This window comes from Paragemmobacter amnigenus (genome assembly GCF_009908265.2).
Taxonomy (GTDB): domain Bacteria; phylum Pseudomonadota; class Alphaproteobacteria; order Rhodobacterales; family Rhodobacteraceae; genus Paragemmobacter; species Paragemmobacter amnigenus.
On sequence record NZ_JAAATX020000017.1, the window covers coordinates 1 to 56,279 of the forward strand.

57 protein-coding genes (1 of these 57 running past the window's edge) are annotated in these 56,279 nt (G+C 61.9%); 17 read left to right on the forward strand and 40 right to left on the reverse strand.

The genetic code is table 11. The annotated features are described in order from the left end of the window. Positions 1-120: 120 nt before the first annotated feature. Together GU927_RS19260 and GU927_RS19265 are read left to right on the forward strand one after the other, a co-directional pair. Positions 121-1,527, forward strand: coding sequence for a hypothetical protein (locus tag GU927_RS19260; protein WP_161764035.1), 1,407 nt, complete (start codon positions 121-123; stop codon positions 1,525-1,527). Beyond that, the gene (locus tag GU927_RS19265; protein ID WP_161764036.1) at positions 1,524-3,887 is read left to right on the forward strand and encodes a hypothetical protein; all 2,364 of its coding nucleotides are present in this window, start codon (positions 1,524-1,526) and stop codon (positions 3,885-3,887) included. Before GU927_RS19260 ends, GU927_RS19265 begins: the two co-directional genes overlap by 4 nt. Before the next feature lie 177 nt (positions 3,888-4,064). Here the strand turns inward: GU927_RS19265 and GU927_RS20660 are convergent, their stop codons facing one another. From GU927_RS20660 to GU927_RS19320, 11 genes are all read right to left on the reverse strand, one after another. Further along, complete coding sequence (locus GU927_RS20660; RefSeq protein ID WP_332838510.1) at positions 4,065-4,196, reverse strand: hypothetical protein; 132 nt, start codon at positions 4,194-4,196, stop codon at positions 4,065-4,067. Between the two features lie 22 nt (positions 4,197-4,218). Continuing rightward, positions 4,219-4,464, reverse strand: a complete 246-nt coding sequence (locus GU927_RS19275) for a hypothetical protein (RefSeq protein ID WP_394357684.1) — start codon at positions 4,462-4,464, stop codon at positions 4,219-4,221. Beyond that, positions 4,461-5,135, reverse strand: coding sequence for a YcbK family protein (locus tag GU927_RS19280; protein ID WP_161764037.1), 675 nt, complete (start codon positions 5,133-5,135; stop codon positions 4,461-4,463). The genes GU927_RS19275 and GU927_RS19280 overlap by 4 nt, the downstream gene beginning before the upstream one ends. Before the next feature lie 82 nt (positions 5,136-5,217). Then, positions 5,218-5,508, reverse strand: coding sequence for a DUF6127 family protein (locus GU927_RS19285; RefSeq protein WP_161764038.1), 291 nt, complete (start codon positions 5,506-5,508; stop codon positions 5,218-5,220). Then, on the reverse strand, positions 5,505-6,503 hold the full coding sequence (locus tag GU927_RS19290; RefSeq protein ID WP_161764039.1) for an FscB: 999 nt from the start codon (positions 6,501-6,503) through the stop codon (positions 5,505-5,507). The genes GU927_RS19285 and GU927_RS19290 overlap by 4 nt, the downstream gene beginning before the upstream one ends. After that, positions 6,500-7,366, reverse strand: a complete 867-nt coding sequence (locus tag GU927_RS19295; protein WP_161764040.1) for a hypothetical protein — start codon at positions 7,364-7,366, stop codon at positions 6,500-6,502. Before GU927_RS19295 ends, GU927_RS19290 begins: the two co-directional genes overlap by 4 nt. After that, on the reverse strand, positions 7,363-8,043 hold the full coding sequence (locus tag GU927_RS19300) for a DUF2793 domain-containing protein (protein ID WP_161764041.1): 681 nt from the start codon (positions 8,041-8,043) through the stop codon (positions 7,363-7,365). Before GU927_RS19300 ends, GU927_RS19295 begins: the two co-directional genes overlap by 4 nt. A gap of 33 nt (positions 8,044-8,076) precedes the next feature. After that, positions 8,077-11,211, reverse strand: a complete 3,135-nt coding sequence (locus GU927_RS19305; protein ID WP_161764042.1) for a phage tail protein — start codon at positions 11,209-11,211, stop codon at positions 8,077-8,079. Next, the gene (locus GU927_RS19310; RefSeq protein WP_161764043.1) at positions 11,201-11,431 is read right to left on the reverse strand and encodes a hypothetical protein; all 231 of its coding nucleotides are present in this window, start codon (positions 11,429-11,431) and stop codon (positions 11,201-11,203) included. Before GU927_RS19310 ends, GU927_RS19305 begins: the two co-directional genes overlap by 11 nt. Further along, positions 11,428-11,676 (reverse strand): hypothetical protein, encoded by a 249-nt coding sequence (locus GU927_RS19315; protein ID WP_161764044.1) that lies wholly within the window; start codon positions 11,674-11,676, stop codon positions 11,428-11,430. Before GU927_RS19315 ends, GU927_RS19310 begins: the two co-directional genes overlap by 4 nt. A gap of 9 nt (positions 11,677-11,685) precedes the next feature. Further along, positions 11,686-12,546, reverse strand: a complete 861-nt coding sequence (locus GU927_RS19320; RefSeq protein WP_161764045.1) for a phage BR0599 family protein — start codon at positions 12,544-12,546, stop codon at positions 11,686-11,688. A gap of 757 nt (positions 12,547-13,303) precedes the next feature. On the opposite strand from GU927_RS19320, the gene GU927_RS19325 reads away from it, so the two are divergent. Continuing rightward, entirely contained in the window at positions 13,304-13,792 is a 489-nt protein-coding gene (locus tag GU927_RS19325) for a hypothetical protein (RefSeq protein ID WP_161764046.1), read from the forward strand. Positions 13,793-13,832: 40 nt separating this feature from the next. Here GU927_RS19325 and GU927_RS19330 read toward each other — a convergent pair whose 3' ends face one another. The 6 genes from GU927_RS19330 to GU927_RS19350 are packed head-to-tail and all read right to left on the reverse strand — an operon-like array spanning position 13,833 to position 19,525. Next, positions 13,833-14,999 (reverse strand): hypothetical protein, encoded by a 1,167-nt coding sequence (locus GU927_RS19330; RefSeq protein WP_161764047.1) that lies wholly within the window; start codon positions 14,997-14,999, stop codon positions 13,833-13,835. Further along, positions 14,992-17,469, reverse strand: a complete 2,478-nt coding sequence (locus tag GU927_RS19335; protein WP_161764048.1) for a phage tail tape measure protein — start codon at positions 17,467-17,469, stop codon at positions 14,992-14,994. The genes GU927_RS19330 and GU927_RS19335 overlap by 8 nt, the downstream gene beginning before the upstream one ends. Beyond that, entirely contained in the window at positions 17,462-17,641 is a 180-nt protein-coding gene (locus tag GU927_RS20575) for a DUF7697 family protein (RefSeq protein ID WP_161764049.1), read from the reverse strand. Before GU927_RS20575 ends, GU927_RS19335 begins: the two co-directional genes overlap by 8 nt. Positions 17,642-17,691: 50 nt before the next feature. Continuing rightward, entirely contained in the window at positions 17,692-18,129 is a 438-nt protein-coding gene (locus GU927_RS19340; RefSeq protein WP_161764050.1) for a hypothetical protein, read from the reverse strand. 2 nt (positions 18,130-18,131) lie between these two features. After that, the gene (locus tag GU927_RS19345; protein ID WP_161764051.1) at positions 18,132-19,076 is read right to left on the reverse strand and encodes a phage tail tube protein; all 945 of its coding nucleotides are present in this window, start codon (positions 19,074-19,076) and stop codon (positions 18,132-18,134) included. Between the two features lie 26 nt (positions 19,077-19,102). Continuing rightward, entirely contained in the window at positions 19,103-19,525 is a 423-nt protein-coding gene (locus GU927_RS19350) for an acyl-CoA transferase (protein WP_161764052.1), read from the reverse strand. A gap of 52 nt (positions 19,526-19,577) precedes the next feature. Here GU927_RS19350 and GU927_RS19355 point away from each other — a divergent pair, with 52 nt between their 5' ends. Next, positions 19,578-19,946, forward strand: coding sequence for a hypothetical protein (locus tag GU927_RS19355; protein WP_161764053.1), 369 nt, complete (start codon positions 19,578-19,580; stop codon positions 19,944-19,946). A 20-nt stretch (positions 19,947-19,966) separates the two neighbouring features. On the opposite strand, the gene GU927_RS19360 is transcribed toward GU927_RS19355, so the two are convergent. The 9 genes from GU927_RS19360 to GU927_RS19400 all read right to left on the reverse strand — a co-directional run bounded on the left by GU927_RS19360 (position 19,967) and on the right by GU927_RS19400 (position 27,993). Next, positions 19,967-20,587 carry a DUF6441 family protein gene (locus tag GU927_RS19360; RefSeq protein WP_161764054.1) on the reverse strand — a complete coding sequence of 207 codons (621 nt, stop codon included), beginning with the start codon at positions 20,585-20,587 and terminating at the stop codon, positions 19,967-19,969. Continuing rightward, positions 20,584-20,898: a head-tail joining protein gene (locus tag GU927_RS19365; RefSeq protein WP_161764055.1), complete on the reverse strand. Its 315-nt coding sequence runs from the start codon at positions 20,896-20,898 to the stop codon at positions 20,584-20,586. Before GU927_RS19365 ends, GU927_RS19360 begins: the two co-directional genes overlap by 4 nt. Positions 20,899-20,909: 11 nt before the next feature. Beyond that, positions 20,910-21,935: a major capsid protein gene (locus GU927_RS19370; protein ID WP_108644479.1), complete on the reverse strand. Its 1,026-nt coding sequence runs from the start codon at positions 21,933-21,935 to the stop codon at positions 20,910-20,912. A gap of 25 nt (positions 21,936-21,960) precedes the next feature. After that, positions 21,961-22,341 (reverse strand): head decoration protein, encoded by a 381-nt coding sequence (locus GU927_RS19375; protein ID WP_161764056.1) that lies wholly within the window; start codon positions 22,339-22,341, stop codon positions 21,961-21,963. Between the two features lie 62 nt (positions 22,342-22,403). After that, complete coding sequence (locus GU927_RS19380) at positions 22,404-23,714, reverse strand: S49 family peptidase (protein WP_161764108.1); 1,311 nt, start codon at positions 23,712-23,714, stop codon at positions 22,404-22,406. Further along, complete coding sequence (locus GU927_RS19385; RefSeq protein ID WP_161764057.1) at positions 23,714-25,225, reverse strand: phage portal protein; 1,512 nt, start codon at positions 25,223-25,225, stop codon at positions 23,714-23,716. The genes GU927_RS19380 and GU927_RS19385 overlap by 1 nt, the downstream gene beginning before the upstream one ends. 2 nt (positions 25,226-25,227) lie before the next feature. Then, the gene (locus tag GU927_RS19390; protein ID WP_161764058.1) at positions 25,228-25,443 is read right to left on the reverse strand and encodes a phage head-tail joining protein; all 216 of its coding nucleotides are present in this window, start codon (positions 25,441-25,443) and stop codon (positions 25,228-25,230) included. Continuing rightward, the gene (locus tag GU927_RS19395) at positions 25,443-27,509 is read right to left on the reverse strand and encodes a phage terminase large subunit family protein (RefSeq protein ID WP_161764059.1); all 2,067 of its coding nucleotides are present in this window, start codon (positions 27,507-27,509) and stop codon (positions 25,443-25,445) included. The genes GU927_RS19390 and GU927_RS19395 overlap by 1 nt, the downstream gene beginning before the upstream one ends. Then, positions 27,457-27,993 carry a hypothetical protein gene (locus GU927_RS19400; protein WP_161764060.1) on the reverse strand — a complete coding sequence of 179 codons (537 nt, stop codon included), beginning with the start codon at positions 27,991-27,993 and terminating at the stop codon, positions 27,457-27,459. Before GU927_RS19400 ends, GU927_RS19395 begins: the two co-directional genes overlap by 53 nt. Positions 27,994-28,109: 116 nt before the next feature. Here GU927_RS19400 and GU927_RS19405 point away from each other — a divergent pair, with 116 nt between their 5' ends. Next, positions 28,110-28,337 (forward strand): hypothetical protein, encoded by a 228-nt coding sequence (locus GU927_RS19405; protein WP_161764061.1) that lies wholly within the window; start codon positions 28,110-28,112, stop codon positions 28,335-28,337. A 95-nt stretch (positions 28,338-28,432) separates the two neighbouring features. Further along, positions 28,433-28,993, forward strand: coding sequence for a DUF3489 domain-containing protein (locus GU927_RS19410; protein ID WP_161764062.1), 561 nt, complete (start codon positions 28,433-28,435; stop codon positions 28,991-28,993). A gap of 46 nt (positions 28,994-29,039) precedes the next feature. Here GU927_RS19410 and GU927_RS19415 read toward each other — a convergent pair whose 3' ends face one another. The 3 genes from GU927_RS19415 to GU927_RS19425 all read right to left on the reverse strand — a co-directional run bounded on the left by GU927_RS19415 (position 29,040) and on the right by GU927_RS19425 (position 32,922). Next, the gene (locus GU927_RS19415; protein WP_217765732.1) at positions 29,040-30,218 is read right to left on the reverse strand and encodes an NYN domain-containing protein; all 1,179 of its coding nucleotides are present in this window, start codon (positions 30,216-30,218) and stop codon (positions 29,040-29,042) included. A gap of 116 nt (positions 30,219-30,334) precedes the next feature. Further along, positions 30,335-31,663: a site-specific DNA-methyltransferase gene (locus GU927_RS19420; protein ID WP_161764064.1), complete on the reverse strand. Its 1,329-nt coding sequence runs from the start codon at positions 31,661-31,663 to the stop codon at positions 30,335-30,337. Continuing rightward, positions 31,660-32,922 (reverse strand): site-specific DNA-methyltransferase, encoded by a 1,263-nt coding sequence (locus tag GU927_RS19425; protein ID WP_161764065.1) that lies wholly within the window; start codon positions 32,920-32,922, stop codon positions 31,660-31,662. The genes GU927_RS19420 and GU927_RS19425 overlap by 4 nt, the downstream gene beginning before the upstream one ends. A gap of 728 nt (positions 32,923-33,650) precedes the next feature. On the opposite strand from GU927_RS19425, the gene GU927_RS19430 reads away from it, so the two are divergent. Further along, a complete protein-coding gene (locus GU927_RS19430) occupies positions 33,651-34,013 on the forward strand; it encodes a hypothetical protein (RefSeq protein WP_161764066.1) in 363 nt (120 codons plus the stop codon). Between the two features lie 39 nt (positions 34,014-34,052). On the opposite strand, the gene GU927_RS19435 is transcribed toward GU927_RS19430, so the two are convergent. The 6 genes from GU927_RS19435 to GU927_RS19460 all read right to left on the reverse strand — a co-directional run bounded on the left by GU927_RS19435 (position 34,053) and on the right by GU927_RS19460 (position 37,583). After that, positions 34,053-34,850 (reverse strand): hypothetical protein, encoded by a 798-nt coding sequence (locus GU927_RS19435; RefSeq protein ID WP_161764067.1) that lies wholly within the window; start codon positions 34,848-34,850, stop codon positions 34,053-34,055. Positions 34,851-34,986: 136 nt separating this feature from the next. Beyond that, positions 34,987-35,589, reverse strand: coding sequence for a hypothetical protein (locus GU927_RS19440; protein ID WP_232489280.1), 603 nt, complete (start codon positions 35,587-35,589; stop codon positions 34,987-34,989). 62 nt (positions 35,590-35,651) lie between these two features. Continuing rightward, entirely contained in the window at positions 35,652-36,662 is a 1,011-nt protein-coding gene (locus GU927_RS19445) for a helix-turn-helix domain-containing protein (RefSeq protein ID WP_161764069.1), read from the reverse strand. Continuing rightward, positions 36,659-37,054 (reverse strand): VRR-NUC domain-containing protein, encoded by a 396-nt coding sequence (locus tag GU927_RS19450; RefSeq protein WP_161764070.1) that lies wholly within the window; start codon positions 37,052-37,054, stop codon positions 36,659-36,661. Before GU927_RS19450 ends, GU927_RS19445 begins: the two co-directional genes overlap by 4 nt. Then, a complete protein-coding gene (locus GU927_RS19455; protein WP_161764071.1) occupies positions 37,051-37,320 on the reverse strand; it encodes a hypothetical protein in 270 nt (89 codons plus the stop codon). Before GU927_RS19455 ends, GU927_RS19450 begins: the two co-directional genes overlap by 4 nt. Further along, on the reverse strand, positions 37,317-37,583 hold the full coding sequence (locus GU927_RS19460; RefSeq protein WP_161764072.1) for a helix-turn-helix domain-containing protein: 267 nt from the start codon (positions 37,581-37,583) through the stop codon (positions 37,317-37,319). Before GU927_RS19460 ends, GU927_RS19455 begins: the two co-directional genes overlap by 4 nt. A gap of 75 nt (positions 37,584-37,658) precedes the next feature. Here GU927_RS19460 and GU927_RS19465 point away from each other — a divergent pair, with 75 nt between their 5' ends. Both GU927_RS19465 and GU927_RS19470 read left to right on the forward strand, forming a co-directional pair. Further along, the gene (locus GU927_RS19465) at positions 37,659-37,889 is read left to right on the forward strand and encodes a hypothetical protein (RefSeq protein WP_161764073.1); all 231 of its coding nucleotides are present in this window, start codon (positions 37,659-37,661) and stop codon (positions 37,887-37,889) included. A gap of 299 nt (positions 37,890-38,188) precedes the next feature. Next, positions 38,189-39,448 carry a tyrosine-type recombinase/integrase gene (locus GU927_RS19470; RefSeq protein WP_161764074.1) on the forward strand — a complete coding sequence of 420 codons (1,260 nt, stop codon included), beginning with the start codon at positions 38,189-38,191 and terminating at the stop codon, positions 39,446-39,448. A 13-nt stretch (positions 39,449-39,461) separates the two neighbouring features. Here the strand turns inward: GU927_RS19470 and GU927_RS19475 are convergent, their stop codons facing one another. Further along, on the reverse strand, positions 39,462-40,067 hold the full coding sequence (locus GU927_RS19475) for a hypothetical protein (RefSeq protein WP_161764075.1): 606 nt from the start codon (positions 40,065-40,067) through the stop codon (positions 39,462-39,464). Between the two features lie 159 nt (positions 40,068-40,226). Between GU927_RS19475 and GU927_RS19480 the strand changes: the two genes are divergently transcribed. From GU927_RS19480 to GU927_RS19505, 6 genes are all read left to right on the forward strand, one after another. Beyond that, positions 40,227-41,219 (forward strand): helix-turn-helix transcriptional regulator, encoded by a 993-nt coding sequence (locus GU927_RS19480; RefSeq protein WP_161764076.1) that lies wholly within the window; start codon positions 40,227-40,229, stop codon positions 41,217-41,219. 181 nt (positions 41,220-41,400) lie between these two features. Beyond that, entirely contained in the window at positions 41,401-41,772 is a 372-nt protein-coding gene (locus GU927_RS19485; protein ID WP_161764077.1) for a hypothetical protein, read from the forward strand. Continuing rightward, complete coding sequence (locus GU927_RS19490; RefSeq protein ID WP_161764078.1) at positions 41,769-44,261, forward strand: Hsp70 family protein; 2,493 nt, start codon at positions 41,769-41,771, stop codon at positions 44,259-44,261. The genes GU927_RS19485 and GU927_RS19490 overlap by 4 nt, the downstream gene beginning before the upstream one ends. Positions 44,262-44,265: 4 nt before the next feature. Further along, a complete protein-coding gene (locus GU927_RS19495) occupies positions 44,266-45,702 on the forward strand; it encodes an ATP-binding protein (protein ID WP_161764079.1) in 1,437 nt (478 codons plus the stop codon). A 675-nt stretch (positions 45,703-46,377) separates the two neighbouring features. Then, on the forward strand, positions 46,378-48,381 hold the full coding sequence (locus tag GU927_RS19500; RefSeq protein WP_217765733.1) for a hypothetical protein: 2,004 nt from the start codon (positions 46,378-46,380) through the stop codon (positions 48,379-48,381). A 22-nt stretch (positions 48,382-48,403) separates the two neighbouring features. Then, positions 48,404-49,057, forward strand: a complete 654-nt coding sequence (locus GU927_RS19505; protein ID WP_161764080.1) for a hypothetical protein — start codon at positions 48,404-48,406, stop codon at positions 49,055-49,057. Positions 49,058-49,246: 189 nt separating this feature from the next. Here the strand turns inward: GU927_RS19505 and GU927_RS19510 are convergent, their stop codons facing one another. The 4 genes from GU927_RS19510 to GU927_RS19525 form a co-directional block, all read right to left on the reverse strand. Then, positions 49,247-50,890 (reverse strand): recombinase family protein, encoded by a 1,644-nt coding sequence (locus GU927_RS19510; RefSeq protein ID WP_161764081.1) that lies wholly within the window; start codon positions 50,888-50,890, stop codon positions 49,247-49,249. Further along, on the reverse strand, positions 50,887-51,870 hold the full coding sequence (locus tag GU927_RS19515; protein WP_161764082.1) for a site-specific integrase: 984 nt from the start codon (positions 51,868-51,870) through the stop codon (positions 50,887-50,889). The genes GU927_RS19510 and GU927_RS19515 overlap by 4 nt, the downstream gene beginning before the upstream one ends. Positions 51,871-51,976: 106 nt before the next feature. Next, a complete protein-coding gene (locus tag GU927_RS19520; RefSeq protein WP_217765734.1) occupies positions 51,977-53,854 on the reverse strand; it encodes a tyrosine-type recombinase/integrase in 1,878 nt (625 codons plus the stop codon). A 7-nt stretch (positions 53,855-53,861) separates the two neighbouring features. Continuing rightward, positions 53,862-54,065, reverse strand: a complete 204-nt coding sequence (locus tag GU927_RS19525; protein WP_161764084.1) for a helix-turn-helix domain-containing protein — start codon at positions 54,063-54,065, stop codon at positions 53,862-53,864. A 1,187-nt stretch (positions 54,066-55,252) separates the two neighbouring features. Here GU927_RS19525 and GU927_RS19530 point away from each other — a divergent pair. Further along, complete coding sequence (locus tag GU927_RS19530) at positions 55,253-56,170, forward strand: dihydrodipicolinate synthase family protein (protein WP_161764085.1); 918 nt, start codon at positions 55,253-55,255, stop codon at positions 56,168-56,170. A 2-nt stretch (positions 56,171-56,172) separates the two neighbouring features. Next, positions 56,173-56,279, forward strand: the start of a protein-coding gene (locus GU927_RS19535; RefSeq protein ID WP_161764086.1) for an aldehyde dehydrogenase. 1,402 nt of this gene lie beyond the right edge of the window; only the first 107 of its 1,509 coding nucleotides appear in the window; the start codon lies at positions 56,173-56,175; the stop codon falls past the right edge of the window.

The window sequence follows — 56,279 nt, forward strand, 5'->3', positions numbered from 1 at the left end:
CCGCGCCAAGCCCGCACCCTCCAGGTGATCCATGAAACGCGCCCCTCGCAGCCGTCAACGCCATGATTTATATGCGAAATATCACGATTACGACAGCGAAATCAGCGACTTACTTGGAGAATGTGGGATTACTCGTTCTTCGTCTGGATGCTTGAAGTCTACGCTAGGGAGAAGGGAGACACCGACCCCGTCGCCTTCCGGGCGTTCCAGCGACGCTGTGAGACCCTCTTTGCCCTTATTGCTGCGCGGGGCTCGACCGAATTGGGCGTTGCCGGGATAGATTGGGCGCAAAAGCAACTGGGCGACGTTCCGAACGATCCGGAGACGATGATAGACTTTTCAGTCGGGGCCGATCCGGACACGGACGTCGGCCAGCGCTACTTGCGCAACAAGGGCGGTGCATTCGGCGGCATCTATGCCACTCAGATGTTCGAGATGGGCCTGATCACACTTGGCGATGATCGGAACCCGATTGCAGTCTGCACGAACCGCGCACTTCCATTGGCAGAGGCTTTCGCCGCGGAGATTGGTGAGCTCGGGACTGCATTCCTGCGCTGCGTGAAAGACGGAAAAGTGACGCTAGCCGATCTCGACCGAATGGCGCCGATGCAACCCTCCGATATCGTGGTGGGTAGCGCCGAACATCGGCTGCTCGTCCAAGTGCTGCTTGGCCAAGTATCGCCAGCAATCGCGCCCGACAAGCTGCGAAGATCCACCGCAATCATGCTTCTGCAGCTCATTGGTGCGACGAAGGCGGTGCCGCGCGCCGAGGCCGTGAAATGGGAATGGTTCAGTGCTGGCCATCCGGCATCCGAACCCGCTCCTGCAATCGAGGACGTTCGCGTCTTGTGGGCGCTTTATCAGGCATGTGATCTCGTGCGGCTTGCCTATGAGAACATCCTCGATCTTGCCTTGGACATTCTGCAAGAGGCGGAATTGGGGCGGATGCCGCTCGGTGAGGTGGTGTCGGAATTGGTCGGCCTTGTCGACGTGCCCGATGGCATGACTTGGCGGGACTACTCCGCGAGCCTGCTCGAAGGGTTAGATCCGGCCAAGGCCGCGAAGTTAGCTGACGAGCGCATGGTCGAGGCCCGGGCTTCGGGGGATCGGGCAACGCGAATGCAATCTGTCGTGGCGCTTGTCGCGGCGCTATTCGAAAGGGCGGCAGCCTTCGGCCAGTTGCTGGACAGCGCGCTGAATGCGCCGGACCACTTCCAGTCGCTGCGGACAGAAGTAAACTACCTGCAGGCGCGAGAGCAGGAGAATGCCCGAACTGTCCTTGTCGCCGTGGTTCGTGAACGTGTCCTGAAACGCCATCTCTGGGTGGCGTCGCGTAAGTTCCGCAACCAGAAAGCCTATACCTTCCTGATCGAGCCCGAGGAGGGATTGCTGCGGTTCAGGGATCGTTTCCGGGTGTCGCCAAGCAGCCCGCGCCTGGATCAAGCCATGCGGTTCCTTCGGGACGTCAAGCTGATTGACGATGAAGGGCTGACCGAGATCGGCCGCGCGGAGCTTGATGCCGCATGAAGTACTTTGATGTATTCGGCGAAAGCGGTTTTCACTCGGCATTTCTGACAACTTACGCCTTCGGGGCGCAGGCGTTCGAGGACGTCCCGTTCTCGCGGCTGCGGGGATCTGGCTGTCGTAACATCGTGGTCCTTGCCGATCGGCAGATGGTCAACCAGAGCTTTGCCGAACTGGGCCCACCGAAATTCGCAGGAAGCAGCTATCACCTTGTCAAGGCCGATGCGCCGGGTGCCTTCCACCCGAAGATCACCTTGCTCATCGGGGCGAAGAAGGGCCGATTGCTGATCGGCTCGGCCAATCTGACCGCGCTCGGCCTCGGTGGAAATAGGGAACTGGTCGCCAGCCTCTCCTACGGCGATGACGCGACGGGCACCGCCCACCATTTCGCTGCGGCACTGAACTACATTCGCAGCAAGGTTCCCTCGGATGACCTTTGGTTTGCGACAGCGATGCAGAGGGCGCTTCGTTCGTCGCCCTGGCTGCGCGTGGCAATGGAAAACCCTTTCCCAGAGCAGGAGGACAACCTTGAAGTCGCGCTGCTGCATGATCGTCCGGACGTGACAATCCTCGACCAGATCGCTGCCAGCGTGGGCGATGATCGGATAGAGCGGTTGATTGTCGTGTCGCCCTATTGGGACATGAAACTCGAAGGGCTGGCACGATTGAGGGCCATCATGGGCGACCCGCCGACGGATTTGCTGATCGACGCCGCTTCGACTTACTTCCCGAAATCCGAACTGCCGCGGCTCTCGGACATCGAGATTTTCAAGGTCGACACGTCCGACAGCAAGAGGTTTGTCCACGCTAAGCTCGTGATTGCACAAGGCCAGGCATGGGATCACGTGATCTCGGGCAGCATGAACTGTACCTTGCCTGCCTTGCTCGGCCCAACGATTGTGCGCGGCAACGCCGAGGCCGGGATCTACAAGCGCGTTCCGCCGCGAACGGCCCTCGCAGCGCTTGGCCTAGAGAGCTACCGCGATGCGCCGTTGCAGCCGACTGATCTTCACGACCTGGCCTCCGCCACGGCGAAAAGTCCATCGGGCGAGGCGTACACCGATGGTGGGACGATGACCTTGCAGTCGGGACGGTTATTCTGGAAGCCGCCAGCCGGTTTTGTGCCTGGCTCGGCCACTGCCATCACCCTGCAGGACCGGGACGAGGTTCAGTTCGGTAATCGTATTGACCTTGTGCAAGGAGGCGACACGGCTTGGCGCATGGAACTCGAAGCAGGACGTCCCAAGTCCGGCATCGTCCATTTTGCCGATGGCTCCGTATCCGCGCCGGTCCAGGTCATTGATCTCGATGTCCTCGCCGTCCGCACGCTACCACCCGCGCAAGGTCGCAAGAAGTCACTGACGGATATCCTTGCCGAGGCGATGAACGAAGACCTGATCCTGATCGAGACCCTGAACCAGCTCGAAGCGCTGGAGCTTGAAGAAACCGGTGCGACTGCAGATCCTTCACCGAAGGCCTTTGCCCCTCCCTCGGCTGCATCAACAGAGCAGGTTCATGCGATCCTGTCCTATGACGAATTCGTGCGGGCACGCAGCAGTTCAATGGCGCAGGGAAGCCAGATTTTGGGCGGGTTTTTCGGTCGACACGACAGCCCGGCCAACACCCTGAGCGCGGCGCTCAACCGGATCATTGGCCTCGTCGGGCTGGATCTCGACGCTGATGAAGATCGAGAACTGAAGGCGATTGCGGCCATGGATTTCCGCATGACCGAACCTGCGGCACCGAGTGATGCCGCACCAACCACACCGCAAGAAGGACCGACGAAACCAGCGAAAGCCACGAAGCAGGCCGTGGCCACTGCGAACAAGATGAAAGAGGCAGTCGACGCATTCGAGGCAAGATGCCGATTGCTGAGAGGCAAGCCGATCAGTACCGCGGAACTTGTGCGGCTTCGTGCTCTCCTCCAAATCCTGCTTTCCCATGCTCAACCGATCCGAGGGGCTGCGCTGCCAACTCAGATCCTGCCAATCCATACCAAGGACAGCTACGACTGGCCCCGACTGGTCGGACGGTTGCTCAAGCAGCATTTCGGTACCGCTCGGGCATTGCAGACCCTTCAAGTGGCGCAAGATGAGGGCGAGCAGAAGCGCGTACTTGAATACCTCGCCATGGCAGACTGGGCGGCCAAGGCAGCAGCAACCGCAGCAGCCTCACATCCCAAGACTGCTGACCTGCGTGGACCACTGGATAGTCTGGCGAAGGCCCTCGCGGCACAGGTCGCTTCGATCATAGGCGCCATCGACGAGGACAGGAATTACTTCGATGACATCACCGCAAAGCTGGACGAACGATTTGCTGACCGCTTGGCGCTGAAGCCCAGTGCGCGCCTCGCATATGCTTGAGGGTGCACAATTGTGCCCATCGCCATGCGGGACGGGCATGGCTGCACCTGCCATCATCGACTTGCGACGAATCCCTGCCGCGCGTTGACAGCGTGAATACATGAAACGGGCCGGGCGATGAGCCGTGGTCGAGGCATTTGGAACTTGCTTCGTAGCAGGCTTCGCCCGGCCCGTATTTCACCGGCATGCCCGCGCCTGGTCGCGCAACACAGCGTAGTCGCTGAGCATCCGCACGATCACGGCCCCTTCTGGCAACGCCTCAACTTCGTCTGCCGCTCTGACCTGCTCGACAGTGGTGTAGTCGACCACGGGCGGGCACGGTGCGCGGGTCTTAGAACCGGCCATCGCGCAGCCGGTCAGCCAGAGCAACGCGATCAGCAGGGCGGCGGGCGGCGGCGTCGAGCATCTGGCGGTGGACGGCATCGTTTCTCTCTCGGGTATCAAGCTGCTCGGCGGCGCGCCCGGCGCGTTCCCCGGCGCGGCGGAGGTTCAGCAGAAACAGCAGGATCGCTCCGGCACCGAGGATCAGGCCCAGCGCTTTCCGCGCCGGGCCATGGGTGAGGAGCCAACCGATCACCGCTGGCCCCGTTTCCAGTCATCGAGCCGGGCGTGGATGGTAACGGCGATGCCGATCAGAGCGATAGCGATCAACACCCAGCGCAGCGTGTCGAGGTAGGGCACCAGCGGCTGGATCGTGGACTGGGTTTCCGCGAGGACGTCTTGAAGAACCTCTACCCCTGCCGCGCCGACGGTCGCCGCCCCAGCGGCCCCGCCGCCGCGCAGGGTGCGGCTTTCCGATAGGACTTCTCGGGCAGGCGGCAGTTCCGGGGCGAAGGGGACGGGCCGCGCCGCGAAGGGATCGCCCCAGGATCGGGCAGGCCCGAGATCGATGTGCATGAAGCCGGAGCGGGGATAGTACCCGAACCCAAGGAACCCGACCGCCCGCGCCGCCGCCTCGAAGGCAACCGTATCGTGGTTCGACATCGCGATGTCGAAAGCGGTGCCTTGCATGTGTTTCGAGGCCGGGGCTCCGCCGACGGCACGGTTGTGTTCCGGGCTGCGATAAGCTGAGCGGATGATCAGCGGCTTGCCCAGCCGGTCGCGCAGGGCCTGCAGTTTGTCCATGGCCTCGGTGTTGATCTTGATCGCACCGGTGCCGCGGCAGGCGATCTCGGCCGGCGAAAAACTCGGCCAGCGCCACGCCTTCTCGGGAACGTCGCGCCAGGTGGGGAAAGACAAGGTCGGCATGGTGGCTCCTTCAAATGGAAAAACCCGCCTTGGGGGCGGGCGAGGTGGTGGTTTCAATGATGAAATCGGCAGCGCCTCCCCGTCAGGGCGCGCTGCCGAAGATCTTCAGCTTGAGCGCGATGCCCGCCAGCAGTGCCAGGATGACGCCGGTCGTGATCAGGTGGACCGCGCTCTGCACGGCCGTGCGGCGGACAAACCGGATGGCATCGAGGAGCGCGCGCAGATCGCGGATATCGAGGGCGGCTTCCTTGCCGTCGAGTCCGACATCGGCCAGCGCGCGTTTGGCCCCCTCTTCCGCCGCCCGCGCGAGGAGTTCCTCGAACTCGGCATCCGGCATGCGGACATGGCCCTCTCCGGAACGGCGCGGGCTCATGCGGATAGGACCCCGACTTCGGCAGGAAGGTTCAGGCTGGTCCAAGCACTGCTGTCGGCCGGGTTCAGTGCCCAAGTGGAATAGATCGACCGTGGCATGAGGGACGGCACGGTCACCGGAGCCGCGTCATGATTGACCCCGCCCATCCGCAGGAACCCCGCTGCCGCCTGCGGACCGACTGTCCCCGCCTGTGCGATCTGCTTCACATGCACGCCCGCGACGGCCGCGACGGCCGCTGGCCCGGTCGGCCCGGTCAGCGAGAAGGACAACCGCTGCCCGGCTGCGTTGCTGGACACCCGCGTGCCGACATCCTCGTCCTTGAGCGCATCGATGCTTCCCGCCATCTGGCTGAAGGTCGCGACGGCGTTGGGGGTGCGCCGCACGAAGCGTCGCCCGATGGTCGACACCCCATCCAGCACCGCGAAATGCGCGTAGTACCAGGTGCGTGTCGTGCTCGTGCCATGCAGACCGGTGTTGGCAAAGACGATCTGCACCGGCTTGCCCTTGCCTTGGGTGTTGGCGGCCGTGGCCGAACTTTGCAGCACGCCATCGACATAGAAGTCGATGGTGATGCTTGTTCCGACCGAAACCCGCACGTCGATCCACTGCGGTTGGCCGTTGGACGCGGTGTAGCTGGACCCACCCTGAACAGTCGTGTCCCCCCTGGCGATGGCGTGGTATCGCTTCGTGCTGGACAGGGGCTGAACCTGCGCGATGCGGACCAGGTTCGCATCATAGATGTCGAGGAAGTTCGCCGTCGCCTCTGTGATGTTCTCGGAGTCGGCGCTGGGTGGCACATAGCGAAAGCCCAGCCAAAGATCGCCGACGGGCGGCGAAAATGCGACCGAAAAAGGGGCCGCATATGTGCGCGATCCGATGAAGCGAACACCATTGATGTCTAGGTTCGCGTCGAAGCCGCCAGCGACGGTACTGAGCATCCCGGCGATGCCCGAGACGTCGGTCGGCTGGTGGCCGAGATGCAGGATGTAACTCATGGCAGTTCCACTTCGATGTAGATGTTGGCTTGGGTCCAGGTAGCGCCGCGACCCCCACCGTGTTCGAGGAAGAGCGCGGCATCGGCGGCGGTGAGATGCGGCCCGCCACCCCGGCTGATCCAGAGGGACGCACCCGCGATGCTGAGACCGCGGTCCCAACCGATCTCGAGGAAAGCTGCGGCGTCGAAGACGCGGAGGTCGGGTTCGAGGTAACCCAGTGCCGTTACGCCGGGAGGCACCGGGTAGCTGAACTGCGAGGGCAGCGAGCGGATCGTGCCGCCATCGCCGAGATTGCGCCCGTGGACCTGCGGATAGAAGGCCGCGCTTCCGCCAGCGGTCCAGGTCGCCACCCCGCTCACCGGATCGTCGCGCCAGATGCCGTTCTTGCCGATCCAGAGGCGGCCGAGGGAAGGATCGAGGACGAACATCAGCACATCATTTGCGCCGAAGGTGGGCAGACCTGTCAGGCTTTGTTGAGCCGTTGTCGTGGCCGAGGACCAGAGCGCCCCGGTGCCCCGCCAGCCGATCGAACCCAGCGTGATGGGGTTGAGGCCTGCATTGAACTCCTCGCGCAGCGCGGCCGCGACGACGCCCATGTAGCCGTCGAAGGTTGCGGCACCAGGGGCGCAAAGGACTTCCCAATAGCGCCGCCCGTCTGTGGGCAGGATCGCCTTTGCGGTCGGCACCCAGCCTCGATAATCGCTGCCGCCCGAGATGTTCACGGCGGTCCGGTTGCCGTTGGACAGGGTATAGCCCGCGGGACGGCGGGTGGTGTCCAGCTGCCAGACCGCGCCAATATCGACCGGAGGCCCGGTATCCCCGCCTTGGGCAAGGATGGCGCCGCGCATCATCAGAAGGCTCATGCGACAGCCCCCGCCAGCAGCGCGCCTTGGATGATCCATGCATCGGCCCCGCGCTTTACAAGGGCGGCCCCCGCCCATTGGCCGTCGAGGGCAACGGAACCGCCCAACACGCCATTCAGAGACACTCCGGCCGCAGCGGCCACCGTCGCGACCCCGGCGCCAACCTGCGTCACGTTGATCAGCGAACCGGTCTCGAAGGGAACGGAGGCCTCGGCGGGAATGGTCACCGTGACAGCCGAGGAACCGGTGGTCTCAATAATGCTGCCAAGATCGACGGCCTCCAGCGTGTGGCTGGTGGCGGTCAGGGTCCGGATGCGCACGATGCCTGGACGTGGCACCTCGACCCATGCCCCGGCCGTGAAGCGGACATGCCGCGCCTCATCGGCGATCCAGACCTGCCAGCCCTCCTGCGGGGTGAGATAGACCCAAGCGGCGGCCCCGGCCGGAGACTGATCCCAAAGCGCCAGCGTATTGGCATTGGCCCCGGCCGTGGCGGGCACGATCAGCATCTGACCGGTGCTGCCTGTAGTGGGCAGCGGCGTGGTGCGCGATGCGGCGCGGGCCTGCACTAGGGCCGAGAGGCGTCGCAGGTCTTCGCTTAGACTAGTGCCCCAGTTGCGCTGGCCAGGATCATAGAAGGCGCGCAGCCCCAATCCCGGCATGATCCGTTCCGGCATGCTCGTCCTCGCTCGTTATCGTGAATTCAGGGGTCAGGTGCCCCAGAGGAACCCCCAGCCGCGGTCCCATCCGGCGGCAAACGGTGCCGTCAGCCGAAACCAGCGCGCCTCGCGATCGGTGACCCAGCTTCCCTCGACCAGACGCCGCGAGCGGACGGCCAGTTCGATCTCGGCCGTGCGATCCGGGGCGCCGAGTTCCGGGATGGCCTCCGGCGCGAGGGACCAGCTGGCGTCACTGCCTGCATCGATCACCACGCCTGCGGGCAGGATGGCCGCCCCCGTATCAGGGTCCACCCAGCGCACCTCGATGATGTAGCCGACCCCGGGCTCCGGCCCGATGGAGCCCCCGGTGTGATCGACGATGACGGGGCTCGTCTGTGTCAGCCGGTCGCGGTGCGTCCAGGTCATGGCGAGAGGGCCCATGACCAGCGCATCAACATTGAGCTCGTAGCTGCCGTTGCCTTGCACGCGCCCGGGCGGCAGGGGCCGGATGCCGCGGCGGTCGAGGGTGACGCTGTCCTCGGGGGCGAGGGCGAAGGCCAGCGTGCCGCGCCCGGTCTCTGGCAGAAGCCGGGCCGCCAGGGTCTCGCCTGCGGCCCAGCTATCCTCGGTGATCCGTGCCACCTCGTCGAAGAAGATGACCGGCGTGCCGGAGGCATGCGCGCGCGGGACGGTGTCGAGGCATCCCCGGCCGACGGTGATGCTGGTCGGTGTGATCCCGTCGACGCGGACCAATTCGCCATCGATGCTGGCCAGCGTGCCGATCTCGACCTCGCCGATATCGCGCCAGCCGGTGACCGGGATCACCCGTGCTTCCGGGCTACCGGTCACGTCCGCGGCAAGCAGCGCCGTCGGGGCGAAGGCCACCACGCCCTCCGGCGCGGGTCCGGTACCGGGATCGATCCAGAGCTGGGCCGCCAGTGCATCGGCGCTGGGGCGTTCGCCGGTGGCCACTAGCGCACCTGCATCGGGATCCTCGGCGAGGCGGCGGTCGGCCTCGCTGTGGCCAAGCTCGCGCACCAGAAGCCAGTAGGGAGCTTCCTCGACCATGCGGCGCGCGAGTGCCCGGGGTGGTGCGGCGACGCCCGTGCCGGTAGGCATGCGCCCGCCCGCGATGGCCGTGGCGCCCAGCGCGAATACATCCTCGGCGATCTTCAGTCGAATGCCGTTGTCGCGCCCGTCCCCCTGTCCGATCTCGGAAATCCGCATCACGACGTCATCCAGGCCCAGCCGCGTCGAACGCAGCCGGATCACATCGCCGGGGCCGAGATCGGCCCCCTCGCGGTTGACGACGATCTCGCCGGTCAGGAGGGGGGCGGACAGGGCACGCAGGTCGCGCTCGGCCACGCGCAAGGCGAGCCCCTGATAGCGGATACCGGGATAGTCGAGCGTGGTGGCCAGAACCTCGCCCATCGCCTGGACGCGAGCAGTGTCGGTCACAGAAACCGCACCGGTGTCGTCGCTCCAGGCATCGGTGAAACGTACCGTGACGCTGTTGACAAGATCGGAGGGCGACCGGCGACCAAGACGGCCCCAATCCACGACATTGGTCTCGTCGAAGAGGGGAAGGCTGGCGGCCACATAATCCGCCCGGATCAGCTTCAACTCCCAGAGTCCTGTGCGCCGGTCGATGAAAAGAGTGGCATCGATATGGTCGAGGACGCTGGCGATAAACTCCTCGATGGAGCTGTCCTTTTGCCAGATCAGTGACAGGCCGAAGCCCTCGGTATAGAGTGCATCCGCCGCCCCCGTGAAACTCGGCCCGATCTCGACCGAGGAATATCCCAGGCCCCAATCCCTGTTGGTGAGGCATTCCCGGATGATATGGGCCGGGTTCATGTCCGGGCCGTTGCCGAAGGCGCCGCGCAGGGAGGCGACCAGCGCTTGCGGGTTGCCGGGCGGAATCACCGGCACGCCATCGACGGGGGTGTTGTCGATCTGGGCGGTGTAGGCGGTGTTCGCGAGCGAGATGTTGAAGCCGAAGATGTCGGCAGGCGGCAGGGTTCGGATGATCGCCAGCGCCGCATCGACCGAGGAAACGGGTGCGGGCTCACCATCGGTCACGAAGATCACGATCCGGCGTTTGGACCCGCCGCCCGCAAAGAAGGTGTTTGCCTCCGCGAAGGCCGCGTTGAAACTCGTGCCGCCATTGGTGAAGTTCGAGAGCCCCAGCATCCAGGCGTCAAGCGCGGCGTAGTCCGCAGGCTCCATGTTGCGGCGCTCGATCGACCCGGCGACAGAAACGTTCCAGAGGACGATGCGGATGTCGTTCGGCCGGTCAGGATCCACACCAGCGGCGATCTCGCGGATAAGCGCCGCCACGCCCGCCTTCTGGGCCGCCATCCGCGTGCCCGACATGGAGCCCGAGACATCGAGCGCGATGTAGATTGCGGCATCCGAGATGTTGGCCTCTGGCACGATGGCCGCCTTCTCGGGATACCACTGTGCCGCCCCGGCCTCACCGGTCAGGACGCGCGTGACACGCACGGCCCAAGGCTTCAGGTAAGGGTTGATGCCGAGATAGACTTGCCGCAGCACGAGGCTGCAGAGACTCCGATAGGCAGGCACATCCCCGCCCATGCGCGCGGCGAGATAGTCGTTCGGCCCCTGGCTCGGCCCGCCCATCAGCACATCGACATCGCCGCGGATGCCACCTTCGCGGCTCTCGCCGCCGAAGAGGTCGGGTTTGTCGATCCGGATGCGGCCGCCACCGGCTCCGGTATTGCTGGCACCGGTCGTGGCCTCGAACACCTCGACCGATTGCGTCGGGAAGCTCAGCGCCTCGGGCAGGACTGTCCAGCGTGTGATGTTGGTTGCGGCATCGAAGGTGACGGCCTGCAGGGTGATCGTCTGGCTCGACCCGTTGGCAAGTGCGAGGCGGTAATCGCGTCCGATTCCCACGCCAGCGCGGGTGCCGGGAAAGTTGAGGGTTGCGCCGCTATCGCCCGCCAGTGCCGCGGTGGCGGCCATGCCCGCGACGGTGCCAATCCGCGTCTCGACCGCCGCTCCCCCGCCTCCGGAAGAGCCTCCGCCGGTCGTGACCGACCATGCGGTGCGGCGGTCGACAAGGATCTCGCGGATGGCGTCGACCGGTCCATGGCAGAGCGCCAGATGCACACCCAGCGAATAGCGATAGCCGACAGTCTGGGCCTTGCTCCTACCGCCCATCGTCTGCCTCCGCGTTCGACATTTCTTGAGCAGCCTCTCGCGCTTCAGCCTGCATGATCACTGGTTCCACCAGCGCGTCGCCCGTTGAGCGGAGCGTTTCGACGTCAATGCCGCCATCGAGAAACGCCTGCCAGTCGAGCCCATGCCGCCGAAACCATGGCCGCACGCCCGCGAGGCAGTAGCGCGCCGCGCGCAGGTCCTGGATCGTCACGCGGGTCACTTCTTGCCGCCTTTCTTCTGGATGGGATCAACCCTCAGGTCTCCGGCCCAGACGACGTTCGGACCGGTGATTAGGACGGTGCCGAAAACGACCGGGATTGGTCGGCCCTCTTCGGCCGTCGGCAGCGTGAAGTCGTCGAGCCCTGCCGCCTGGGACTTCTCGACCTTGGGTCGCGGGCTCAGCGCATAGGAAATCGCCGAAAGCACGAGCCCGAGAACGAGCCGCGCAATGAAGGTCCAGACCATGGGAGATGCTCAGACGATGGAACTGCCGCCGAAGGGATTGCGGCCTGGGATCTCGGGGAAGCCCCCGAAGTTCGCGAGGTTGCCGAACTTGGCCGCACAGGTGGCCGCGCGCAGGTCGCAGCCCGGGGCGATATCGGCGACGACGGGGATCGGATCACCGGTCTCGGGATCGCTCTCGGGTGCGGCCAGCGCCGCCGCCAGTTCCGGCATCGGCCGCGAAAGCGTGAGGGTTGTCCCGACATGCCCTGTGATGAACCCAAGCTGGGCGCCGAACCTCAGCACCCCGCCGCGAAACCAACCATCGGGCTGTCCAGCCGCCTCAGGAATGGTCAGGGCATTCCCCGACGCGGCCGTCACGGTGACGGTCTGCCAGTGGAACCCGATATCGAGCCCGCAGCCGCGCCCGTAGAGCGCATGGCGGCAGAGGCGCTGGTACTTTGCGCGGACACCTGCCCGGCGCAGGGTGCTGAAGACGGATTCACAGTTCAGCAGGATCCGGACGCCCTCGACCTCGGCACCCACAATGCGCCCCTTCCAATGGGCAACCGTCTCGCTCAGCACCTGCTCGTGGCCGCGGAAGATGGTCAGCGTGACAGGCGTGTTGCCCAAGGGCGCGAGGAATCGCCGCGCGAAAGGATGTGATAGTGGCCAGGTCAGTTCCAGCCGCCCACGCTCGATCTCGCTGGTCTGAACAACATCGCCATGGGAAATGGCAGCTGCTTCCCAGCTGATCGTATCGCCCTCGCTGGCTGCACTGATCCAGTCCGTGGCCCGGCTGGTGAAGCGCCAGACCTGATCGCCCTCGATGAACTGATAGAGGTAGTAGGGGCGGCCCTCGGCATGGGAGGACTCGATTGTGGCGTAGGTCATCTACAAGGCATCCAATGGCCGATTGCCGATCCTCGATCACGAGGTCGGTTCATCGTATTCATGCTGAACGGAGGTCAGATTGCGCGGGGCTTCAGGTTGCGCTTGCACACAACCGGTGGTTCTCCGCCGCGGGAATACCCCTCTGATCCGCAATCAGCGCAGATCCATCGAACGAAGCCAGCGTCGTCCGATGGCAGATCATCCACGCGCCATTTGCAGCCTGCAAACCGGGATCGCATCATGCCCCTCCACCGCCGTCCGGACGGAGCAAGATTTGGTACAGACTGCAGGGATGCAGGTGGTCGCGCGACTTCAGGGCCGGGCGTTGTTCCCCACGGCGACAACGGATCCTTCGGCAGAGGCGGGAGCGTCGCTACCTCCGTCCTTGGTCGAAAAGTGCGGCGTATCGCTGCAATCAAGATCAGAAAGACCATGCCCAAAAGGACGTCTGCGCCGTATTCAGCGATCAAGCCATCAAATCGCACCCCCCCAAACCCGATCCCGGATGATTCAGGGGACTGAAATGGCCAGGGAAATTCCGGCCTTGGTGGGGGCACCGGTGAGCGATCCATTCCCTGTTCTCAGCACAAGGCATGGGCGATTTTGTGGCTAGGATCAGGCAGACGGTTGGTACGTATACTCCACTCAAGGACTAGAAGAAAAGTAAGCTCACTTAACTCAAACTGAGGACCTTGATCGTCAATGGTTTTTGGAGGATGCTTGGCAGTGTGGACCCCTGCAGGGACAAAGATTAGATATGAAGAAATTCGCAGTAGGAGCATTTGGTTTTGTTCTGTTTCTATTCTTTGCTTCAATAATTGTTGTGCTTTGCTTAATGCTACTTGAGACATTTCTTGGCCCTAGAATGGCTCCAAGGTTTCAGTCTTCGGTTTTCTACCAAGGTTTATTGAGCGGCCTAGGATTGGCCACAATAGGATTTTCGGTTTACGGAGCGCGAGCGAGCATTGATGTGGTGCTTAAGCGTGACAGGTCGGAATCAGTTTGGCTCGCGAATGAGCTCCGTGCTATTGGTAAAGATCTGGATTTTCCAAGTCGGCTTTCACTGGGTCTGTTTGTTATTTGGAACCCACTCCTTTTTTCATTCTTGTATTATGCCGAAATCAGCCTAAGTGGGCGGTATGCTCAAGTCAACGCTTTGGAATTTCTATTTATGATGTGCTTCCCAAGCATCATGGTGTTCCTTTCTTTGAAAATCTGGCGATGGGTTTTTAGAGTTGAGAAGTGAAATGTCCTGCCTTTGGAGAGTATAATTCTACAAACGTAGTTTATTGACCCGTCTGAATTATCGTCACTGAAACCTTACTCGCCACGGCCCCATGCCGGATCTCTACGCGGTCCGCATCCGACCGCAGCAGCGTCAGGAAATGCACCTTGGTCCCGATGGCCACCGGCTCGCCGAGGCTCGAGGACAGCGTCAGCCGATGATCCGCGCCATCCGCCACAGCCGCGTTGATCGTCCGGAAACGCAACCCGCTTGGCATCTCGAGCAGGATCGCGCGCCCGACATAACCCGCCAGGTCCGTGATAGGCGCAACGCGCATCAGCGTGGATCCCGAGGTCATGGCCGCGCGCAGTTGCAGCTCGCGCCCCCAGGATGGCAACCAGAAGCTGGTTTGCCTGCCGCGCAGCGACCACAGCCAGCGACGCAGTGCCCAACGTTCCGCCGCGCCCTGAGCCTTCAGGGTAATCGCCTCGCCCCTCTCTAACTGATCCCGCAACGGTTCCACCACGACCGGCCCGAAGCCGTTGTCGACGTATTCGATGGCGCGGCGCAGACTGGCGGTGATCGGCGAACGGGTCAGGCTCGGGTCGGTCTGAACCGGACGGCCGAGATAGGTTGGCATGACCGGTGCGGACAGATCTGGCGCGTCGCGAAGCAGGAAGGTGGCGGTCACAAGGCCATCGTTTTGGCGACGCCGTGCGATCTCGACAGGGCCTGACAAAATACCCGCCCGCACCGGTGCGATGCTGACGCGAAGGGCCGCCACGATGGCTGCGGGCAGCTGCGCACCCAGCGGTTCCACCAGGATTAGCCGATCTGCCTCCACAGCGGCGATCTCTGCGATAGATGCCTCGCGTCCATCCACAGCGACAACCACACCATCCCCCGCCCGGAAATCCGCCACTGTCGTATCGACGGCGATCTCCGCCGCCCCCTGCACAACATCTGCCGTCGGCTGCACCGCCAAGTGCCAAAGCGGCACCCGCCACTCCCCGACAAACCCGGCCCGCACCAGTTCCGCCGCGCGCGCCATTCCCAGCGCATCACAGCGATGCTGGAAGGTGACGATCTCGCGGGGACGGGACCGGAGCGCAATGCGCTGTTCGCCCGCTCGGGACTGCAGCACATCCGTGCGCCATTCCAGAACCTCGGTGATCTCCTGCGCCGCCGGAAAGGGCCAGGGCGGCGGTCGGCCATCTGGGTTAGGCATTGATGGCACCCCGATTGCGACGGATGACGTTCAGAATCGCTCGCTCGCCCGAGGGCGTGGCGAGATAGTCGCCGACAACGGAGGGGTCCAGCACGTTGATGATGCGCGTCGACATCGAAGATGCCGCGGCCGCGCCATCACCATTCATCTCGACCCCAAGCCTGCCGCCCTTGCCACGACGCAGGGGCAGGATGGCCTCTGGCCCGGCTTCACCCATAAGGCCCACGCCTTTGGCGAAGGGAAACACAGTCGGCCGGTTCACGACACCACCCTGCGCGAAGGCGGTCAGTTCCGCGCCACCGGCAAAGACCCCACCCTTGGCAAAACCGAAGAGACTGGCGAAGAACCCGCCGCCGCCCCCGGCACCTCCACCAGTGAAGGCGTTGATCAGCGCGTTCTCGATTGGCTTGAAGGCCAGATCGATCAGCCGGGTCGCGAGGTTCTGCGCGATCCGCGAGATCGCCCCAGCAAAACTCTCCCAGGTGAACTCGCCCGAGGTCAGGGCCTCCTTGATCGGGCCGGTGATGTCCTGCGCGAGGCCTTGGGCGATCTCGCGGGACTTCTCCTGCGCCTTGCGGACGGCATCGGCCGTGGCCTCCCAGGCATTCTTGGCCGCGTCGGCCCCTTCGCGCAGCGCATTGCCCGCGCCTCGCCCCGAACTACCGGCAGCTTCCGCGGCCTCGCCAGCCCCCTGAAGGGCAGTGCCGAGTCCGCTCGCGGCCGTGCTTGCGTCCTCGAGCCCAGCTGCAGCCTCGCTCCCCGACGCCGAAACTGCATCCCGCAGGGCGGCCACGGATTGCAGAGGCGCCGTGGCGGCCGTCGCCACCTCGCCCATCATGTCGCGCAGACGTGCGGCCTCGCCCCGCGCTGCCTCAGCTGCAGCGGTGAGGCCCAGATCGGGGGGCGCGATGGGATCGCTGCTGAAGGCCGCCTCGAAGGCCGCGCGCGCTTCCGCCCCGGCATTGGCCGCAGCCCCTTCAAACGGGTTCTCGATCCCGCCAAGCTCGATGGTCCCGATGAGCGGCACCCGTTTTTCGATGCCCAGCACATCGAGGCCGGCATTGATGCCTTCGAGGAAGCCGTCAATGCGTGCGGCCACGCCGTTCAGCATGGCCTCGACCCCGCCGATCAGCGCGTTGGCCGCGCCATAGGCGAACTCGCCGATGGTGGCGGGCAGGGCCGACCAGAGCACCTTCACCGCCTCCATCGCCCCTTGGAAGGTGTTGAGCGTGGCATTCCCGAAGCCCACCACTGCCTCGAGGCCGGTCTGCAGGGCGGCAGTGATGCCTGCGCTGATCTCGGCCCAGCCCGCCATGATCGAAAGGCCCAGCGCCACCATGCCAAGCTTCATGCGGTCCCAGACCTCGCGAGCCACGTCGCCCAGAAGGCCCAGCGCGGCTCCGACGCTGCCCGTACCCTGAACCAGCCGCCCGAACTGGAAGATCAACTCGCCCGCGCCGACGATCAGCGCCCCGATGCCGGTGCGGATCAGCGCGCCGCGCAGGACGACAAGCGCGGTCGCGAGACCCCGGACGGAGAGGGCGGCGGCCGCCAGCCCTGCCACCCAGCGCGCGGCTATGATTCCCACGAACGCCGCGGCATAGGACGCCATGCGCCCCAGGTTCTCGCCGAGCGCATCGAGTGCCGTCCTAAGCGCCCCGCCTTCATAGGCAAGCGCCACGAAAGCCTCGGCGAGCCAGGTGACGGCGGGCGCAACAGCGACTGCGATCTGGTTGCGGATCCCGTCGAAAACCATGCCGAGACTGCCCAATGCAATCTGGGTCTGGCGCAGCGAGGACAGTGCCTCGCCGTCGAGAATCGCGCCGACCGAGCGGGCCTGATCGCCGAAGCGGGTCATCTCGGCCCCGCCATCGCGCAGAAGCGGTAGAAGGCGTGTAGCGTCCGATGCCATGGCCTCCAGATAGAAGGTCATCTCCTGCTGGCTGAGCCCCGCCTTCTCGAGCGAGGTCACATAAAGCTGCAGCGCCTCTGGCCCCGAGAGGCGCGCGAACTCTTCGGCCGTGACGCCCACGCGTGGGGCGATCTGCTCGAAGAAGTCCTTCATCGGCCCGCCACCGGTCTGCAGGAAATCCCCGACCCGGTCGTTCACGTCCTTCAGGATGTCGGCGAGCTTCTCCTGTTCGACACCGACCGTGCGCGCGCCTGCCGCCCAGCGCTGGAAGCTCTCGGGTGTGGCATTGGCGACTTGCGCGAACTGCCGGATCTGGTCGGCGCTCTGGGCCGCGTTGCGCACGATGATGCCAAGCCCTGCCGTGGCAGCAGAGGCAGCCGCAGCCATGGCGATCCCGGCACGGCGCGCGAAGGCGGCAAGCCGGGTGTTCGCAGCTTCCATCTCGCGCGACAGGCGCCCGAGGCCGCGCGTCCCTGCCTCGCCGATCCCTTCCAGCTCCGCGCGGACCTGGCGGCCACCGACGGCCGCGAGGCGGACAGAGACCCGTTTCTCAGCCATCGCGGCGACCTTCTCTCTCTTCGTTCAGCTTGCGAACCATCACGGCCTCGATCACCGGCAGCAGTTCCACCACGGCGCGCGGGGAAATGCCCATGGCAGACGCCATGGCCAGTGCTGCCGTCATGTCCCAGCCGAGGACGGCGCCTGGGATTCCGCGGATCTGCCCACCCATCCGCTGCGCCAGATCCCAGACCTGCCAGCCCTCGTGGGTCAGGGGTGCGTTCAGGATTTGCGGGCAGTCCGGGCAGCGCCCTTCGCAGGCCTGGCAGTATCCTTCGCCCCCACCGAAGACCCAGTCAGCGAGGGCGCCGAAGCGTTTTTTTCCGCCTCGAGCTCCAGACCCTTGGCGACGTAGGCCGTCTGGAACTTTTCGAAGATCGGCCAGAGATCGAGGAGCGCGTCGATGGCCTCGGGGCTGACCGGGATCGGGTCGCCATCGGCGTCGCCCACACCGTCCCAATCGACGATGGCGCGCGCAGCGATGGCCTTGGCAAAGATGACCGCGATGCTGTCATCCGGCATGCCGGGGGCGATGGCGCGTACGGCTGGATCGGTGCGGGCGGCGACCATGATCGCGGTGGTCAGGGGTTCGACCTTCACGCGCACGCCCAGCGCAAGGTCGAGCCAGACAGCTTCACGAGCGAGGTTCAGGCGCAGCATGATCAGTATTCCTCGATGTCGTTGACGAGCGTGGCGGTGCACATCCGGCCCAATGTGGCGTCGCGCGCGGCCTGCCAGTCGAAGGTGGCCTGGATGCCCTGTGGCCCCGGGATCTCGATCCGCGGTCGCGGGAGGTAGACGGCATGTGCAGTGAAGGTGAAGCTCTCACCGGAGGGCAGGCTGTAGGCGAAGGTCAGCGCGCATGGATCGCCCGCGATGGCCTGGTTCACCAAGACCTGGTCGGCAAAGCGTACCTCGATCTTGCCGGTGAGTGCGGCGATGGACGGGTCCGCCCCGTCGATCCTTCCGTCCGAGCGGATCGTCTCCACCCGATCGAGGTTGTTCGCATAGGTGACCTCGGCCGAGATGATATTGCCCAGCGGCTGGTCGTTGCGCGTGATCGCCCCGTTGAAATGGCCGAAGCGCTGGAGGTCGAGGTCGGCCAGCGCGCCCGCGGCAGAAGCACTGGTGATGGCTTCCCCTTGGGCGACAAGGCTGGCCGTCGCGGTCAGGAGCCCCGATCGCTGCATTTGCCAGCTCAGGCTGTCGAGGATGCAGCCGGAATACATGGCAAAGCGCGGCACCTCTGGCATGCCGGTCTCGATGGACATCGACGGCAGGGACCAGGCGCCAGAGCGGAATTCATGCGTGAGGGGCCCCGGTGCAGCGCCGGTGGTCACCGGCGCCCCGAAGGCGGCCTTCAGCCAGAAGCCAAAGGCCGCGGCATCGATCGGCACGACGACATTGCCGTCGGCTGTCACAGCATCCTTGATCGGAGCCGATGGGTCGCGGCCGTAGCCCAGAAGCTCACTGTTCAGGAGCGGTTGTTCCGACCCCAGCGTGGTGCTGGCGAACGGCATCTTCGTGAAGCCGCCCGCGGGTGGGGTTCCATAGGTGGTCTCGAACGCAAGCGCCATCTGCGCCCGCGCGCCTTGCGCACGTGCCATGGGGGTCTCCTTTGATGTGTGTGGGGTCAGGCCAGGGGGCTGGTGGTGGTGTAGTGCAGGACGACGGTGATCAGCGCCGCCTTCAAGCTGGCCGCACCCTCGACGGGCAGATCGACGGATGACGGGGCTTCGGGTTCAACCCAGTCGCAGAGGCCGCCCAGTGTCCGGTCAGCTTCCAGCGCCGCGCCGATGGCGGCGACTAGGTCATCGAAGGCGGTGGACCGGCCATTACCCGCCTGGGCGACAACCTCCAGCTCGGCCCGGTGCAGGTAGTGGTAGCGCAGGGGCGACAGCGTCACCTCCGGCTCGCCCGGCTGTCCGTCGCGCTGGATGATCAGCCCCGCTGCGGGGATCCGCTCGGGTAGAACCTCGTCACGCAGAGTGAGGGCGGCGAGAGCCTGCAGCCGCGCGTGCAGCGCAGCAAGGACGGTTTCGCGGGTGGTGGGCATGGATATGCTCTGATATGAGGCGAAATGAGCGATACAGATTCTGGAGAAGGATGTGTGGGATTGGATTTCCGAAAAGCTTGGTTGGCTTTCAATGATGCCGTTTGTTCGGCCAGCGGTATCTCTGCTTCTGTCAATTGCGGCTGCGGTGATTTCTTATCTGTCTAGCCAAGATAACTGGGCCATTGTTTTGCTCTTATTGTCTCTTCTTTTGGCAGTTTGGTCTTTCGCAGAATCATTCAAGGGGGGAATTTCTGCCACAATTGTGGGGATGCTATCTGCTTATTATGTAACGGGCTTGGATACAGCACTGACATTGCTCGACCGTGGATCAGTAACAATTTGCGTTGTCTTTGAACATCGAAGTACACAAGACTGCCTAGATGAGCTCTTGGGCAAGCATGGCGTCCAGCTTATTCAGTGACGGCAATAATTGACGTTGATTCAATCGCTCCACCCCGCCACGATCCGTCCCGGCACTCCGTCGATAGCCCGCTCGGCATCTCGCGCCAGATCGAGCCGCTTGCGCAGCTTGACCTGAGGCACGAGGAGGAAGATCGGCGCGGTGGTCAGCCCGCGGCCAGTCTTCGCGCGTGAAGCCACGGCGCGACCCTTGCTGTTCAACCGTCCCTCGGCCACCAGCAAGCTCGGTCCCCGGCGGCGATAGATGAACCGCAGCCGTAATCCTGTGCGACGTTCCCATTCACCGGGGGTGATGCGACCACCGCGGGTGGATTTGCCAGCGGCGGGGGTCGGGATGGCCAGCCAGAACCCGTTGCGCGAGCGGATCAGCGGCCCGGTGTCGTGGGCCCCGACGATCACCGGGACGTTCGACCAGATCAGCGCTGCGGCGTTCAGGCTCTCGCCGCCTCTGGGATAGGTAGCGAGACGGATCGAATTGCCGAGCCGGGTGCCCAACCCTGCGCCGGTGATCTGGCCGCGCCAAGCGGATTTGAGGCCCGCGCCCGCCTCGCGCATGGCGGTGGTGACGGCCTTTTCACCTGCGGCGATTTCCGCCTGCATCATCGCAACGATGTCAGGATCGATGGTGAGCTTCAGTTTCATGCTGGCCTAAGGTCCAGCGTCCAGATCAGCCGATCGCGGTCGCGCAGCGGTTCTCCCTGGATCACATGGCTGTCCGCGCCGATGACGATGACGTCGCCAGTGCGCGGGGCAGGTAGGTCGGCCACACGCACATCCACCACCGTCGTGTCACTGACGAAGCGGCCCACGCCAAAGTCGGTGACGCGGTCGGGCGCACGGCGGATGATGCGGATCGGGCGTTCCTCGGAGGTGGTGGCCGAGATCCAGAGGGCCGGGGCCGCCATGGACGCATGGGTGAAAATGCGGTCCATGGCGGCAGCGAAGACGGACATGGGGCTGTCCGTCAGTTCGAGCTGTGGATCCGGACGGCCAGCCGGGGCCGCTTGTTGACCGGCAGGATTGAGGCCTCGGTCATGACGTCGATCCAGCGGCCTTTTTCGTCGAGGTGCTGGCGGGCATAGAGCGGCAGGCCGATGGTGTTGGCAGTCTCCAGCAGGTTCGCTGGGCCGCCATAGGTGGTGAAGGTGTCCATCGTCCCGAGCGGGAAGGCGATCCCTTCGTTCGCCGGGACCAGCCGTTCTGTCGCTTTGGTCGAGAGGGTGACGGTGCCCGAGTATTCTTCGAACAGGATCCCGCCGAAGGGGAAGTTGCGGCGGACATCCTCGCGCAGGGGCTGGGCGCCGGTCGAGGCGTAGAACTTGTACGCCTCTTCCGTCTTCGGATGGGCGATCAGCTTGTCGAAGAACTCCCGGCTGACCAGCGCATGGACGCTGGTCATCGCCTCGCCCAGCAGATTGTCCTCGATGGCGCGCAGCACCTCGCGGACCTTGCCCTGCACGTTCGTGCCTGCGGTTCCGAGGACGAAGTCGACCGAGATCTGCGCCAGGCCGAATTCCGTGAAGTAGTTGTAGAGGGTCGTCCCGGCCCCGTCCTTCACGATGCCGCGGAGCGCGTTCATCTCCATGTATTCGCGGGTCTGGGCATGCTTGCGCCGCATCAGCAGGAGCTTGCGGTTCATCACTTCGACGAGGGGATCGGCCGCATCGAACGCGCCGCCCAGCGCGGGCTGTCCTTGGATGTCGGCAGGCAGGACCACGTCGTCATGCGGGATCCACGGCAGTGCAAAGCTGCGCATGGACCGACCCTCGCGGGTGCCGACGGTGGCAGGGCCGCCGAGGGGTACGGAGGGCAGGAGGCTGAGGACGCCTTCGTATTGCTCAATGATGACAGAGCGCTGGCTGACACCTTCGAAGCGGAAGAGGCCGATCTGGGCGAGGCGGGTGTAGAGGTTGGGCAGGATGTTGATGGCCTGCGTCATCTCGGCCAGCGAATAGCCGCCAGCGTCGAAGGGATTGCGGACGAGGGTCATGGGGTGCTCCGAGGGATGAGGGGGATCAGACGCCGTCGCGGGCGATGATGCCTGAGGCGGCCAGCTGGCCGATCTTGGTGGTGATCTTGGCGGCGTCATCGACGGTGGCGTCGTAGGCAAGCCCAGAACGCGAGACGATTGCGGGGCCGCGGGCGACGACGATGCCCACGGCATCGGCCAATGTCGCATCGACGGCATAGAGGAGGACAGCCGAGGCGGTCTGCGCGCCGTCGGTGCCGCCGCTGGTCGCGAGCTTGTACTTGCCGCTGGCGGTGATGCGGCCGAGGACAGCGCCGACGGGATAAGGCATACCCGCGAGCAGCGTTACCACCTCGCGGGTATAGTTCGGGTTGACCTCATATTTGAGGACATCGCCCATGCTGGGCGGTTCCGTCAGGACGGGCATCGTTCAGTCTCCAGGATGTTCGGGATGGGGTGCGCCGGGCGCGGCAGTGGTCTGCGCCGGGATCAGCGCGAGGCGGCGGCCGACTTTTTCGCGGCCGCGACGATGGGGCTTTCCTTCGCGCCCGCCGCCGGGGCGGTCGCGATGATGCCTGCGGCGTCACTGCGCGCGGCGAGATCGGCCAGCACCTTGGCGCGCAGCGCTTCCGGCTTCACGCTCTTGGCGACCGCATCGGCGGCATCGATCTGGATGCCGAGGCGCGCGGCCTGCGCGCATACCTGCGCGACCTCGGCCGCCTCGGCGCGGATGGCTTCCGGCGACATTGCGGCCGCCGCCGTCTGCGCCGGTGCGATTGCCGTGGGCGCGGCCGGTTCCGGCGGGGTGCTGGCGACGGGCGCGGCCGGAGGCTGCGCATGATCGTCGGGGGCAGTGGTCATCATCGGGCCCTTTCCTCTGGGGGTGGATGTGCCGCGGGGTGCGGCGGCGAAAGCGCGGAAAGCGGTGACGGGATCGGCCACCTCGTCGGCGAGTCCGGCGAAGATGGCCGCCTCACCGCGGAAGACGGCGGCCTCGGTGCCCAGTGCCTGAAGCGTGTCGAGGCGTCGGCCACGACCTTCGGCGACGGTTTCGGCGAAGAGCTGGCGCAGGTCTTCCAACTCGCCTGCGATCCGGTCGCGGACGGCCTTGGGAAGCGGCTGATAGGGGTTCGCATCGACCTTGCGGGCGCCTGCATGGATCAGCGTGACGGCGATGCCCTTCTGGTCCAGCGCCCCGCTCATGTCGCTGTGCATGGCCACGACACCGATGCTGCCGACAGCCCCGGTGCGCGGCAGGATGATCCGGTCGGCCTGGGAGGCCAGCGCATAGGCTGCGGACAGCGCGTGATCCGCGACGAAGGCACGGACTGGCTTCTGCGTCCGAGCGGCCCGGATACGATCCGCGAGGTCAAAGGCCCCCGCGACCTCGCCACCGAAGCTGTCGATATCGAGCGCAATGCCGCGGATGGCAGGATCGGCCAGCGCCGCCTGCAGCTGGGCGGCGATCCCCTCGTAGGAGGTCAGGCCGGAGGATTGCCCGATCCAGGCCCCGCGATGCACCAGCGTGCCCGCGATCTTGATGACCGCGATCCCGTCCACGACGGCAAAAGGTTGGCCGCCGTTTCGCGTCTGGCGGTTGGTCAGGTCGTCGCCGAACAGCGAGCCCCGAGCGGGCAGGGTGGCTGCATACTGATCATCGGCCATGATCTCCAGCCCCTCGACGCTGATTTCCCTGCCGGTGATCCGGGGGCCAAGACCGGTCAGGAAAGTCAGCGCCTTGGCGGGATCGACCATCAGGGGCGTGTTGAAGACGCGCTGGGCGATCTGGGTGTGGTGCATCATCCTTCCTCCGCGGGCCGGGGTGCCCGGTTCTCGCCGTCGTCATCCTGATCGTCGCTGTCCTGCTGTTCCTGCCGCTGGCCCTCGGCATCACCCGGCGCAGCGCCGCCACCCGCCGCCTGTGCGGGCGATCCGGGCCGCCGGAAGTCGAGACCCAGTTCCGCCTCGCGCTTGCGTTCGGCCGCGATTTCCCGGTCGACCTGTTCAGCGTCGTAGCCGCGTTCGGCGATGGCCTGCGTGCGGGATTTCAGGCCTGCTTCGATCTGCAGGATTTCCGCCGCAGCATCCTTGGCCGGGTCGATCCAGTCCCATTTCGTTGGAAGCCAGTCACAGGCGAGGTATTGGCGCCGGTCGGTGGCATATCCCGGCAGGTCGATGGCACCCGCAAAAACCGCGATGTCCATCCAGCGTGTCCAGACAGCGCGGCAGAGCTGATAGACCATGACCGAATGCTGGATGGCCGAGATGCGACGTCGGAAGTCGACGAGGGCAATGCGAGTGTTCGAGAAGTTGCCCTTGGCCGTGTCGCCCGTCAGGTAGCCATAGGGCACGCCCAGCGCCGCGCCGATCTGCAACAGCGTGCGGTACTGAAACGGTTCATATGTCGATCCGGAATCCGGCGTCGATGGCGTGGTCACATCCTCGCCGGGATCGAGCCGCACCACCTGGCCCGGCTCTACTTCGAGATCGTCCTCGGCCGGATCGAGGGCGGTTTCCGGCGCGGGGGAGGTTATGAACATCGCGAACATCGCCGCGGTCTTCTTCCGCTCCAATTCCGCATCGTCGTAGAGATCGAGGGTGAAGAGCTTCACCACGGCCGCGGCAAAACGCGACACCCCGCGCAACTGGCCCGCTTCGACCGGGTCGAGGATGTGGATGACCTCGGACGCGGGCACGCGCACGGTTTCACCCACCAGCCCCGGATCAGTCATGTCGCCCGGATGGCGGCGCAGGAAGTGATACGCCACGCGCCGCCCGATCCCGTCGAACTCGATGCCTTGGCGGATTGATCCGGAACCCGGCAGAACGCGGGTCATGTCCTGGGGCAGCATTTCCGAGGGCAGCATCTGCAGCTGCATTGGCACGGTCAGCCCATCCTCGGGACGCCGGGTGCGGATGCGCAGGAAGACCTCACCCGCCAGAAACACCTCGCGGGCTGCCCTGCGCTGGAGGCCGAAAAAGTCGGTCAGCCCCTCTGCGTCCGCCTCGTCGGTCCAGGCAAGCCATAGCTTCTGCAGCTCCTCTTTCTTGCCGGGATCGGCGATTTTCGACGAGGGCTTGATCCCGTCGCCAACGACATGGTTGGCAAAGGCGTCGACGGCGTTCGCCGCATAGCCGTTGTTGCGCACGAGCCAGCGCGCCCGGGCGGTGATGGTCTCGCCCGAGGCGGCGATCAGCGTGTTCACATGCGCCCGGGTGGCCCGGAACCCGCGCATGCGGCGGTGCGACTGCGCCGCGTCAAACCCGCCGATGATCGAGCCGAGGCGCGCGCGGAAGGCGTCGAGCACCATGGTCACAGACCCTTGGTGGCCACGGTGCCCCAGCGACGGCGGCGGGCAGACGTGCCGCTGGTGGTGGCAATGCGGGCTTCCAGATCGCGAATGGCCGCGGCCAGTTCGGCATCCGAGCCATAGGTCACCGTCTTGCCGTCATAGCTGAGGCTGCGCAGCCCTGCGAAGCGGGCTTCCTGCAGCGCGGTCAGCAGGGCCTGCATGCGTTCCAGGTCCATCAGTCCCTCATGAAGTTCGGGGTGTAGGCCCGCCGTCTCCGGCGTGGCGTGGTCAGGGTTCCGGCCTTGGGTTGGGCCGGGTCTTGTTTGGCGATGTCGGTTGCGGTGGCCGTGGGCATGCGCGTTTCCACGCCCGCCTGCGCCTCGAGCCGCCGCCAGGTGGCGTCGTCCCACCGGTCGGCACCAAGGATCCACGCCGCGGCACGGGCATAGACCCGGCAGTCCAGCGCCTCGTTCCGCTCGCGCATCTTCTGCCATTCCTGATGGGCATAGCCGCGCTTGTTGCGGATCGTGACCAGCTGCTCGGCCACCAGCTGTTTCAGCCATTCGGTGTCGGCCCAGCTTGGGATGTGCACGGTTCCTGGCGCATCGAGAACGCCCAGCGCGCGATCCTCGTCACTCGGCCGTTCGATCCGCAGGAACCGGTAGGTCTCCGTCTTGAAGGTCGCTGTCGCCACCGACCAGAGCCGCGCGCCGCGGCGCAGGCGTTTCCCGCCGATCGTGGCATCGACATAGGTCGGGCCAGACACGGGTGCCGAACGGTTGAACCCTTCGAGGCCCTTCAGCGGCGCCACCTGTTCGAAGCCGACCTTGCGCGACCAGGCATAGACGGCCGCCGCCTCATAGCCGGTGTCGATGCCAAGCCGTGCCACGGTCATGAAGGCGCCGTTGGCATGTTGCCACGACCGGCCGAGCAGCTCCGTCAACTTGTCCCAGGCGGCCGGATCGTCAGGCCCGCCGGGAATGACGATGTGATCGACAAGCCAGCTTTCCATGCCCCGGCCCCAGGCCCAGATGTCGACCTCGATCCGGTCCTTCTGGACGTCGGCCCCGGCCGTCAGGAACAGCCCGGCCATTGGCACGGTGCCGGGCTTCCAGGATTCCCGCCTATCTGCCAGCCGCTGCCAATCCGGCGCATCGCCGCTTTCGACCCATGTCTCGCCCAAGAGCGTGTTGCGCGCGGCGCGCAACGTCTCGTCCGACCCCTGGGCCGCCAGCCATTCCCGCGCCACGTCGGACCAGCTTTTCCACCCGAGCGGCGAATAGAGCGCCGAGAGGTGGAAGCCGATGGCCTTCGGATCCCTGGAAACCGCTGTCGGTCGCCATTCGCCGCGGGCTAGCATCTCGGTCTTGTGATGCTCGGCGATGGTACGTTCGCAGCCTTCGCAGTGATAGGCGGCGGTTTCCGGCTTTCCCTTCGCCCAGCGCAGTCGGTCGAACTGAAGCCATTGCATCGCCCCGCAATGCGGGCATGGGACGAAGTAGCGCCTCTGGTCCGATGCCTCGAACTCGCGCTCGATCCGCGACAGCCCCCGGATCGTGGGCGTCGAGACCATGAACACCTTGCGCCGGTGCGAGAAGGTCGTGGTCCGCGCCTCGGCCAGCGTGACCGGATCGCCTTCCTCGTCGGCCGAGGCCGGATAGGCGTCGACCTCGTCAAGGAACACATAGCGCGCGGGCATCGACCGTAGGCCGGTGGCCGAATTAGCGCCGGTCAGCACCAGGATGCCGCCTGGGAATTCCTTCGACAGCATCGAGTTGCCCGCATCGCGGGATCGGGCGGGGTTGACCCGTTCGCGCAGAGCCGGACTATCCGCGATCAGCGGATCAAGACGGCCCCGCGAGGTGCGCTTCGCCAGTTCCAGGCTCGGCAGCACCGCCAGCATCGGCCCCGGCGCGTGGTGGATGACAAAGCCTATCCAGTTGTTCCCGGCCTCTGTCGCCCCCACCTGCGCGGCTTTCATGAAGGTGATGCGCTGCGCCGGATGGCCGGGCGATAGCGCATCCATGATCTCGCGCAGGTACGGCGCACGGGCCGTGCGATAGCGCCCCGGCTCGGCCGCGCCGCGCGAGGACAGCCAGCGATGCTGATCCGCCCATTCCGAGACCGTCAGGTTCGGATCGGGCCGCATCCCCTGCCGCCAGACCCTCAGCAGGTCCTCGGCGCCGTCGAAGCCGAGGTCGAGACCTGCGGTCAGGTCGATTGGCGTCAGATCGTTTTCATCATCCTCATCATGCAAGCGAGACCCGGAGGTCGGCGAGGGCGTCGAGCTGTTCGCGGACATGGGCTTCCAGCACCCTCTGCATGATCGCGGTCTCGATCGTCACCGATGCCCCGGGTTGCCGTTCCACCTCCGCCATGATCTGCGCCGCCATCAGTGCGGCCACCCGTCCGGGCCAGGTCACCCAGACATCCCGCGCCTCGCGCGCCAGGCGAAATACCAGCGTTTCCGCCCGCGCGCGGTCGACCATCGTGCCCTTCTTTTTCTGGACGGCCAGCTGGCGTTCTTGCGCCGCATAGACCGTGAGCGCCGTTCGGGCCTTGATGTAGGAAGTCGTCTCGCCAGGGCTGCTGGACAATCCGTCACCGCCCAAAGATCGGCGCTGCTGGTCGGGGTCCGTCATCTCGGCCCGCCGCACATCCGAGGCCGCGGCGTTGATCGATCCGTCGTCATGGACCACCAACCGCCCGTTCTTGCGCGCCTTCTGCACCCCGCCGCGGGACAGGCCGGAATGCGCCGCATACTCGCGTTCGCTCATACCTTTCATAGCGCAAATAATCCAATCAAGCCAATGATATCGCTTGGTATTCAGTTGATTGGAGGGCGCGACAGAGCGAGTCTGATCGTAAGGAAACGATGCAACTCACCAAAGGATGCCCCGCCATGACCCGCCGCACCGCCCGGCCGAACGACAAAGCCCTCGACGCCTTCATCGCTGCCAAGGCCGAGATCGACATCATGCTGGAGCGCCTGAAGGCCCTGAGCGATGACCATTTCGAGACCCACCCCGACGAGATCAACTGGGGCAATGTCGGCACCCTGAAGCACTACGCGGGCCTGCTACGCCAGATCACCGACAGCGCTTTCAAGGAAGGCGAACACGCCGACTGACGCGCCCACCCGGCGCAACGGCCGCCCCGTCCGACGACGGGGCTTGCCTCCGTAGACGGCGCGCACACCGCGCGCCACAGCGCCCGGAGGCCCCGATGACCACCCCGTCCGACACTCAATCCCTGATCCTGTCCCGCGCCGCGAACCGGCCCGGCAACCTCGCCCTGCCGCTGCCCGAAGGGCTGGTCGGCGCCGCCGCCAAGATGGTCGTCGGCAAGATGATCGCCCGCGGCTGGCTCGAAGAGGTCGAGGCGAACCTGCGCCGCAATGAGCCGATGTGGCGCGAGACCGGCGACGGCCACGGCACCACGCTGATCGCGACAGAGGCCGGGCTGGAGGCCGTCGGGATCGAGCCGCTGGCGGCCAGCGCCGTCACCAGTGCGCGGAAGGCGAAGGCAAAGGCGGCACCCGCGGAATCGCCTGACGACACCGCCACCGCGAAACCCGTCGCCATCCGCGCAGGCACCAAGCAGGCCCAGATCATCGCCATGCTCCAGCGTCCCGAGGGGGCATCCATCGCCGAGATCGTCGCAGCGACGTCTTGGCAAGCTCACACCGCGAGAGGGGCCATTTCCGGGGCGCTGAAGAAGAAACTCGGCCTGCCGATTACCGCCGAGAAGGTCGAGGGCAGGGGGACCGTGTATCGGCTCCCCTGACTGCGGTTGGAGTTTCGAATGGATCGAACGCGATTGGATTTCTTGATTATTTCAAAGGTCGATAGAGCGAAAAAGAGGCCCGCCCATCAGCTTGGATATTTGGAACGAGATGAAAGTCATTCAGACTGTTGTGAAGGCCGCACAAAGCTGAGAACTCGGTTTCAGAAAGTGTAAAAATCGCTTGTGTCGTGATTCCGTTAAGTGAACCCGAGCAGGCCTCGATCACAATCTTCATGGGCCAAGACGGGTCGAAGCAACCTCGCAGGAAGTTATCTCCAAGCTCCTTGAACTTTTTAGCTATTCTGTCTGTAGTCAGGAACTTTGCTAGATCTGCATGGAAGGTCCGAATGCCAAAATCGCGAGCGCGATCATGTAGCGGCATGAAATCTTGATCCGAAGAAACTACGCAAACTGAATCCGCCTCGTAGTTATAGAGTGCGTCCATGGCTCGAATGACTATTCGAGTGTCGACCTCCTTCTCGTCAAAGAACATCAATCCTTTTGGCCCAACATAGTAATTGAAGAAGCCTTGCTCTGACTTGGAATACTCCGGATTCGCCTTCAATTTCTCTACAAAGTCGTCGTACGCAGAGTAATCGCGTTCAAAAAGATGATTCGCTAAGACGCCCGTCTCAGCTTTCTTCAACTGCTGCATCGCCAATGTGCTGCCCGCCTTCGCCTCCTTACGCAGTTGCCACTCAATTTGATCGAGCGGTGCGGGGGCGTAAAAGATCTCGAACTGTGGGATGAACTTCACATAGGTCGATTTTGGTTGCAGTGGTATTGACCCGCCGGGCTCCGCTTGCCCGATGCTCTGCAAGACGCTTTCGAAGTCCTTGAATGGTCCGTCTGTGGACTGAAGGATGCGCTGCTTAATGCGGTCGAATACATCAAGAATTTGAAAAGTAGCAAAGCGGCTGAGAACAAGCCCACCTTCGATAGGGAATTCCTGGCTGCGGAGCCATTTATGGAGCCCGAGGTACATGCCCTGAAGATCAACCAGAACCAGCACTCTGTGAGTCTCAAGCTTGGCGCCCACATGCTTGATCGCCTGTTCCGCGAATACTTCCTGTGCCGCGCGATGTTTTGTCCAGTTTTCCGGTGTAATTTTCTCAGCCGGAAAGTCCATCCGCTCTGGGTTTCGGTCGCCAAAATTGCCAATCATCGCGTCATCCGGTCTTTCTTCTTCTTGCCCATAGCTCGCCCTGATGAGATCAACCGGCATCTTGGCGCATGGGATTCGTAAGATCAACGAACGCAAGCACTTTTCCGTTGATCTTGATACCGATGAGTTGCTCAACAACAGGGATAGGGAAAGCGTGCGGCTCATGCGCCACTAGTTCAGCTGACCACAATCTCGGCCTTCCGCCCCGTCGCCATCTCCCACCGCCGCACCGCGACGTCACAATAGACCGGGTCCAGTTCCACCGCGCAGCAGCGCCGCCCGGTGCGTTCCGCGGCGATCAATTGGGTTCCGGAGCCGCAGAAAGGTTCGAAAACCAGGTCGCCGGGATCGGAGAAGGCCTCCAGCACGGCCTCGACCAGCGCCACGGGGAACACGGCCGGGTGCGATCCGGCGGCGCCCAGCCCGCCCTTGTGGCGCATGATACGGAAGACGCTGTCCGGGATGCGGTGGCTCTGGATCGCGTTGCCGGTGCCGGTCTTGCGATGAACCGTGCCGTCCGCCCCGCGCAGGCCACCACCGCCCAGCGTTTCGCCCGCGTGCTTGCTTTCGACCGTCTTGTTCGGCTTTCGCGGGTGGCGGTTGAAGTGGAAGATGAACTCGTGCGACGGCGCCAGGCGGCCGTTCCAGTCACCGGGCAGGCCGGGCCCCTGGTCCCAGATGTACCAGCCGAAGCGCCGCCAGCCCTGCGCGCGCATCCAGTCAACCCAGCGCTCCCAATAGGGGAGCCATTCACCGTCGCGGTGGACGAGGCCGAGGTTCACCAGCAGCTGGGCATCGGCAGTGACCGGCGCTGCGGCAAGTATGCCCTGCATCAGTGCATCCCAATCGCCGACCTTTTCCTTAGCCGCGCCATAGTCGCGCTGCTGCGCGTAGGGCGGTGAGGTGAACAGAAGCGAGGCCTGCGCGCCATCCATCAGCCGCGCCACCACACCCGGGTCGGTCGCATCGCCGCATATCAGCCGGTGATCGCCCAGCGCCCAGATATCGCCGGGGCGGGTGATCGGGTCAGCCGGAGCGTCAGGGATGGTGTCGGCGGTGTCATCGTCGATGGACGTACGGTCGTCGGTATCGTGCAGCAGCGCGTCCAGTTCGTCCTCGGGGATGCCGATCAGCCCGAGGTCGAAATCCTCGGCCAGCAGCCCACGCAGTTCCTCGAGGAGGAGCGACTCGTCCCACCCGCCCAGTTCGGTCAGTTTGTTGTCGGCGATGCGATAGGCGCGCCGCTGTGCCTCGGTCAGATGGCCGAGCACGATCACCGGCGCCTCGGCCAGCCCTAGCTTGGCCGCGGCCAGGACCCGGCCATGGCCTGCGATCAGCTCGCCGTCGCCTGCGACGAGGCAAGGGACGGTCCAGCCGAATTCGGCCATGCTGGCGGCAATCTTTGCCACTTGATCGGCATCGTGGGTCTTGGCGTTGCGGGCATAGGGACGGAGGCGGGACAGCGGCCAATGTTCGATCCGGCCGGGCAGGAGGGGCGCGGTCATGCTGCGAGCCGCTTCGCCTTCAGCGCGGCGAAACTCTCGCCGGTTTCCGTCAGCACCGCCTCCTGGCCGGTGAAGGACTGCCAGCGCTCGATGGCGACATCGACATAGGCCGGGTTCAACTCGACTCCGAGGCAGATCCGGCCCGTGGTTTCCGCCGCGATCAGGGTGGTGCCGGATCCCATGAATGGTTCATAGACCGCCTGACCTGGGCTGGAATTGTTCAGGATCGGCCGTCGCATGCATTCGACCGGCTTCTGGGTGCCGTGCACGGTGTCGGCGTCCTGATCCCGGTTGGCGATCTGCCACAGCGTGGTCTGCTTGCGGTCCCCGGCCCAGTGCCCCTTGCCCTTGGCGCGCACCGCATACCAGCAGGGTTCGTGCTGCCAGTGGTAGTCGCCGCGGCTGAGAACCAGGCGGTCCTTCGCCCAGATGATCTGCGACCGGATGGCGAAGCCCGCGGCCGCCAGGCTATCGGCAACGGTCGCCGCATGCAGGGCACCGTGCCAGACATAGGCAACGTCGCCGGGGAATAGCGCCCATGCCTCGCGCCAGTCGGCACGGTCGTCGTTCAGCACCTTGCCGGTGCGTTTCGTCTTCGCGGCCCCGGCGGCATTGCGCCAGGAGGGATCGTATTCGACGCCATAGGGCGGGTCGGTGACCATCAGCAGGGGGCGCACATCACCGAGCAGCCGCCCCACGACATCGGCCGCGGTGCTGTCGCCGCAGATCAGCCGATGCGCGCCCAGCTGCCAAACGTCGCCCAGCACGGACACCGGTGTGACCGTCAATTCCGGAACGTCGTCCTCGCCCTCGACCGGACCATCGCCGCCCAGCGCCTCCGGATCCCGCAGCAGTGCTTCGAGGTCATCATCGCTGATGCCGAGCAGGGTCAGGTCGAAATCCTCGGCCAACAGCCCCGCGATCTCGTCGCGCAGCAGGGCCTCGTCCCATTCGCCCAGCTCCGTCAGCTTGTTGTCGGCGATGCGGTAGGCCCGGCGTTCCGCCTCGTCGAGATGGCTGAGCCGGATCACCGGCACTTCCGTCAGGCCGAGCATGGTCGCAGCCAGCACCCGGCCATGGCCCGCGATCAGTTCGCCGTCGTCGGCCACCATGCAAGGCACGGTCCAGCCGAACTTGGCCATGCTGGCGGCGATCTTCGCCACCTGATCGTCGCCATGCATCTTGGCATTGCGGGCATAGGGGCGCAGCCGGGCAATCGGCCAGGACTCTACCTGGCTCGGCGCGAAGACGAGGTCCATGGGATGGGGCTCGGGATGTGGGGGAGGGGAAACGAAAAGCGCCCGAAAGGGGGTTCCTCCGGGCGCAATTCTTCGATGATCAAGGGGTAGGTCAATGGGGGCAGGTCTGTCAACCCGAAAAGTGAAGCGGTTTCAACAGCTTCTGATGAATTGGCTTTCCGGGGTGGCTTCCCGCCACCCGGCTTCCCCAGAGGTGGCTTCCCTGGCTTCCCGCCGGGAATCCACCCCGGCCAGATCGTGATTCCGCAAGCCGCTGATCTGACTCAGGAATTCCGGCATCAGCGCGCAAGGTGGCTTCCGCCTGGCTTCCCCGGTGAAAATGCCTCACGCAAGCGAACCGCCGCGCTGCGCCCCCCCGTATACGAAGGGGCTCTGGGAGGAACCATGCCGGGGGGGCGAGCCGAAGAACACATGAAGTAAGCGTTCGCCCGCCCGGTGGGATCAAGAGGAAGTGGGTTCAAGTGATGTGCCGGCTGCCGATCATCTTGACGTATTTCATGCCTGACCGCGATCGTTCGTTGCTCTACCACTCATGGCCCTGAGTCATGCTGTGACCGCTCAGATGTCTACCGCTGCTGTTTTGGGCGGGGTTAGACGCGGAACTCTAGGACTTGGTGGTCGATTTTGCTGGACGACCGCATTAGCATTCCAAGATCTAAAGCAGTCAAACAGACATCATGCCGCCTCAGCTCATCAGTTTTCAGCAGGTCCGTGGGTCATGGATCGCCATGGCTGCCACTGACCGTGATGCCAAGCTCGTGGGCCACACTCGTCTGCCCGTCATCAGGGATTTCGAAAACGGGGATTTCGCCTGGTCGCGAGTGGGAGTGGTGGTGCGCGTGACGCCTGAAACTTCCAAGGACCAGAAGTCGCCAAGCTGGTGGATGCTCGACCGTAACACCGAATGGCGTTCACTTCTTGAAGCGGCAACGCCCACGCTGATCCGCAAAGGAACAGGCAGCGATAGCGGCTTCGGTGACAACTCGGTGGGTCGGAAAATCGGGCTGTTCGTGCCTGCGCTCGTCACTATCACGCCCGCGTTGCTGGAGCTGCGCTTCGAAACACGGCTGCCATTTGTTCTGAGCCAGTGAGGCCAAACAGCGGTAGTGGTTGTAAGCGCAGGTCGCAGTTTACGACGTCATCTCATAGGCCTTTTGGAAGGCGCGCTCATACTCATCGTTGAGCCTCTGCAGATCGGTCAGTATTGCCCGCATGCTGGTAACGGCTTCGATGCTTTCGGTTATCTGGTCGAGCCGGGCATTGATTGAATCACCGTCGCTCTTCAGCCGAAGCCATGCGTTCGCATAGCTTGCCTCGAGAGCAGTGACATCCTCTTTTGCGGCTTTGAGTTCCTCCATGCGCTCGATGAACTCATCGTTTTCCTTTTCCAACGCCGATTTTTTTTCGAGTGCGCCTTCCCGCAGTTGATCTTGGTAGGCTCGATATCCGGCGATAGCCTCACTGATCTTAGTCAACGCGTCCCGAGACTTGTAGAGCGCGCTGAGGCTTGCAGGGTCCAAGCCTCCGACCCTGTGTTTCTCGACCAGGCGCGTTAGCTCTTTTTCGTATGTCTCGCTGAGCAGTGGGATCAGGTGCATCTTGCTCTCGACGCTCTTCCACGCATTTTCCCGTTCGAGATTCTCTAGGGTCGCAGCAACTTCCTGTTTGTAGAGATTGTTCGTCTCGACCTGCTCGTGAAGCTGTTGGGCCTGCATGAAGATCGCTACCACAATTGCTGCCAAGGCAACTCCCGTGAACAAGCTGTTCAAAATGCCGAAGGTGTCGCCGACCGACGCCAGGGTGTTCAGCTCTCCTGGCAGAATGCTGCCGGGCATCAATCCAGTCACGACAGCAAGTAGGAAGCCTGTCCAGATTGCAAAGATCACTGCGATTGCCACGCAGAGCGCCAAAATGTGTCCTTTTTGCATTCGCGATCTACCCTGTTCCCCCGCTTCGACATTTACTACCGATTTCCTCTGATTTGGTCGAGCGCATCGAGTGCGACGCGCTCTCGGGCGAGAATGTCCGCGATGGTCTCGTTCCAGATGACAGGCTTCGAAGTGATCAACGCCAGGGCCGTGTTTTTGGCATCGTCGGCATGACTTCGAGATCTCGCAGCATTGCGCCACTGCGCAAACCGTCCCGTACCCAGTCCAGCGCCCGCCACCAGTCGTCATATGCCCGCCGTGCAGCTTCAATTTGCTGAGGATGGGGTGAGAACGTCACCTGGCACGCCAGCACCTCCACCGTTCGCCACTTTCCACGCGACAAGACGCGCTCTGTCCCGACGACAATGGTGGTAGCCCGCTCCCCGTGCTGGTTCCGCTTCGTCTCAACCGGCACGCAACGTGGCGCCGCCCCCGGCATCCAGTCCGGCGTCAGCCCAGCGCGCGCGAGCTCAGCCACGCGGATAGCCATGCGTTTGCCACCGAGGCTGTCTGGCATTCCAGCGACTGTTGCAGCAATGACCTCTGCATCCTCATGGGTGTAGCTACCGATCTTGTACTGGCCGCCGTCGATCTTGCAGCCAAGGATGGCGCGCTGCAGCAAGACGTATTCGAGGCCAAAGCCAAACCCTTGCTCGCGCTCGGGATCGGGCGGCTCGGGCAGCTCAAGCTGGGCATGTTCAATGCGAAATGCCCATTCCAGTGCCTGTTGAACCGACATGGACCGCTTTGGGCGCCCCGACCCAAGATGCCCCGTGCGGGAATGCAAATTCCGATCGTGTTTCATCGGATGCCCCGCTCACGGAGGCGCTCCGCCGTCACCAGCCCGCGGGCAAGCATGGCGTCGCGCATGGAATTCGAGATCGCGCTGACTGGCACGTAGCGATCGGAGTTCACCATCTCGGCATAGAAGACCGGCAGATCCGTGATTGGTCGGGGTTCCTGCGCCGTGGCCGCTTTCGGCTTGCGCCGTATTCGCGAGGCCGCATCCGTCTTGCGCTGGGCGGCGCGCTGCATGACGCGGTCCAAAGCCTTCGGACCGTCGGGGGGCTCGGGGTGTTCCTGCCGCGATGCTTCCGCCGCCTCGAGGATTTCAGCCTCGCTCAGCCTGAGCTCATCCCGCCAGCGCCGGACATGCTCCCGCGGCGGCCAGCCCTGCCACCAGCCGGGCAGGGGGCCGTCAGGATCGAACCCCAGCGCCGTGAGCAGCGATCCGAACAACCCCTCATCGAGGCCGTCACGCGCCTGCGCTCCCTCCTCCTCCTTTACTGGTTTACTTACTGGTTCTCTTACAAGGTTACTGTCCGGATTTCGGACACGGCTCGGGGCATTTTCCGGACACGGCTCGTGGTCAAAATCGGACACGGCTCCGCGTCCGGTTTTCGGACACGGGGTCCGGTTATCCACATGCGATGCCAAAATTTCGGCAGCGTTTTCGGGGATCGCGAAGGGCAGGTCGTCTTGCACGTTGTGGCCATGTCCGGTTTCCGGACACGGGTTTGGCCGATCTTGGGCAAAGCCCGGCTCAAAGGCCAAGATGTAGCGGGTGGGCATCTGCCGCTTGTTGCCAGGATTGAGGCGCTGCACGCGGCGGATCAGGCCCGCCGTCTCGAGCAGGGCGAGATGCTCGTTCAGGGTCGATCGGCTGATTTCGCAGTCCTCAGCCAATTGCTCTTGGGAGGGGAAGCAGCCGAAATCCGGATTGAACCGATCGCAGAGGTGCCAGAGCACGATCTTGGTCGTGGGCTTCAGCCCGCGCTGCTGGATGGCCCAGTTGGTGGCGGCATGGCTCATGGCGCTGGCCTCCTGACAGGAGGCGTCACGCGCGTGGTGAAGCCATGATCCGCCAATGCGCCCAGCGCATCGTCCAGTGATCGTACCAGCGCCCAGCCAAAGCCCTGCGCTGTCACCTCATCACGAAACGCCTCCTGCGCTGGGCTCAGCCGACCCTTGAGGGACTTCAATTCGAGGAAGAGGACGCGCCCAGCGGAAAGCAACATCAGATCGGCAAAGCCAGGATGGACGCCCATGCCGACGAGGATCGCCTGCCGCTTTGCGCCCCGCGGGCCAGCCTCGGTGATCTCGTTTGGGCAATGGTGAATGATCGCGCCTTTGGGCAGCGCAAAACGCAGTGCCGTGACCACGGCACGCTGCAGGTCTGCCTCGGGTGTGCCGCGCCGCTTCATTTGTGGTCCTCCCGCTCGGGTCGGTGACGTTCCACGCGCCCAGGCGACTTGGCATCAAGGACGACCAGCAGGATCCGGGCATCCTCGCGCTCCTCAGGCGTTTCGCCATGCTGGACCAAGACATTGCAGGCCAGCCGGATCAGGTGATCGGAATGGTTCACGACATCGGCCACGACGATGCGTGCCTCGCGCCGTCGATCATCGATCCATTCCTGGCGGGCGCGGTCGCGCGCGCTGGGCTTGCGGAAGGGCAGGGGGATGCTCATCGATGCCCACCCGAGCGCGAGCGGCGCGGCTCACGTACCTCTTGGGCTTCCAACCAGTCGAGGACGGCTGTCCTGCGATAGAGGATCTTCCGTCCAGCCTTCACGAAAGCCGGCCCGCGCCGGGCATCCGCCCAGCGCCGCAGGGTTTCCTCACATACCCCAAGTTCCTGGGCGAGGTCGGTGCGGCTGATCCAGTCCTGCAACAGCGCGCCGTCGCTCCCCCTCGTCTTCGGGGCCTCAGCACTCGTTTCAAGTTGCGTCATCTGCGTTCTCCCGATTGTCGCCCGCTGTGGGCGAATGTCGTGAGCCAGCAGAAACACAGAGGCAGGGGTGGCAGGGTGGCAGTGACCGGCAGTCAAATTGCGGTTGCTGCCACCCCCCGTGCCACCCCCTATTTTATTGATCGGAGCGAAATCCTCGCTGCGGTGCAGCGTGATTTGCAGGTTTTGCAAACCTGGCTGCCCACCATCCTCCACGCCCTATACAAGCCTGATCGATGGAATTTCCCCTCATTCGCCAACATTGGCGGAGTTTCGGCGACATTCAGGGGTGGCAATGGGTGGCAGTGACCGGCAGTGGCTTGCCGGTTTCCGCGCCGGTCTCTGATTTTCTTGGGAAATTGATGCCCAACGCATCCGAGATCGCGCGGTGAAGCGCGCATTGGCCAACTGTCGCCAGCGGGTTGCGCGCGCTCGGTGCGATAATTCTCCCGCAAGGCAGCGGCAGGTGGGTGGCAGCGACGCGGCACAGGGGTGGCACGCCCTCCAGTGTCACTGCCGGTCACTGCCACCCTGCCGGTCAGGGCGCCATGATTACCTTGATAGAGCCGCGAATCTACGCGTCATGAACGGGGAAAGGAGGTGCGTCGATGCCAACACGAGAACGCCTGACTGAGAAACTGGTCCGGGATGCCATCCCCGCCGAGGGACGGGATTACCAGATCTTCGATGACGATATCCGCGGCTTTGCGGTCTGCATATATCGGGGTGGCGGGCGCGCCTTCACCTTCGACTATCGCGTGGCTGGACGCCAGCGCCGGATGACTTTCGGGCGCTGGCCGGAATGGACCGTGACAGCTGCGCGCGACCGCGCACGCGCCTTGCGCCGAGAGGTCGACCTTGGTGGCGACCCGCTTGGCGAACGCGATCAGATCCGCGAGGCGGCACGCGTCAATGACTTGATCGATCGCTATCTCAAGGAGCACTGCGTCCGGCTCGCACCGACGAACGCGTCCGACCAGAAATCCATGATGATGAAACTGGTCGCGCCGCACTGGGGCAAGAAGCTCGTCACAGAAATCACCAAGGCCGATGTCGAGAAGCTCCTCGCGAAGGTCGCGGAGGGCAGGGCGCGGCCCCATAAAGAAAAGCCGAACAATCGCGCTCGCAAGCTTCAACCCGCGCGACCCACGCCCGTGCGGGCAAACCGATTGGGGGAGGCGTTACGGAAGATGTTCAACCTTGCGGTCGAGTGGGAGATGCGCGCCGACAATCCGGCCAGCAGCTTCTATCGTCGGATCGAGAATGCCCGCGAACGCTTCCTGACCAAGGAGGAGATCGATCGGCTGGCCAAGGCGCTGGAGTCCGACGAGGATCAGCGTGCCGCGGGCATCATCCGGATGTGCCTCTTGACCGGTGCTCGAGTTGGCGAGGTCCGCCAGTCGCGCTTTGAGCAGTTCAACCTTGAACTCGGCGTCTGGGCCAAGCCGGCCGCTACCACCAAGCAGCGCAAGGTCCACCGCGTACCGATCTCGGACGAGGTCGCGGCGATTGTGCGCCAGCGCCAGTTGCTGGTGCCAAAGGGCAATCCCTGGCTCTTTCCGGGCGACGTGCCGGGGCAGCCCGTGAAGGAAATCCGGCGGTTCTGGCGGCGCATGCAGGCGACCGCAGAGATTGGGGATGCGCGGATCCACGACCTGCGCCACACCTTCGCCTCGCTCCTCGTCAGCGGTGGGGCGTCGCTCGAGATGATCAGCAAGCTCTTGGGGCACACCCAGATGCAGACGACGCAGCGATACGCCCATTTGCTCGACGCCCCCCTGCGGGCCGGGCTCGATGCCGTGGCCAGTGCAGTCCGCCCACGGCTGAAGGTGGTCCATGATCAGGATGCTGATAGGAAGAGCGCCTGAGGGGCCTTTGCCCTCAGGGCTTTTCTGGCGTCTTAGTCAGTTCCCGCCAGATGGGCGTGATCCGGCGACGGATTGACCGTTCATCTGGCACGTCGTTGCCATCGGAATGTTCCACGAACCATTCCTGCATTTCCGCGACGAGCTCGCCCTGCGACGCGGGGATACCCCGCTCGTGAATGCGCAGCGCAAGGGCCTGCAACATACCCTCCCAATCGTAAGGCGACACCGAGCCCGTGCCGCCGCTTACGCGCCGAAATAGTTCGTTCTTTTCCTCGAAGCGGTGAACATGCTGACCAGAGATCAGCAGGTCTGCCACCGAGACCTCCACGCCTGCGACGGGATCGGTGATTAGCTGCCAGTCTGCTTCGCCTTTCGTGCGGACGCGGCGCAGCCAGGCGGTCTGGGGTCCGGTTCCGCAGCGACGAAACATCGGTAGAATGTCGAAGGCAGAAATGATGACCTCGCCGGCTACGACCTTCTCGCCACACATGGCGGGTGGGATCCCAGTCAGGATGTCGAAATGACCTGCAGCGGACCAGCCGGCGACATCGGCGATGGTGTAGCCCCACCGCGCAGCAACTTCATGGACGGTGTAGAATTCGCGTTTTGGCAGCTTCATGCTTGCTCCTGTTCTGATGCATGTGCCGCCCGCTCAAACGACCGGCACCGGGTTCTATGGAGTGCAAGCGGCCGTCAGCATTCCCCGGAGCCGATTCCGACTCGCTTGCAAAGCGATCCTGCACTAGCGTGGGCGTAAGGACGCTACGTGGAGCCGACTATGGCCTTCCGAAAAGCACAGGAGCTGATCCGGCTGGCCGAGATGGCCGGCTCGCGATACCGCGGCGTATGCTTGAACGACGTCAGTGACGCTTTCGGTGTCAATCAGCGGACCGCCCAGCGCATGATGCGCGAGTTCGAGGAGGCGTTTCCGTCCTACATCTGCTCAACCGACCGCGATCGGCGGCGGTGGTGGAAGCTGAGCGATACGACCTTGATGCACATGCAAGGTGTTCGCGCGAGCGAGCTTTCGGCCCTCGATATGGCCATCAAACGTGCGCAGCACGAAGGCGCAGTCATGGATCTGCGGGGGCTGGTTTCTCTACGCGATCGGCTGCTGGCCAGCATGCCGTCCATTCATGCGCGAAAAACGGAGACTGATGCAGCCGCGATCCTCGAGGCGCAAGGTTTGGCATGTCGGCCCGGGCCGCAGGCAAAGCTTGCCCCCAACATTCTTGGGGCCATCGCCGAGGGCATCAAGGCCCCATTCTCGATGGACATTGTCTATCAAGCCGCTCGAGATCCCGAGCCGCGCGTGCGGAAGGTTGAACCCTATGGACTTCTTCTGGGGACTCGGCAGTATCTGATCGCCAGGGACATCGAGAATGGCCGTGTTTACCGGCGGTACCGCATGGATCGGATCAGCAGCGCCAAGATCACAGGACAGTCCTTCCCCAGGGATCCCGACTTCGACCTCGACGCCTTTGCTGTCCAGGCCTTCGGGTCATACCATTCGGACGACGAGTACGGGCGCGTCGTGTGGAGGTTTGCGCCCAGCGCCGCCGCGGTTGCGCGGGAGTTTGAATTCCATCCGACGCAGCATGTGACCGATGAACCTGATGGCAGCTTGCGAGTCGAGTTCATGGCGTCAGGTTGGATTGAGATGGTTTGGCACCTCTACCAATGGGGCGATCAGGTCGAGGTAGTGGAACCTACAGCCCTCAGAAACCTAACAAAAGATTATGTGCGACGCGACATAACGATACTACCCTGATGCGCAATCGCTTGTGAGGTCCCAAGCTGTGATCGACCGGTCCAGAAATGCCGAAGTAACACGGAAAAATCCTGAGATCCTGAGGCCAACATAGGCTTCAGGGATGCAAGGAGGTACAAAGATGTCATATAGCTACAGTCAGTCCGAATCTGACTAGTTGCACAAAGCAGTCGAGGTCCGAATGTCCGCAGGCGAAGAGAGTGTCGAAAAGTATAGATCCGCACTAATAGATGCGGCGGTCGAAGGGTGGCGTTTTTCAAGATTATTTTCGCGCCTTATTTCAAAATTGGATGCCGGTGAAAGCTCACGGTATCTAAGCCAGCAACGATACTTTCAGAAAAAGATCTCAGAGAGCCTCGAGGACGTAGGGTTAAAATTGGTCAATGTCGAAGGTCAGGTTTATGACCCTGGCATGGCAGCTACAGCATTGAACTTGGAGGACTTTGCTCCTCAAGACGTGTTGATGGTAGAGCAGATGGTCGAGCCCATCATAATGGATGCGAATGGACTGTGTCGATCCGGCACTGTGATGCTGATGCGGGTGGAAAAATGAAGTATATTGGAATTGATCTAGGAACGACAAACAGTGCCATTTGTTCGTATGATGGCGAGTCGGTTCGTCTCTATAAGAGCCCAGAGCAGCAGGATGTGACGCCATCCGCAATTTTCATCGATCGTCGAGGCAATAAGTACGTTGGCTCGCGTGCATATAATAATGCCGCAAGAAACCCAGACAATGCGGCAATATTATTTAAGCGCTTAATGGGTACAAGCACACCAGTAAAACTGCCCGCAGTTGATCTCGTGCTGACACCTGAAGAATGCTCGGCTGAGATACTGCGTGTTCTGTTTGGATATTTGCCGGAAGACATCCGGTCGAGCGGTGAAACTGGAACTGTAATTACAGTCCCAGCTGCATTTAACCAGATGCAGAAAGACGCCACCATGTCTGCCGCTGATGCTGCCGGCATTGGTCGAGTTGCACTCATGCAAGAACCCGTCGCTGCTGTGATGAGTGTAATGCAACAAAGAAAATCGGACGGTATCTTCCTTGTCTATGACATTGGTGGCGGGACGCTGGATGTTGCTATCGCAGAGAGCATCGCTGGACGGGTAAATTTGTTGGCCCACGGTGGCATTGCTATGTGTGGCGGACGCGACTTTGATCGTATGCTCTTTGATAACCTGGTCAAGCCATGGCTATTTGAAAATTTTGACCTACCGGAGGATCTATCGTCCAATCCAAACTATCGCCCATTATTGCGCATGGCTACATGGGCTGCGGAGAAGGCGAAGATCGAGCTGTCGCAACGCGACGATGTTACCATAAGTCTTCCGGAGACGGAGCTGGGTGTGCGTGACGCCTCCGGTGCCGAAGTCTACATCGACATTTCGATAAAGCGTGGGCAATACGATAGTCTCATTTCGTCCAAAGTTGACGAGTCAATAGAAGCAACTAGGGAAGCTTTGGAGAAGGCTGGTCTCAGTCCACATGATGTTGAGCGCATTGTCTTCGTCGGGGGCCCCGCTCAATATAAGCCGCTTCGTGATAAGGTGTCCTTTGAGCTTGGGATTTCCGCTTCGACAGAAGTAAATCCAATGACTGCAGTCGCTGAGGGTGCGGCGGTCTTTGCGGAATCAATTGATTGGGCATCAAAGGGACGAGGCCGAAAGACCGCCAAGGGAGCTCTAAAGGCCGGAACGCAACTTGATTTGGCCTTCAATTATATCGCCAGAACACCAGAGTCTCGGACAAGGATCATTGCGAAATTGGGCGGTCCCGCACCCGCTGGTGTTGAGTTTCAAGTCGACAGCCTGGATACTGGGTGGTCTTCAGGAAGGTTGGCGCTTTCTGACGGAACCACGGTGGATCTCTTGCTGAGCAAGCCGGGGGAGAATCTGTTTAAGGTATTCCTGTTCGACTCCAATGGTGCTCCCCTTGTGCTTGAGGATAGCAAGATAATCATCACTCGTACGGCGGCGAGCATTGATGCCATACCTGCGTCACACTCTATTGGAGTAGAAGTACGGGAGAAAATGGGCGGAAGGCCCGTTCTGGCCTATTTGGTACGCGAAGGGGATCAGCTGCCAAAAGCAGGAAGATTGAAGTTCAAAGCAGAAGAGTCACTGCGTTCGGGCAGCGCTGGTTCGATCAAGTTCAAAATCTGGGAAGGCGATATACAGGATCCGATCAACGATAATCGATTTGTGGGTATGTTCGAGATTAAAGGTTCCGATTTCGACGAGGGGGTAATCGCTGCTGGGGCAGAGTTGATTTGCGATTATGAAATACTCGATTCCGGAGCCGTCCGCCTTGAGGTAGAAGTTCCGTCAATCGGCGCCTCCTTTGAGAACAAAAGAAACTTCTACTCGAGCCAAGAAGGCAAAGTCGATTATTCCACCCAAGCCAAGCATATCATGGAGCAAACTGAACAGGCTCTCAATCGTGTTGACGAAATATCGGCCACGGTCCACGATGAACGACTTGACCAAGCTCGCAGCCGGCTCGAGCGAGCTGCCACAATAAACCCAGATCACTCTGATCCCGAGAGTGCAAAGCAGGCGATGGATGATGTGCAAGAAGCAAAGCGCCTGCTTGCGCTCGCCCGAAGCAGCAATAAGAAACAAATTAGACAACTTGACCTCGGAAAAATAGTTTCAATATTTGACTCGATTGCTCGTCCAGTGGCACGTGCTACAGAGCTGCAAAGCTTTGAAAATTTGGCAAGAACTGCACAGCGCGCGATCGATAACAATTCAAACGATTTTGAAAGCCTGCTCGACGACATGCGTGGACGCTTTATGGCAATCCTTTGGCGTCAAGATGGCTTTGTTATTGATCGTTTTAGATGGCTTAGCGAAGACTATCACCAATTTCCTGACCAACTCGAACACAAACAACTCGTCGCTGAGGGGGAGGCGGCACTCAAGAGCGATGATATTGAGAGGCTGAGAAACGTAGTGGCTCGGATGGACTCTGTTCGGCTCGGATCGGGTTCTGAGGATGACTTAATCGCTACGACTAACATTGTGCTGGGATAGACCCATGGGGATGGATCCTTGGCTGCCGTTCGGATTTCGTGTCGGGCAGGGTGACAGTTCGCAGTCGCTTGAGTTGGCTGGTGCCAACTGGCAGATAATCAGGCTCAAGAGCAAGGATCGATGTTTGCTTGTGAAGCGTGACCTGCTCTCGAAATGGCAAGATGATGGACTTGTTGAGGATGGTATTTTCTTCGAGCTTGAGAACACGAGCCACGAGATTTGGTATGCGCTGAGCAGTTGGGATCGAACTCTATGTTCTGTCCAAGACGGAAAGGTCGTGAAGTCCAAATCCGTCGCGGCAGCTTTTGCGGTAGCATTGAAGGAGACACGCCAACTTGGTAGCCAATTCGGCTTTCAAGACGCCATATACTTTGAAAGGATAAGCAGGCTGTTGCCGACTTACACGGTCTCAGAGCGCGCGTCGGATGAGGATGTTCTCGGGCGTTGGCTGACTGGAGGAGTTCACATCTCTGCTTCAGCCGTTCGGCGTATGGATCAGGCTATGGCTTGGCTTAACGAGCGTGAGATCCGACAGGTTTTGGCGTACGCAGGGATTGCGCCATCAGAAGTGCTGCCAGGCACATCTCCTTCTGATATTGAACTGACGACCAACGAGGTTGTTGCTTCGGAGGCCGCCATCTCGAGCGATGTCACGCGCGCGCGCCTGGACACATTTGAGCTGCCAGGCCGGCCACAATTGGCGGCTTTTTTCAATGAGCATGTCATTGATATTGTGAGAAATCAGGAACGGTATCGCGCTGTAGGGATCGACTTTCCGTCGGCTATGATTTTGCATGGGCCTCCCGGGTGCGGAAAGACCTTTGCTGTTCATAAGCTGATCGATTTTCTGGGCTGGCCAAGCTTCGAGATCGATGCATCTAGCGTTGCTAGCCCATATATTCATGAGACGAGCAAGAAGGTCGCTCAGGTATTCACTGCTGCGATAGAAAAGTCACCTTCGGTTCTGGTGATCGACGAGATGGAGGCCTTCCTTGCCGATCGAGATATGGGGTCAGGTCACCATCGGGTTGAGGAGGTTGCAGAGTTTTTACGACGCATTCCTGAAGCCATTGAGAACAATGTTTTGATCATCGCAATGACTAACAGAATCGATTTGATTGACCCAGCGATTCAAAGGCGCGGTCGTTTCGACCACATAATCGAAGTCGATTTTGCAAACGCGGAAGAAATAACGTCTCTTCTCAAGAACTTGCTGAAGTCGTTGCCAACGGCTGACGATGTTAACGTCGAACTGCTTGCGGACGAGCTGTCAGGGCGCCCGCTTTCCGATGTATCCTTTGTGGTACGTGAGGCGGCTCGACTTACGGCGCGTGAGGCGCTTCCTCTAATCGACCATGCGATGCTCATGTCTGCTCTACGTGTAGTTCCGGCTAGGGACCGAGAAGGCGGTAAGAGAAAGCACAAGATCGGCTTCATCTGAGGGTTCTTAAATATGAGTGGGTCTGAGAATCAGAATGAGACGCCCAAGGGCTTTGCGGGTCTTGGATCATTAGTCTCAAAGATTGACGCCGGTCAGGCAGAAAGAGAAAAGTCACCAGCAAAGTCGAGCGAGCCTGTGGCTGCCTCTGGTGGCGCAGGGTCCGAACCTGCTTCCCAGTCCAGACCTCATCCTATTCCTCTGCGGCAGACCTCTGAGCCTGTACGACCTAGAGAGGCAGCTCCTAATTCATCCGCTACGAAAAAATGGCTCCTCGCCGCAGTATGTTTTGGCGGCGTGGTTTGGTGGCTCAACGAGAACCCGGGCTCATCCGGAACACAGACTCGCCCCTCTGGTTCATCAACGACCACCGCGATTCCAACGAGGCCAGCAGAGGTTCGCCCGCCAATTGGTGACAATAACGTGCTGTCGATGACCCAGTTGCATTACTGTTTAGCAGAGGACATTCGGCTTGATGGAGCCAGGTCTTCGCTGAACAACTACAGTGGTGCGGATGTGGATCGTTTTAATGTGATGATTTCTGACTACAACAGCCGGTGCGGCAGTTTTAGGTATCGGAGCGGCGACCTCGAGCGCGCTCGCAGAGCTGTTGAGGCATTCAGAAGCACAATTTTGGCTGAGGGAAGAAGTAGGTTCTGATGGGAGCGAGGTGCTGGAATGGCTAAGGCAGTGTGTTTCAAATGTGGCTCTCAAAAGCATGGAGCGCTTCTTAACTGTCCTTCTTGCCAAGCAATGCCTCGAGATAATCAAGAGGTGACGCTGTCTTTGGCGCTCTCTGAGCCACTGTCGAATGCATCTGAACTTGAAAAGTACTCGACAGCTATTCGAAACTCAGGCCGCCCCGCGGTTCCTGGTGCGGTCCTAGCAGCGGCGGCGGAAGCCCTTTCGGACCCCCAATTGCGAGAGCTATTGGCTGAGCGAAGGGCTGCAAGTTCCAGCCCCCTGGGTGCGGCGTCTCACCAAGAGCCCAAGCGGGTAAACGCTGCAGCCCCAACCATTCAGCACCAACGACACGTTTACAGGCTTCAGTCGTCGGCGCTTCATCGTTCGCCGTTTGCTGTACTTGGTGCAACTATTCGAGATGACCGACGGGCTATAGTCGAGTTAGCTGAGAACAAGTCGCTGGAGTTGGATCACGACGAATGCCAAAGGGCTAGGTCGGAGCTCACTAATACACGAACGCGCCTTCTAACAGAGATTGCTTGGCTTCCCGGCGTTTCGCCGCGCAGAGCAACGGAATGTTTGCGGCTTCTTTCAAGTGATGCGCTCGCTGTACGTGATGAAACAAACCTCCCGACTCTTGCTAAAGCCAACCTTTGGTCCTCAGCTTTGAGCGCGGTATCTGTTGATCATGATGACTCAGATTTAACTGAGTTCATCGTTGATTTCGCATTTTTGGTTGATGAGCTTGATGCGGACGAGGTGCTGCGTGACATCAATGAAGATAGACAAGTGTCGGGCTTTCCGATCATCCAGAGCATAGAGCATATCGAAAGTGCTCTCGGTGAGCGCCGCAAGTGCTATCGTGAAGCTATCAAGGATTGTCTTGATAAATTCCCACCAGCAAGACTGGTGAATTTGATGACTGAATTGGTTGATACCACAACATACAGTGGTGAAGAGAGCGCCCCAAGTCTTGTTGACGACTTGGTCGATAGCTATGAAACCGAGACTCGAGTGGTTCTTCAATCAGAGCTCGAGAACATTAACGCTTTGGTCGGAAAGGTTAGAGCTGTCGCTGGGAGAGGCGAGAGTACAGTAAATTCAAACATCGATGAGTTGATTGCAGTCGCAAGAAATTGGGACAAGATTGCGCAGCCGATCCAGCTTAGCGCAAAGGCTCGAGGTACAACCCATGCCGCGAGCTTCGAAACGGCTCGTGTCCTCCGAGATCTGGCGATCGATCTTTTCAACGACAATGGATTGCTTGAGCAGTCAAAAAGATTGACTGAACTGTCACAGGAGCTTTTCGCTGAATTGCCGGAGTTTGCAGAGCATCTTGAGCGCGATGCAGAAGCACTGTCGAACCTTGCTTTGCAAAAGGCTCAAGCCGAGGCGGACCATGCACAATGGGAACGTGATATCCGTTATGAAGTAGATGTTGGTGCAGTATTCAAGGAGACGCTTAAGATCTCGTCGGCAGGCGTTTCCTGGAAAGGGAAGAACTATCCTCTTGACGCGATCACTCGTGTTCGATGGGGTGGGGTGAGCCACTCAGTTAATGGAATTCCTACCGGCACGAACTTTACCGTGGCGTTTGGCGATAGGAACTCAGAGGCCGTTGTCCACATTAAACGGAAAGAGACCTACCAAACTTTTGTTGATAAGCTTTGGCGGGCCGTTGGGGTCAGGCTCATCTCCGAAATGCTTCAAACGCTGAAAGCTGGTCGCAGCTTGAGTTTTGGTCGTGCCACCGTCTTTGACGATAAAATTCAGTTAGAGCGCCATAGATTTCTTGGTGCGAATGAGCCTGTGATTCGGACTTGGTCTCAGGTGCAGATTTGGAATGCGGATGGTTCCTTTTTCGTTGGCGATAAAGACGACAAGAAAGTGTACGTGGGTCTCTCATACATCGATGTAGCGAACACACATCTTTTGGAGCAAATAATTCGGATGAAATTCAAGAAGGCTGGAAGCAGATTAAGCGATCTAATTGCGTAGCACTCATGGCGCGGAGGACTAAATGAAGTTTCTGTCGAAAATCTTCGGATCGGGGTCACAAAACAAACCTGATGCCGTGCTAAGAGAGGCGTTTGGAAAGATCCAAAAAATTATTGACGACGAAGATTTCCAGCTTGAGTTGGTAAACCCTGCTATCCGAGATGTCTTGAAATCTTCGCCTGCATACGATCGTAAACCAGATGGCGTAGGTGCTTTTGGTTTTGTTGAGACGAACCCTGTTCCTGTCAATGGTCCAATTGGCGAGATCGCCTACCTTTCTCGACTCGAGGCGGGACCAGGGAAGCGCTTGATGTTCCATCGCCTTGGGTCGATACAGATGGTCGATGTATTTGAAGCGGTTACTTTCGACGGAAGCCAGTGGTTTATTCTTTATCTGGATATGTATCACTCTCGGAGATCAAAGCTAGCACCGGATGGCTTGCGCTTCACGCAGGAGGTTGCGCAGTTTTCCGGTTTCAGTCAGCACTGTAAAAATTTCCCATATGATTTTGTGGAAATGAAGACGGCGCAGCAGCAGTCTGGTTTAAGCTTGGCATACATTCCTATCAGTAAGGTGGCAGATGCTCTCGAGAAACGTGTTTTCAAGAGGCCAATTGCGCACAACGCAAAACTTGAAATCCTTAGCCAGCGACTGACCCGCTTCGGCCAACTGTGATGGTGTCGCTTGTACTTCTGTCTTCTACATCAACGCCACATCAACAGTCGGAAGTGGTTTAAAAACAATTGCCTGTGGTCCGCTTCCCGTTAGAGTGGCCCAATGTTGGGGAGGAAAATTCGGGAAATCAAAGAGTTGTCGGCTAAGCCGCTGATTTTTATAAGCTATTGGAATCGAGGGGGTTTCGGCTCATAACCTGAAGGCCGCAGGTTCAAATCCTGCCCCCGCAACCATCAAAACCCTACACAAGCCACCGTTCGCGGTGGCTTTTGCATTCGTAGCCCCCAGTGCAAATTCCAGCACCGATGCCAGCGCGCCATAAAGCGTCACGCTGGCCGGTCCCCGCTTCGCTCCTGCCGCGACCTCAATACGCTGCACGAGGCTGCGGATGATCTCCATCGCCTGCAAGCGGGTCGCTTCATCAAGGAGCAGACGGTTCATCTCTTGCACTTTGCGGCGATAGAGCTCGCCGAGGTTCGGGTGGATCTCTAGAGTTGGGGTTGGGCTCGCCATGCTGAGCTGGCGCTCCAGATCGCGTTTGCGCGCCTCGAGCTCTTTGAGCTTATGGCGCACGCTCCCCGGATCGCCGTCGCCCTCGAGGATGAAGGCCAGCGCGCGCTCGATGCTGCGCGAGACTTTCTCCAACTCCTTTTGCAGGACAGGGCGGTTGTCTGTTCTGCTGCGACGCTGCCGTTCCACTTCCGCCCGGAAGCTTGCCGCGAACTCGGCGATCAGATCGTCGCGGCCAAGGAGGATCTGCTCCAAGGCGGTGAGAATGCGCGTCTCAAGCTCGGCCGCGCTGATGCTGACGGGACAAGAGCAGGTGCCGCGCTCGCGCCTCGCCGAGCAGGAATACCGTTCGCGGTTGATGATCGTCATGGCCCCTCCGCAGCCGGCGCAGCGCACGAGGCCGGACAAGAGGCGCTTCTTCGTCTGGCGCTTGTTCCCGGCGCGGGAGGAATAGCGGGCGCGAAGCGCTTGGGCAGCATCCCAGGTCGCGTCGTCGATGATGCGGAGCTCTGGCACCTCCTTGGTGATCCAGAGATGTTCAGGGTTGGGCCGTGAGACTCGTTTTGCGGTATCCGGGTCTTTGACGAAGCGCTGGCGGTTATAGGTGATGCGGCCAAGGTAGAGCGCGTTGTTCAGGATGCCGTTCTGGCGCTGCCGGCTGCCGTTGATCGTGGAGGCGTTCCACAGGCCGCCGCGGGGGCTCGGGATGCCTTGCTGGTTCAAGCTGGCGGCAATGGCGCGCGGCGTTTGGCCTGCGACGTAATCGTCGAAGATCTGGCGAATAACCTTGGCTTCATTGGGATCGAGTTCCCGTTCACCTCTGACGAGGTCGCCGTCAGTGCCGATGCGCCGAACCATGCGGTAGCCGTAGCTATTGCCCCCGGGGATGCGACCGGCTTCGACCCGACCCCGTTGGCCCCGACGTGTCTTCTCGGCAAGGTCCTTCAGGAAGAGAGCGTTCATCGTGCCTTTAAGCCCGACGTGAAGCTCGTTGATCTCGCCTTCGGCCAGAGTGATCAGTTTGACTTCTGCGTGGGTGAGCCGCTTGTAGATGGCGGCCACGTCTTCCTGGTCCCGGCTTATCCGGTCGAGCGCCTCGGCGATCACCACATCGAAGCTGCCCGCGCGGGCAGCGTCCATCAGCGCGAGCATCCCGGGCCGCGTGCGCAGGCTGCTGGCGCTGATCGCATAGTCGCTGAAGACCTCCACCACCTCGTGTCCGAGCGCTGTCGCACGCTCCCGGCAGAGGCGCACCTGGTCATCGATCGACGCGGCCGACTGAAGGTCCGATGAATAACGAGCGTAGATCGCAGCACGGGTCATGCGGGTCTCCCATCTGTCTTATGGCGAAGTATCTTGCGGGCTTGAGCTACGGATGTGCGCAACCGGCGGCCGGCGACTATTTGGTTAGCTTGGATGTAGTGGGACTCAGATGTCCGCGGATCAACGTGGCCGAGTAGGGGCGACACGATCCCAATGTGCTCGGGATCTTCAAGAGCGACAAATGTGGCTGCACAATCGCGGAACAGGTGCGGATTGATCGAGCGTCCAAAGGCGCGCTCGGTTGTCCTTGTGATCGCCAAGTGCATCGCCTTTGCGTTCATCGGTTCACCATAGCGCGTAATCCAAAGTCGTGAGCTGCTTCGGCCAACCAAAAGATCAGAGCGAACAATACTGGTGTAATGCTCGATGTAGGGGGTGAGGCCGGCCGATACGGGCGCTGAGAAGGGGTGCCCGGTCTTCATCTCCATGGCGGCGAAGCGCAAGAAGTACACCGTACCTTGCCTAACCAAATGCCGATCGAGTTGGATCATGGTCAGGTTGGACAGCCGCACTGGGCAGCAAGCGAGGATGCCAATCATGAGGGCATCCCGATAAGCGCCTGGCGCATCCCTTTTGGGCGGGTTCTCGATAATGTCGCGCATGCGGTTCAAAGCCCAGTCGAGCAAATGATGTGCCGGCTGCAACCGGCTCAGCTTGTGGCGCCGGTCGACCACTTGCCGCTCTTGGTATCGCACAGCACGTTGCAGCCACTTGAAATCTTTGCCAGGCGCCATGGCCTGAGCAACGGCCAGCAGCTCTGCAAGGCGACCCCAAAGCGTCCAGCTGCCAACCTCCTGCGATTGCAGCTCCTCGATATAGGGCCGGATCGCGTCGGGATCGATGCGGTCCGTAGGATCATCGACCGTGGCTCGCAGCCTGCCACTTCGGGCGAGGAAGGTTAGCCACCGGCCATAACCCTTACGGTACTTCGAACGCGTCTCATCCCGCCAATGAAAGCCTGGTCCGACGGTGCCATCCAACACATCTCCAGGCGACAGGGCTGCCTCCCACGCAGCTCTATCCTCGGATGGCCAAAGATGGAGTGGAAGGCAACGTCGTGCTGGATCCTCGAATGGGTGGAGTTTGTCAGCCATGCTTGCCCGCACGGTCCTTGAGGCGGTCGCGCGCCGCTGCGACTGAGGCTTGATAGTGACGGACCGCATTCTTTTGTTCAAACTGCGCATAGGACTTCATCGCGGTTTGCAGTGTGTCTCCGATCGCGTGGCCCAAGGTCACGAAGTCGCCAGGGTGAATCATGCAGTGGATTTTGCCGGCGATGCTCCGGAACAGATGCGCGTGTACGACTAGCCCCGTGTGCTCGTAGATCATCTCCTTGATAAGAGCGGACAGATTGGCTGCGAACTTGGGGCCACCCGATCGGTTGGGAAAGACATACTCCGAAGGGCTTTCGATCAGCCAAGGCCGATAGTCCCTCATGTACAGGTCGTACAGGCGCAGAGTCTCGCCCGTAAGCTCATATGAAAGGCTCCTGTTGTTCTTGACCTCCTCGCCGGGGATGGACAGCAACAAACAAGACTGTCCCTTCACCTCGGTACGCCGCACATGGCGTTCGAAGCTGAGACGGCTCAGGTTCCCAATGCGCATCGGAGCATGCAGTAGGATCTCGATGGCAAGCGCCGCCTGCAACAGGAGCGCGCGCCGTTGTGGGCGGAGAGCCTTGTTCGCTGCCAATTGAACCAGACGACTTGGCAGTTGGAGCAGGTTTGCGAGGTTGCGGTCGTCGTCAAGTTGTTCGAGACGTTCCTGGTTCTTAGCGCGGACCACGGTCGTCCCATTGGCCAGACGAGTGCAAAGCGATCGAATCTCTTCAAGATGCGCCGCATCGACCTTCACGCCATATCGCGCGATGGTCTTCACGCAGGTTGCGAGCTTATGCGTACTCTCGGTTGGTTTGCCGCCGAAGCGGCTCATGTAGAAACGCAGACCTGCCTTCAGCTTCGTCAAATCCACAAGGCAGGCGAGCTCGGTTATCTCTTCGATTGGAGTTCCGCTCCGCACGATCGCCGAAGCCACCTGTTGGATGTTGAAGCGCTGGTGCTTTAGTGTCGCCGGCCGAAGTGGCTTAGCTGGACCTTCGCCAGTCAGTGGGTCCGGTTGGGCCAGCCGGTCGATCCAACGAGCAACGTCCGCTTGGAAAGAGGCCGGAAAAGCTTCGATCGGGAAGGTCCATCGATCTCGTCTGTACGGAAACCCCAGCGGCCGTTGTGGCCAATCAGCCCTGGTACGGCAGAGCCTGTTCCAGGTCGCAACGGTTGCGCTTACTTTGGCATCCGGCCTGTCGGTAAAGGTCTCGTTGGCGATGGCGTCCCTAAGTGCTCTTGCATGCTCGTCGCGGACTTGATCCGGCGAAACGTTCAGCGCGCTGCAGTACTGTGCCAGTTGTGTCAGCTTCCATACGTCATGTCTGTCTGGTAACCGAGCGAGAATATCCGCCCAAGCGGGCGACGGCGGGCTAAGCCAATCGGACCGGGCCCGAGATGCACCACAAAGCTCCAAAGCCTTAATGACACCAGCGCGGATGTTCTTTAACCGCTTCTCCGACAGTCCAGCCTGCGCAGGATGTACCCGGCGAAAGCGCACGTGCACCCAGTTGATGTTGGCCGGGACGCCGCTCGGATCCTGCCCGATTAGACGGCACAGCGACTGAACGGCGGACTTCAAGTCTCGTCGTTGGGTAGGCGTGACATTGACCGCTTCGAGTTGGTCGAGAACCTTGTCCATCATCATCGCATCCGCCTTGATGAATGGGCTCAATTCCAGCGATGGTTTAGATGCTGCTGTCATCAGGTGGGCTCCAAATTGGACATCAGTTGCATCGGGTGGACAGGGCTGGTCAGGGTGACTGCTTCGGGACAGCGTAACACAATAATCGGGCAGTGATTGCAGCGCACCGTTGTCCCGACGGGAACGCAACCCATTGCCATCATTGGACAATCTGGCCATCGGCTGGTCATCCTTCCAGCCGGTCGCGCACGAAGCGCGTGAGGTCCTGCGGGCGGATCCGCCACTGAAATCCGAGCTTCGCGGCGGGCAACTCGCCCCCCGAAATCCACCGCCGGATCGTCTTCGTCGAAACGCGCACGCATTCCGCCGCGTCAGGAATCGTCATGAGCCGCTCGGGGCTCGTCTGGGGGCGTTCGGCTGCTTTGGACATGGACCTCTCCTGGCTGTTCCGTCAGGCCAGAGGCGACAAACTCACGTGCCGCTTGCACCGCGAGCAGGCGGACCAGCGCGCGCAGGTCACCCTGCGCTGCACTCGTTCTGATCTCCTGCTTGGGGGAAGCCCTGCGCACCTGACACGTCCTCTGCTGACCTATAGAGGACATGCTTGACCACGAGCCGGCCCGTCAGCCCGCCTTTGGCCTACACACAATGGGCCGGATGCGGGCCAGTCGTTAAAGGCCCTTTAGATAGCGCTGTATAGTCGTCCGCGACGGCGGCTCACGTTTGGTCTCATCTTGGAACTGCTCCTGCAACTCACCTATAAGCTCGTTCTCTGACAGAGACGGCTGATTGTCCTTTAGCAGTCGGTACTGGTCCAGAAACCAGCCCCTCTGAAACTTGGTTCGTCCTTCGACCTCACTTTGGCGACGCCACAGACGTTCGACATCAGCGCGGCGCACGAGAATATCCAGCCAAGGCTCTGCCTTAGTGCAGTCAGGCAGCCTTCGATAGGGCCCGCGCACGTCAGGCTTTAAATCTGCCCATTCTTCTGCAGGGATACTCTCTCGACGGGCATTTGGTGCTCCACTCCGGCCTGTCGCAGTAAGTCGGCCTTGCGCAAGAGCAGTAAAAATCTCGAGTTGTTGACCGACCTGCGGCGCTGTCCAATGCGACGGATACATCATGTAGGCCGCCCAACTCTCTGGATCAGGTGGGCCGAAAAGAGCAACAATCGAGGTATCCCGAAACACGACCCACGCGGAAGCTTCGGCCAAGGTCCAGTAATCTCGATCTGTCTCGGACATTTGCTTGGGCTCGCTAGCGAAGACACACACACGGCCGTTTCTGGGGCCTTTTGCAGGCGCCGTCCAGAAGCTCATGTCGACGAGTACTGATCCTCCGCAACGGTAACCTCCCCTTTGTAGACGTTCGTATCGGGTGCATAGCGGCAACACCATTACAGGCGCGGAACGCCGCGTTCGGCCCATACCTGGCGCTCGCATGCTTTGCGTTCGTATGCGGCCTCCTTTCTGCGGCATTAGTTTTACTGATGTGCAGCCGCAGATCATTCTCCTTTGCGCGATTTCTGCTGCGGGTCTAGCCCTTGGTGAGAAACCCGTCCGGAGGGAATTTCCCCACGGCACAGGGCACCGCTGGATCGCGAAAGGAGGGCCGCCGATGAGCGTCCGTTTCAAGCTCGAGGGCATCTATACCCCCGTCATCACGCCCTTCCATTCCGATGGGGAAATCGACTTCGATGCTCTTGCCGATCTGGTCGAGCGTCTTGTGGGCGCGGGTGTCCATGGTTTGATCTCTGGCGGATCGACGGGCGAGAATTATGCCGAGACAATCGAAGAGAGGCTGACCATCGCGCGTTTCATCGTGGATCGGGTGAAGGGCCGGATACCGGTCGTCATCGGAACGGGTGCCATGCGGACACCGGACTCCATCGCCCTTGCCACCGGCGCGCGGGAGATGGGGGCGGATGCGATCCTGCTTGGCACGCCGCCCTATTCAGTGCCAACGGAGCGGGAGAATGCGCTGAATGCGCTGGCCATTGATCGCGCAGCCGATCTGCCGATCATCCTCTACAACTATCCGGGCCGGATGAGCGTCGAGATGGGCCGCGAGTTTCTGGACCGTGTTGGTCGGTCGCGGAACGTGATCGGCATCAAGGAAAGCAGTGGCGACATCAACCGCGTGCATCTGCTGGCGCGGGATTACCCTCATATTCAGATGTCCTGCGGAATGGACGATCAGGCGCTGGAATTCTTCGCCTGGGGTGCTCGGAGCTGGATCTGCGGAGGGTCGAACTTCCTGCCCGAAGAACACATCGCGCTTTACGAGACCTGCGCGGTCAAGGGTGACTTCGCCAAAGGCCGCCGCATCATGTCGGCGATGCTGCCCTTGATGGCAGTGCTCGAACAGGGTGGCAAGTTCATCCAGTGCATCAAGCACGGGGTCGAGGTGACGGGTGTGCGGGCAGGCCCGATGCGCCCACCGCTGAAGGGCCTGAGCAAGGAAGAGAAGCGCGAGCTTGAGCAGGTCATCCGCACGCTCAAGACCACTGTCAAAGCGATCATCGAGGGGAACTGAACATGGCCGACCTGCTGACCCATGAAGAATACAAGGCCCTCGCCGCCGCGCTGGACCTGCCGCAGAACGCCTGGATCGACGGGGCCTACCGTCCGGCAATTTCTGGCAA

Coding starts and splice junctions, on each gene's coding strand:
- GU927_RS19260 (WP_161764035.1), top strand. CDS start 121: ATGTGGGATTACTCGTTCTTCGTCTGGATGCTTGAAGTCTACGCTAGG.
- GU927_RS19265 (WP_161764036.1), top strand. CDS start 1,524: ATGAAGTACTTTGATGTATTCGGCGAAAGCGGTTTTCACTCGGCATTT.
- GU927_RS19280 (WP_161764037.1), bottom strand. CDS start 5,135: ATGCCGACCTTGTCTTTCCCCACCTGGCGCGACGTTCCCGAGAAGGCG.
- GU927_RS19285 (WP_161764038.1), bottom strand. CDS start 5,508: ATGAGCCCGCGCCGTTCCGGAGAGGGCCATGTCCGCATGCCGGATGCC.
- GU927_RS19290 (WP_161764039.1), bottom strand. CDS start 6,503: ATGAGTTACATCCTGCATCTCGGCCACCAGCCGACCGACGTCTCGGGC.
- GU927_RS19295 (WP_161764040.1), bottom strand. CDS start 7,366: ATGAGCCTTCTGATGATGCGCGGCGCCATCCTTGCCCAAGGCGGGGAT.
- GU927_RS19300 (WP_161764041.1), bottom strand. CDS start 8,043: ATGCCGGAACGGATCATGCCGGGATTGGGGCTGCGCGCCTTCTATGAT.
- GU927_RS19305 (WP_161764042.1), bottom strand. CDS start 11,211: ATGGGCGGTAGGAGCAAGGCCCAGACTGTCGGCTATCGCTATTCGCTG.
- GU927_RS19315 (WP_161764044.1), bottom strand. CDS start 11,676: ATGGTCTGGACCTTCATTGCGCGGCTCGTTCTCGGGCTCGTGCTTTCG.
- GU927_RS19320 (WP_161764045.1), bottom strand. CDS start 12,546: ATGACCTACGCCACAATCGAGTCCTCCCATGCCGAGGGCCGCCCCTAC.
- GU927_RS19325 (WP_161764046.1), top strand. CDS start 13,304: ATGAAGAAATTCGCAGTAGGAGCATTTGGTTTTGTTCTGTTTCTATTC.
- GU927_RS19330 (WP_161764047.1), bottom strand. CDS start 14,999: ATGCCTAACCCAGATGGCCGACCGCCGCCCTGGCCCTTTCCGGCGGCG.
- GU927_RS19335 (WP_161764048.1), bottom strand. CDS start 17,469: ATGGCTGAGAAACGGGTCTCTGTCCGCCTCGCGGCCGTCGGTGGCCGC.
- GU927_RS20575 (WP_161764049.1), bottom strand. CDS start 17,641: ATGGGTGGGCAGATCCGCGGAATCCCAGGCGCCGTCCTCGGCTGGGAC.
- GU927_RS19340 (WP_161764050.1), bottom strand. CDS start 18,129: ATGCTGCGCCTGAACCTCGCTCGTGAAGCTGTCTGGCTCGACCTTGCG.
- GU927_RS19345 (WP_161764051.1), bottom strand. CDS start 19,076: ATGGCACGTGCGCAAGGCGCGCGGGCGCAGATGGCGCTTGCGTTCGAG.
- GU927_RS19350 (WP_161764052.1), bottom strand. CDS start 19,525: ATGCCCACCACCCGCGAAACCGTCCTTGCTGCGCTGCACGCGCGGCTG.
- GU927_RS19360 (WP_161764054.1), bottom strand. CDS start 20,587: ATGAAACTGAAGCTCACCATCGATCCTGACATCGTTGCGATGATGCAG.
- GU927_RS19365 (WP_161764055.1), bottom strand. CDS start 20,898: ATGTCCGTCTTCGCTGCCGCCATGGACCGCATTTTCACCCATGCGTCC.
- GU927_RS19370 (WP_108644479.1), bottom strand. CDS start 21,935: ATGACCCTCGTCCGCAATCCCTTCGACGCTGGCGGCTATTCGCTGGCC.
- GU927_RS19375 (WP_161764056.1), bottom strand. CDS start 22,341: ATGCCCGTCCTGACGGAACCGCCCAGCATGGGCGATGTCCTCAAATAT.
- GU927_RS19380 (WP_161764108.1), bottom strand. CDS start 23,714: ATGCACCACACCCAGATCGCCCAGCGCGTCTTCAACACGCCCCTGATG.
- GU927_RS19385 (WP_161764057.1), bottom strand. CDS start 25,225: ATGGTGCTCGACGCCTTCCGCGCGCGCCTCGGCTCGATCATCGGCGGG.
- GU927_RS19390 (WP_161764058.1), bottom strand. CDS start 25,443: ATGGACCTGGAACGCATGCAGGCCCTGCTGACCGCGCTGCAGGAAGCC.
- GU927_RS19395 (WP_161764059.1), bottom strand. CDS start 27,509: ATGTCCGCGAACAGCTCGACGCCCTCGCCGACCTCCGGGTCTCGCTTG.
- GU927_RS19400 (WP_161764060.1), bottom strand. CDS start 27,993: ATGAAAGGTATGAGCGAACGCGAGTATGCGGCGCATTCCGGCCTGTCC.
- GU927_RS19405 (WP_161764061.1), top strand. CDS start 28,110: ATGACCCGCCGCACCGCCCGGCCGAACGACAAAGCCCTCGACGCCTTC.
- GU927_RS19410 (WP_161764062.1), top strand. CDS start 28,433: ATGACCACCCCGTCCGACACTCAATCCCTGATCCTGTCCCGCGCCGCG.
- GU927_RS19415 (WP_217765732.1), bottom strand. CDS start 30,218: ATGCCGGTTGATCTCATCAGGGCGAGCTATGGGCAAGAAGAAGAAAGA.
- GU927_RS19420 (WP_161764064.1), bottom strand. CDS start 31,663: ATGACCGCGCCCCTCCTGCCCGGCCGGATCGAACATTGGCCGCTGTCC.
- GU927_RS19425 (WP_161764065.1), bottom strand. CDS start 32,922: ATGGACCTCGTCTTCGCGCCGAGCCAGGTAGAGTCCTGGCCGATTGCC.
- GU927_RS19430 (WP_161764066.1), top strand. CDS start 33,651: ATGGCTGCCACTGACCGTGATGCCAAGCTCGTGGGCCACACTCGTCTG.
- GU927_RS19435 (WP_161764067.1), bottom strand. CDS start 34,850: ATGCAAAAAGGACACATTTTGGCGCTCTGCGTGGCAATCGCAGTGATC.
- GU927_RS19440 (WP_232489280.1), bottom strand. CDS start 35,589: ATGTCGGTTCAACAGGCACTGGAATGGGCATTTCGCATTGAACATGCC.
- GU927_RS19445 (WP_161764069.1), bottom strand. CDS start 36,662: ATGAGCCATGCCGCCACCAACTGGGCCATCCAGCAGCGCGGGCTGAAG.
- GU927_RS19450 (WP_161764070.1), bottom strand. CDS start 37,054: ATGAAGCGGCGCGGCACACCCGAGGCAGACCTGCAGCGTGCCGTGGTC.
- GU927_RS19455 (WP_161764071.1), bottom strand. CDS start 37,320: ATGAGCATCCCCCTGCCCTTCCGCAAGCCCAGCGCGCGCGACCGCGCC.
- GU927_RS19460 (WP_161764072.1), bottom strand. CDS start 37,583: ATGACGCAACTTGAAACGAGTGCTGAGGCCCCGAAGACGAGGGGGAGC.
- GU927_RS19470 (WP_161764074.1), top strand. CDS start 38,189: ATGCCAACACGAGAACGCCTGACTGAGAAACTGGTCCGGGATGCCATC.
- GU927_RS19475 (WP_161764075.1), bottom strand. CDS start 40,067: ATGAAGCTGCCAAAACGCGAATTCTACACCGTCCATGAAGTTGCTGCG.
- GU927_RS19480 (WP_161764076.1), top strand. CDS start 40,227: ATGGCCTTCCGAAAAGCACAGGAGCTGATCCGGCTGGCCGAGATGGCC.
- GU927_RS19485 (WP_161764077.1), top strand. CDS start 41,401: ATGTCCGCAGGCGAAGAGAGTGTCGAAAAGTATAGATCCGCACTAATA.
- GU927_RS19490 (WP_161764078.1), top strand. CDS start 41,769: ATGAAGTATATTGGAATTGATCTAGGAACGACAAACAGTGCCATTTGT.
- GU927_RS19495 (WP_161764079.1), top strand. CDS start 44,266: ATGGGGATGGATCCTTGGCTGCCGTTCGGATTTCGTGTCGGGCAGGGT.
- GU927_RS19500 (WP_217765733.1), top strand. CDS start 46,378: ATGGCTAAGGCAGTGTGTTTCAAATGTGGCTCTCAAAAGCATGGAGCG.
- GU927_RS19505 (WP_161764080.1), top strand. CDS start 48,404: ATGAAGTTTCTGTCGAAAATCTTCGGATCGGGGTCACAAAACAAACCT.
- GU927_RS19510 (WP_161764081.1), bottom strand. CDS start 50,890: ATGACCCGTGCTGCGATCTACGCTCGTTATTCATCGGACCTTCAGTCG.
- GU927_RS19520 (WP_217765734.1), bottom strand. CDS start 53,854: ATGGCCAGATTGTCCAATGATGGCAATGGGTTGCGTTCCCGTCGGGAC.
- GU927_RS19525 (WP_161764084.1), bottom strand. CDS start 54,065: ATGTCCAAAGCAGCCGAACGCCCCCAGACGAGCCCCGAGCGGCTCATG.
- GU927_RS19530 (WP_161764085.1), top strand. CDS start 55,253: ATGAGCGTCCGTTTCAAGCTCGAGGGCATCTATACCCCCGTCATCACG.